General features: G+C 50.5%; 42 protein-coding genes (1 of these 42 only partly in view). 33 read left to right on the forward strand and 9 right to left on the reverse strand.

Features of this window, described 5'->3' with window-relative positions; all coding sequences use genetic code 11:
* On the forward strand, window positions 1–272 hold the 3' portion of the coding sequence (locus BBD38_RS09705) for an ANTAR domain-containing response regulator (RefSeq protein WP_066687501.1). The gene continues 298 nt to the left of window position 1, outside the view; only the last 272 of its 570 coding nucleotides appear in the window; its start codon lies beyond the left edge, outside the window; it ends in the stop codon at window positions 270–272.
* Window positions 273–282: 10 nt separating this feature from the next.
* Window positions 283–1881 carry a CTP synthase gene (locus BBD38_RS09710; RefSeq protein WP_066687504.1) on the forward strand — a complete coding sequence of 533 codons (1599 nt, stop codon included), beginning with the start codon at window positions 283–285 and terminating at the stop codon, window positions 1879–1881.
* A 105-nt stretch (window positions 1882–1986) separates the two neighbouring features.
* Here the strand turns inward: BBD38_RS09710 and BBD38_RS09715 are convergent, their stop codons facing one another.
* Together BBD38_RS09715 and BBD38_RS09725 are read right to left on the reverse strand one after the other, a co-directional pair.
* Window positions 1987–3426 carry a 4Fe-4S dicluster domain-containing protein gene (locus tag BBD38_RS09715; protein WP_066687507.1) on the reverse strand — a complete coding sequence of 480 codons (1440 nt, stop codon included), beginning with the start codon at window positions 3424–3426 and terminating at the stop codon, window positions 1987–1989.
* A 279-nt stretch (window positions 3427–3705) separates the two neighbouring features.
* Window positions 3706–4185, reverse strand: coding sequence for a DUF6530 family protein (locus tag BBD38_RS09725; RefSeq protein WP_066687525.1), 480 nt, complete (start codon window positions 4183–4185; stop codon window positions 3706–3708).
* Window positions 4186–4381: 196 nt separating this feature from the next.
* Here BBD38_RS09725 and BBD38_RS14695 point away from each other — a divergent pair, with 196 nt between their 5' ends.
* The 11 genes from BBD38_RS14695 (at window position 4382) to BBD38_RS09780 (ending at window position 12480) form a co-directional block, all read left to right on the forward strand.
* On the forward strand, window positions 4382–5035 hold the full coding sequence (locus tag BBD38_RS14695) for an ABC transporter permease (RefSeq protein WP_066687527.1): 654 nt from the start codon (window positions 4382–4384) through the stop codon (window positions 5033–5035).
* Window positions 5032–5931, forward strand: coding sequence for a glycine betaine ABC transporter substrate-binding protein (locus BBD38_RS14700; protein ID WP_066687529.1), 900 nt, complete (start codon window positions 5032–5034; stop codon window positions 5929–5931). Before BBD38_RS14695 ends, BBD38_RS14700 begins: the two co-directional genes overlap by 4 nt.
* On the forward strand, window positions 5928–6662 hold the full coding sequence (locus BBD38_RS09740) for an ATP-binding cassette domain-containing protein (protein ID WP_066687532.1): 735 nt from the start codon (window positions 5928–5930) through the stop codon (window positions 6660–6662). The genes BBD38_RS14700 and BBD38_RS09740 overlap by 4 nt, the downstream gene beginning before the upstream one ends.
* Window positions 6663–6737: 75 nt before the next feature.
* A complete protein-coding gene (locus tag BBD38_RS09745; protein WP_066687535.1) occupies window positions 6738–7145 on the forward strand; it encodes a VOC family protein in 408 nt (135 codons plus the stop codon).
* 269 nt (window positions 7146–7414) lie between these two features.
* A complete protein-coding gene (locus tag BBD38_RS09750; protein ID WP_066687537.1) occupies window positions 7415–7711 on the forward strand; it encodes a winged helix-turn-helix domain-containing protein in 297 nt (98 codons plus the stop codon).
* A gap of 282 nt (window positions 7712–7993) precedes the next feature.
* Window positions 7994–8455 (forward strand): rhodanese-like domain-containing protein, encoded by a 462-nt coding sequence (locus BBD38_RS09755; protein WP_066687542.1) that lies wholly within the window; start codon window positions 7994–7996, stop codon window positions 8453–8455.
* Window positions 8452–9588 carry a TlpA family protein disulfide reductase gene (locus BBD38_RS09760; protein WP_066687544.1) on the forward strand — a complete coding sequence of 379 codons (1137 nt, stop codon included), beginning with the start codon at window positions 8452–8454 and terminating at the stop codon, window positions 9586–9588. The genes BBD38_RS09755 and BBD38_RS09760 overlap by 4 nt, the downstream gene beginning before the upstream one ends.
* Entirely contained in the window at window positions 9585–9731 is a 147-nt protein-coding gene (locus BBD38_RS09765) for a CD1871A family CXXC motif-containing protein (RefSeq protein ID WP_066687545.1), read from the forward strand. The genes BBD38_RS09760 and BBD38_RS09765 overlap by 4 nt, the downstream gene beginning before the upstream one ends.
* Window positions 9724–10617 carry a 4Fe-4S binding protein gene (locus BBD38_RS09770; protein ID WP_235829123.1) on the forward strand — a complete coding sequence of 298 codons (894 nt, stop codon included), beginning with the start codon at window positions 9724–9726 and terminating at the stop codon, window positions 10615–10617. Before BBD38_RS09765 ends, BBD38_RS09770 begins: the two co-directional genes overlap by 8 nt.
* Window positions 10604–11977: an FAD-dependent oxidoreductase gene (locus BBD38_RS09775; protein ID WP_066687548.1), complete on the forward strand. Its 1374-nt coding sequence runs from the start codon at window positions 10604–10606 to the stop codon at window positions 11975–11977. Before BBD38_RS09770 ends, BBD38_RS09775 begins: the two co-directional genes overlap by 14 nt.
* A 71-nt stretch (window positions 11978–12048) precedes the next feature.
* Entirely contained in the window at window positions 12049–12480 is a 432-nt protein-coding gene (locus BBD38_RS09780) for an RrF2 family transcriptional regulator (RefSeq protein WP_066687551.1), read from the forward strand.
* 47 nt (window positions 12481–12527) lie between these two features.
* Here BBD38_RS09780 and BBD38_RS09785 read toward each other — a convergent pair whose 3' ends face one another.
* Entirely contained in the window at window positions 12528–13610 is a 1083-nt protein-coding gene (locus BBD38_RS09785) for a DUF4349 domain-containing protein (protein ID WP_066687552.1), read from the reverse strand.
* A gap of 316 nt (window positions 13611–13926) precedes the next feature.
* Between BBD38_RS09785 and BBD38_RS09790 the strand changes: the two genes are divergently transcribed.
* The 9 genes from BBD38_RS09790 to BBD38_RS09830 all read left to right on the forward strand — a co-directional run bounded on the left by BBD38_RS09790 (window position 13927) and on the right by BBD38_RS09830 (window position 26308).
* Window positions 13927–14619, forward strand: a complete 693-nt coding sequence (locus BBD38_RS09790) for a response regulator transcription factor (protein ID WP_066687553.1) — start codon at window positions 13927–13929, stop codon at window positions 14617–14619.
* Window positions 14588–16948, forward strand: coding sequence for a sensor histidine kinase (locus BBD38_RS09795; protein ID WP_066687556.1), 2361 nt, complete (start codon window positions 14588–14590; stop codon window positions 16946–16948). Before BBD38_RS09790 ends, BBD38_RS09795 begins: the two co-directional genes overlap by 32 nt.
* 738 nt (window positions 16949–17686) lie before the next feature.
* The gene (locus tag BBD38_RS09800; protein ID WP_066687559.1) at window positions 17687–19180 is read left to right on the forward strand and encodes a sugar ABC transporter ATP-binding protein; all 1494 of its coding nucleotides are present in this window, start codon (window positions 17687–17689) and stop codon (window positions 19178–19180) included.
* 20 nt (window positions 19181–19200) lie between these two features.
* Window positions 19201–20205: an ABC transporter permease gene (locus BBD38_RS09805; RefSeq protein WP_066687562.1), complete on the forward strand. Its 1005-nt coding sequence runs from the start codon at window positions 19201–19203 to the stop codon at window positions 20203–20205.
* A complete protein-coding gene (locus BBD38_RS09810) occupies window positions 20202–21227 on the forward strand; it encodes an ABC transporter permease (protein ID WP_235829124.1) in 1026 nt (341 codons plus the stop codon). The genes BBD38_RS09805 and BBD38_RS09810 overlap by 4 nt, the downstream gene beginning before the upstream one ends.
* A 58-nt stretch (window positions 21228–21285) precedes the next feature.
* Window positions 21286–22392: a rhamnose ABC transporter substrate-binding protein gene (gene rhaS, locus BBD38_RS09815; protein ID WP_066687637.1), complete on the forward strand. Its 1107-nt coding sequence runs from the start codon at window positions 21286–21288 to the stop codon at window positions 22390–22392.
* Between the two features lie 107 nt (window positions 22393–22499).
* On the forward strand, window positions 22500–23762 hold the full coding sequence (locus BBD38_RS09820; protein ID WP_066687564.1) for an L-rhamnose isomerase: 1263 nt from the start codon (window positions 22500–22502) through the stop codon (window positions 23760–23762).
* A 98-nt stretch (window positions 23763–23860) separates the two neighbouring features.
* Window positions 23861–25354 (forward strand): rhamnulokinase, encoded by a 1494-nt coding sequence (locus tag BBD38_RS09825; protein WP_066687569.1) that lies wholly within the window; start codon window positions 23861–23863, stop codon window positions 25352–25354.
* A gap of 21 nt (window positions 25355–25375) precedes the next feature.
* The gene (locus BBD38_RS09830; protein ID WP_066687572.1) at window positions 25376–26308 is read left to right on the forward strand and encodes a hypothetical protein; all 933 of its coding nucleotides are present in this window, start codon (window positions 25376–25378) and stop codon (window positions 26306–26308) included.
* A gap of 112 nt (window positions 26309–26420) precedes the next feature.
* Here BBD38_RS09830 and BBD38_RS09835 read toward each other — a convergent pair whose 3' ends face one another.
* A complete protein-coding gene (locus BBD38_RS09835; protein WP_066687641.1) occupies window positions 26421–26738 on the reverse strand; it encodes an L-rhamnose mutarotase in 318 nt (105 codons plus the stop codon).
* Window positions 26739–26846: 108 nt separating this feature from the next.
* The gene (locus BBD38_RS09840) at window positions 26847–27716 is read right to left on the reverse strand and encodes an AraC family transcriptional regulator (RefSeq protein WP_066687646.1); all 870 of its coding nucleotides are present in this window, start codon (window positions 27714–27716) and stop codon (window positions 26847–26849) included.
* Between the two features lie 211 nt (window positions 27717–27927).
* On the opposite strand from BBD38_RS09840, the gene BBD38_RS09845 reads away from it, so the two are divergent.
* Window positions 27928–29394: an L-fucose/L-arabinose isomerase family protein gene (locus BBD38_RS09845; RefSeq protein WP_066687575.1), complete on the forward strand. Its 1467-nt coding sequence runs from the start codon at window positions 27928–27930 to the stop codon at window positions 29392–29394.
* Window positions 29395–29499: 105 nt separating this feature from the next.
* On the opposite strand, the gene BBD38_RS09850 is transcribed toward BBD38_RS09845, so the two are convergent.
* On the reverse strand, window positions 29500–30879 hold the full coding sequence (locus tag BBD38_RS09850) for an aldehyde dehydrogenase (protein ID WP_066687648.1): 1380 nt from the start codon (window positions 30877–30879) through the stop codon (window positions 29500–29502).
* A gap of 183 nt (window positions 30880–31062) precedes the next feature.
* On the opposite strand from BBD38_RS09850, the gene BBD38_RS09855 reads away from it, so the two are divergent.
* The gene (locus tag BBD38_RS09855; RefSeq protein WP_066687578.1) at window positions 31063–31602 is read left to right on the forward strand and encodes a ferritin family protein; all 540 of its coding nucleotides are present in this window, start codon (window positions 31063–31065) and stop codon (window positions 31600–31602) included.
* A 54-nt stretch (window positions 31603–31656) separates the two neighbouring features.
* Here the strand turns inward: BBD38_RS09855 and BBD38_RS09860 are convergent, their stop codons facing one another.
* Complete coding sequence (locus BBD38_RS09860; protein ID WP_066687581.1) at window positions 31657–33084, reverse strand: MATE family efflux transporter; 1428 nt, start codon at window positions 33082–33084, stop codon at window positions 31657–31659.
* The gene (locus BBD38_RS09865) at window positions 33081–33557 is read right to left on the reverse strand and encodes a MarR family winged helix-turn-helix transcriptional regulator (protein WP_066687584.1); all 477 of its coding nucleotides are present in this window, start codon (window positions 33555–33557) and stop codon (window positions 33081–33083) included. Before BBD38_RS09865 ends, BBD38_RS09860 begins: the two co-directional genes overlap by 4 nt.
* 187 nt (window positions 33558–33744) lie before the next feature.
* On the opposite strand from BBD38_RS09865, the gene BBD38_RS09870 reads away from it, so the two are divergent.
* The 3 genes from BBD38_RS09870 (at window position 33745) to BBD38_RS09880 (ending at window position 36450) form a co-directional block, all read left to right on the forward strand.
* A complete protein-coding gene (locus tag BBD38_RS09870) occupies window positions 33745–34524 on the forward strand; it encodes a cell envelope integrity protein TolA (RefSeq protein WP_066687586.1) in 780 nt (259 codons plus the stop codon).
* A gap of 73 nt (window positions 34525–34597) precedes the next feature.
* Window positions 34598–35353 (forward strand): exodeoxyribonuclease III, encoded by a 756-nt coding sequence (locus tag BBD38_RS09875; protein ID WP_066687588.1) that lies wholly within the window; start codon window positions 34598–34600, stop codon window positions 35351–35353.
* A 152-nt stretch (window positions 35354–35505) separates the two neighbouring features.
* A complete protein-coding gene (locus BBD38_RS09880; RefSeq protein ID WP_066687591.1) occupies window positions 35506–36450 on the forward strand; it encodes a hypothetical protein in 945 nt (314 codons plus the stop codon).
* Between the two features lie 43 nt (window positions 36451–36493).
* Here BBD38_RS09880 and BBD38_RS09885 read toward each other — a convergent pair whose 3' ends face one another.
* Window positions 36494–37456: a ComEC/Rec2 family competence protein gene (locus BBD38_RS09885; RefSeq protein ID WP_066687596.1), complete on the reverse strand. Its 963-nt coding sequence runs from the start codon at window positions 37454–37456 to the stop codon at window positions 36494–36496.
* 81 nt (window positions 37457–37537) lie between these two features.
* Here BBD38_RS09885 and mnmA point away from each other — a divergent pair, with 81 nt between their 5' ends.
* The 6 genes from mnmA to BBD38_RS09915 all read left to right on the forward strand — a co-directional run bounded on the left by mnmA (window position 37538) and on the right by BBD38_RS09915 (window position 42629).
* Entirely contained in the window at window positions 37538–38632 is a 1095-nt protein-coding gene (mnmA, locus tag BBD38_RS09890) for a tRNA 2-thiouridine(34) synthase MnmA (RefSeq protein ID WP_066687600.1), read from the forward strand.
* 112 nt (window positions 38633–38744) lie between these two features.
* Complete coding sequence (locus BBD38_RS09895; protein WP_328585611.1) at window positions 38745–39464, forward strand: DNA-formamidopyrimidine glycosylase family protein; 720 nt, start codon at window positions 38745–38747, stop codon at window positions 39462–39464.
* A 108-nt stretch (window positions 39465–39572) separates the two neighbouring features.
* Window positions 39573–40466 (forward strand): helix-turn-helix transcriptional regulator, encoded by an 894-nt coding sequence (locus BBD38_RS09900; protein ID WP_066687602.1) that lies wholly within the window; start codon window positions 39573–39575, stop codon window positions 40464–40466.
* A gap of 71 nt (window positions 40467–40537) precedes the next feature.
* Window positions 40538–40990 carry a GyrI-like domain-containing protein gene (locus BBD38_RS09905; RefSeq protein ID WP_066687603.1) on the forward strand — a complete coding sequence of 151 codons (453 nt, stop codon included), beginning with the start codon at window positions 40538–40540 and terminating at the stop codon, window positions 40988–40990.
* Window positions 40991–41743 (forward strand): N-acetyltransferase, encoded by a 753-nt coding sequence (locus BBD38_RS09910; protein ID WP_066687604.1) that lies wholly within the window; start codon window positions 40991–40993, stop codon window positions 41741–41743.
* 1 nt (window position 41744) lies between these two features.
* A complete protein-coding gene (locus tag BBD38_RS09915) occupies window positions 41745–42629 on the forward strand; it encodes an SPL family radical SAM protein (protein WP_066687605.1) in 885 nt (294 codons plus the stop codon).
* The last annotated feature ends 169 nt before the right edge of the window (window positions 42630–42798 follow it).

The raw sequence follows: 42798 nt of genomic DNA on the forward strand, positions 1-42798 counted from the left end.
TGCTGACGCCGCTGTCCAAATCGTTTTTCCGGCAGACCTTCCATCTTGCCTGCGCGACGCGGAACCGGATGCTTGGCGTCCGGAACGAAAATAGAAAACTGTCGCGCAAGCTGGAAGATATGGGGCTTGTCGACCGGGCAAAATGCGTATTAATACAGGTGCTCGGAATGACGGAGCCGCAGGCGCACCGTTATATTGAAAAGCAGGCGATGGACATGCGCGTTTCCAAACGGCTGATCGCCGAAGAACTGCTCAAGACATATGAGGTATAGGGAGGATAAGATGACAAAGTACATTTTTGTAACAGGCGGCGTGGTTTCGGGACTCGGCAAGGGAATTACGGCTGCATCCCTGGGACGGCTTTTGAAGGCGCGCGGACTTAAAATTGCGGCCCAAAAGCTCGATCCGTATATTAATGTGGACCCGGGCACCATGAGTCCCTTCCAACACGGGGAAGTTTTTGTGACGAACGACGGCGCGGAGACGGACCTTGACCTCGGGCATTATGAACGTTTCATCGACGAGGACCTCAACAAATTTTCCAACCTGACGACGGGAAAGGTTTATTGGAACGTGCTTACCAAGGAACGGAAAGGGGAGTACCTTGGGGAAACGGTGCAGGTGATTCCGCACGTGACGAACGAAATCAAGAATTTCATTTATACCGTGGGGAAAAAGACGAGCGCGGATGTTGTGATTACGGAAATCGGGGGAACGACGGGCGATATTGAAAGCCAGCCGTTTTTGGAGGCGATCCGCCAGGTATCGCATGAGGTTGGCAGGGACAACTGCCTGTTTCTTCATGTGACGCTTGTGCCCTATATCAAAAGCTCGGGCGAGCACAAATCGAAGCCCACGCAGCATTCGGTCAAGGAGCTGCAATCCTTTGGAATCATGCCCGATATTATCGTAATGCGCAGCGACGAAGCCGTGGGCGAAAGCATTAAGCAAAAAATTGCACTTTTCTGCAATGTCAAGCCGGACTGCGTCATTGAAAACAGGACCCTTCCGATTCTTTACCAGGCGCCTATCATGCTGGAGCAAAACGGGCTCGCGGATATCGTGTGCCGGGAACTGCATATCGATTGCGGGGAACCGGACCTTGCGGAATGGAAGCAGATGATTGCCCGCATCAAAAAAGCGAAAAAGCCGGTCAGGATCGCACTGGTGGGAAAATATGTGCAATTGCATGACGCATATCTTTCCGTGGCGGAAGCGCTTGCGCACGCCGGATATGAAAACGAAGCCCATGTGGAAATCGAATGGGTGGATTCCGAGGAAATCACCGAATCGACGGTCGCGGAAAAACTCGGCGGCTGCGATGGAATACTGATTCCCGGCGGGTTTGGAAACCGGGGAATCGAGGGGAAAATTGCGGCGGTGAAGTATGCGCGGGAACAAAACGTGCCGTTCCTCGGCATTTGTCTCGGCATGCAGGTTGCGGTCATTGAATATGCGCGCAGCGCGCTTGGATACAAGACGGCGAATTCACGCGAATTTGACGAGAACAACATTTATTCGGTGATCGACCTGATGCCCGACCAGGTGGATGTGGAGAAAAAAGGGGGCACGATGCGCCTTGGCGCTTATCCGTGCCGCATTGTTCCGGATTCCATTATGCAACGGGCCTATGGCGAGGAAGAGATTGCCGAACGGCACAGGCACAGGTATGAATTCAACAATGATTTCCGGCAGCAAATGCAGGAAGCAGGGCTGAAGCTGACGGGTTTATCGCCGGATGGACGGCTTGTGGAAGCGGTGGAAATACCGGAGAACGACTTTTTTATCGGCGTTCAGTTCCATCCGGAATTTAAGAGCCGGCCCAATAAAGCCCACCCGCTGTTCCGCGAATTTGTGGCGGCGGCGCTTGCGCGCCAATAAAAAGCAATTGATTGTTTCAATATAAAAAGACCGGCCGCAGCCGGTCTTTTTTATGATCGGGAAATTGGCGCGGCACAGCCGCGTGCCGTTCAGCGATTGGCAAAGCTATTCCTTTATCATTCCCAAAATGCCGATGGATTCTTTGATTGTGGTTTCTTTGGCCTCGTTCCCGTAGGCGTCTACCTGTTTTTTATCCTTCGGACCGTGCGTGATGCAGGCCGCGCCGCCGATACAGCCGTCCTGGCAGGCCATGCCTTCGATGAAGTTTTCTTTCAGGATGCCGCGGGAGGCCTTCAAAAGGGCAACCTTGCATTCCTCGATGCCGTTGCAAACGGCGGGATTGCAGGTGAAATCATCGTATCCATGCTCTTTCAATGCCTGTGCAACCGCGGCGGAAACACCGCCGCTGCGCGCAAAAATGCGGCCATAGTAGGACGCGTTATCCAATGGCTCCTCCGGCATTTCGTTGAGGTCGATCCCGCGGCTGTCAAGCAGCGCAAGCAGCTCTTCAAAGGTGATGACGCAATCAATGATGCCCTCCACCTCGGGAAGCTTATATTCCATCTTCTTTGCGATACAGGGTCCGATAAAAATAATTTTCGCGTGGGGGTCCATCTTTTTTAAATAAGTGGAAATTTCCTCCATAGGCGAAACGTTATGCGAAATATGCTGCGCAAGGTCGGGATACGCGGTTTTGATGTAGCGTACAAAAGCAGGGCAGCAGGAACTGGTAAGGAACTTCTTTTCGTATAACTCCCGGGCCTCCTTATATGCGGTCATATCCGCGCCGAGCGCCGCCTCTACCACGTTAAAAAAGCCGAGACGCTTAATGCCGGCGACCGTTTGTTCCACCTTGATTCCGCTGAACTGGCTGGAAATGGCGGGAGCAACCACCGCATATACCTTATATTTCGTATTGTTTTCCGATTCCTTGAGGATATTAATCGCTTCCAGGATAAAAGACCGGTCGGAAATTGCACCAAACGGACACTGGTAGACACAAGCGCCGCAGGAAATGCATTTTTCATCATGGATATCCGCTTTTTTGTCCTCCGTCATAGTGATGGCGCCGACTTTGCAGGCATTTTCACAGGGACGGACCATCTTGGTAATGGCGCTGTAAGGACATGCGGAGACGCAACGGCCGCATTCAATGCATTTATCGGGATTGATATGCGCCTTGAGGTCAATAATTTCGATGGCATCCTTGGGGCACACGTTTTTGCAGCGGTGCGCGATACAGCCACGGCAGGCCTCTGAAACGCGGATACCGTCGACGGGGCATTCGTCGCATGCGATATTCAGCACTTCGACAACGCCGGGACTATCCGGATCGCCGCCCAGGGCAAGCTTGACGCGCTCGTTGATAATGGCGCGCTCTTTGTAAATACAGCACCGCATCGTAGGCTTCGGGCCGGGCATGATTTTTTCGGCAACCTGGAGAAGCCCGCCGTCGAGATTTCCCTCCCATGCGAGTGTCGCCACTTCCTTTAAAACCTTGTATTTAATTTCCTGTACGCTTGTATCGAAAGCTCTGTAATCCAAGTGATTTTCTCCTTATTACTCATTGTTTCCCTTCTTACTATAAAGGTTTCAAAATCTGCTGTCAATGCGTGCGGGGACAAGTTAATCCGGGATTTTTGCAGACGCGGGAAAAAACGGTTTTCGCGACAAAAGTAATACGGTCGGCTATCGGAAATTCACAGCTCTTTTCCTTATATGGAATCCTAATGAGACATCGCATTTCCATATCCGGCGGGAGAAAATTTTTAAAAATAAAAACCGCATGATTCATGCGGTTTTGGCGGTTCATCATACCCGCGGTCAGTAGCCCATATCCTTCAGAAGGCGGGACAACACGGAAAGGCGTTCGCCGAGAAGCTCGCTGTCGTCGGAAAGCGCCTGTGAAAAAAGCTGGATATCTTGGTCGATTTTTTCGTTGTCGGTGCAAACCTCCATGGTCATCGCGTCGCCCTGGATTCCCACACGGTCGAACTGCGGTTTTTCCGGGTCGTAAAGCTTGGGATAGCGGTAAGCGTCGCGGAAGTACTTCAGGGTATCGCATACGAATATCGCAAGGTCGAGCACGCGGTGGAGGGGAAGCTCTTCCGACTGGCGGGACCATTTTTGCCCGGTGTACCGCCAGATTTTTGCGGAAATATCGACCTTGCCGCGGTCATTCCACTGGGCAAGCCCGGCGGAGAGGCCCTGTACATCCGTTTCATAGGCGTATTTTCCGTCAATTTTAGAATAATCCTTTGCCACAACGACAGGCTTGTGTTTCAGGTTCGTTGGTATTTTCATAATAAGTCTCCTTTAGAAATTTTCCAGTAAATTAATAATTTAGTAAATTACTAGAATAAGTATACCTAAATATCACTTTCCTGTCAATAATGGTATATATAATTTTAATCTTTTGGCCACTTTACCAAAATAAAATGGTACAATAAGATAAGTTTGGTTTATTAAAAAACTATATTTTGCTTAGGGAGAAGAATGAATGATCGCAGAGGTCTTTAACTTATACGTAACGCGATGGGATTTTTTTGCCCAGCTTATCCTCCAGCATCTCCAGCTTTCTTTTATTGCGATTGGCCTTGCGGCACTGATCGGAATTTTTTTTGGAATCGTAATCTCGCAGCATGCGAAGCTTGCGTTTCCGGTTCTTGGCGTGACCAATTTTATCTATACGATTCCATCGATCGCAATGCTGGGCTTCCTTGTCCCGGCGACGGGAATTGGAGATATGACGGCAGTGATCGCCCTTACGGTGTATGGCCTTCTGCCAATGGTACGCAATACGCATACCGGCATCAAGGGGATATCCCCGGCCATTATCGAGGCCGGGAAGGGAATGGGTTCCACGAAATCCCAGCTGCTGTATAAGATCAAGCTGCCGCTGGCAATGCCTGTCATCCTTGCCGGTGCGCGCAACATGATCGTTATGACGATTGCCCTGTGCGGTATTGCGTCCTTTGTCGGCGCGGGAGGGCTTGGCGTGGCAATTTACCGTGGAATTACGACGAACAATATGGCGATGACGGTTGCGGGCAGCCTGCTGATTGCGGCGCTCGCACTGATTGCGGATTTGGTTGCCGGAATTTTTGAGAAAAAGCTTTATCGGAAAATCAATGGGAAAGGAACGGCAAAATGAAGAGAAGAAAATTAACGGCGCTGCTTCTGGCGGTGCTCCTGTGCGGCGTTTTTTTAATCGGAGGCTGCGCGGGAAAGGGCAGCGATACCATACGGATCGCGACCAAGCCGATGACGGAGCAGTTTATTTTAAGCGAGATGCTTGCGGCCCTGATTGAGCAGGATACGGACCTTAATGTGGAAATCACCAAGGGAATTGCGGGCGGCACGGGAAATATCCATCCGGCGATGGTAAAAGGCGATTTTGACCTATACCCGGAATATACGGGGACGGCGTGGACGGACGTGCTGAAAAACACGACGGAGGAAACGCCCGACGAAATGTACAAGAAATTGCAGGAGCAGTATAAGGACCAGTTCAATATGGAATGGGTGGGGCTTTACGGATTCAATAACACCTATACGCTGGCTGTAAAAAAAGAGTTCGCGGAAGAGAACAATGTTGAAACCTTTTCCGACCTCGCGCCCTATACCCCCGACCTTAAATTTGGGGCGGAATACGATTTCTATGAACGCGAGGATGGGTATGATCCGCTCTGTGAAGCATACGGATATCATTTCGGCGATACGTCCGACCTTGATATCGGCCTGAAATACCAGGCGATCAGCGCGGACGAGGTGAATGTAATCAATGCCTTTACGACCGATGGGATGCTTGGCGCGTACGGGCTGAAAACACTTAAGGATGACAAAAATTTCTTTACCTCTTATTACTGCGGGACGATTGTACGGGAAGAGGTTCTTGAAGCGCATCCGGAGCTGCGGGACGTGCTGATGAAGATGGAAGGCATCCTGACTGACGAGGAAATGGCGGAGCTCAATTACCGTGTGGAAAACGACAAGGAAGATGAAAAGACGGTTGCCGTTGATTTCCTGACGCAAAAGGGACTGTTATGAACCAGGATACGGTAATTGCCTTTGACAAGGTGCAAAAGATTTATGAAGGAAAATATGCCTTGAAGGATTTCAGCTTCGAGATCAGGAAAGGCGCCTTCCTGACGGTGGTCGGCGGATCGGGCGGCGGCAAGACGACGATGCTCAAAATGATTAACGGCCTGCTGATGCCGGACAGCGGAAGGGTGACGGTGAACGGTATGGATACCGCGCACACCGACCTGATAGCGCTTCGGCGGGGAATCGGTTATGTGATCCAGGGAGGGGCGCTGTTTCCCCACCTTAATGTGCGGGAAAACATCGAATATGTGCCGCGTTTGGAAAAGAACAGGCTGTCGGAGGAGCGGATACGCGAACTGATGGGCATGGTAGCGCTTCCGATGGATATGCTTGCGCGAAACGTCAGCGAGCTTTCGGGAGGCCAGCAGCAGCGCGTCGGAATTGCGCGCGCGCTTGCCGCGCAGCCGGAGATTATCCTGATGGACGAGCCGTTCGGCGCGCTCGACGGCATCACAAGGAAGCAGCTCCAGGACGAAATCCTTGAAATTCACAGGCAAACAGGGGTGACCATCGTGTTTGTGACGCACGACCTGCGCGAAGCGGTGCGCCTTGGAACGTGGATTTTAATCATGAATGAAGGGGAAATTGTGCAGCAGGGAACCCCGCAGGACGTACGGGACAACCCGAACGGGGATTATGCGGAGCGCCTGCTGGAGCAGCTTGACTGCAACTGATTTTTTGCTTGCATACCGGCTGTAAAAGGACTATCCTAAAGATAGGAATTTTTTATTGAAGGGGAGGAGTTTAATATGGCAAAAATGGAAGGTCTCGCGCACATCGGTGTTTTTATCTCCGACATGGAACGCAGCAAAAAATTCTATGAGGACGTTCTTGATTTTGAGACGATCTGGGAATGCGGCGTTGAGGAAAAAGACGGCACGACTACGGATGTTGCGTTTGTGAAAAACGGAAACCTGGTGCTGGAGCTTGTGCGTACGGCGAACCCGCAGAAGCGGCAGGACGGCTGGGTAGACCATATCGCGCTTGCGGTAGAGGATATTGAAGGCATCCAGAAAATGCTGGAAGACCGCGGGATTGAGTTTGAGATGGACGCCCCGGTGTTGGGAGCGAATGTGTTCCCGAATGGCGCCAAATGGCTGACGTTCCGCGGCCCGGACGGGGAGCACCTTGAAGTAAATGAAGTATTTCCGTACTAAATAGTTGGTAACAAGGGAACCGCCGTTCACGCTGTGAGCCGCGGTTTCTTTATTTGGACGCCAATTTGCTGCCGACAGAAAGCCACCGCCTATCTGTTAATTAAATGTTTACAAATAAACTTCATGAAAGGTGATTAAGCCAGGGGGAATAGGATTATTAATAAGATATAACATGGGTGGTATGGTATGCGTAAACAGCCGCCCATGCACGTTATGCGTGCATGGGCGGCTGGGTGCCAGCAATTAAGATAAGAAAGGATGGAACATTTATGCGTATCATGGTTGACAACCTGGCGGTGGATATCGAGAATCGGACGGTTCGGCGTGGAGATGAAGATATCAGGCTCACCGCAAAAGAGTACGAGGTGCTGAAATACCTCGCGCTGCATAAAGACAAAATTGTATCCCGTGCGGAGCTTTTGGAACATGTCTGGGATTGCGATTACGATTGCTTTTCCAACGTAGTGGATGTATATATCAGATTTTTAAGGGCAAAGAGCGACGACGGGCACCAGAAAAAACTGATTAAGACATTCCGCAAGCAGGGATACTCGCTCACCGCCTAGTACGGCCCGCCTGTTTAAATGAATGGGCAGTGTGGCGCTAAGGCGCCACTGCCGCTATGCGGTATGTCTCATACAATCTCATACGCACATTGTGCCATAAAATGGTTTGACCTTTTGGAGTGGGATTTGTATAAAAAATAGGAAACGGCACACCTGAACGGTATGCCGTTTTTTGTTGTCCGGAGATCGCGTATTAAAATAAATCCTTGACATGCCTAACTGTTGGTTATATAATTACAGAAAACTGATATAAAATAAATTACAGATTAGGGAGACGCAGGAATGAAACATAGATGGATTGCAATCACAGCAGGGGCCATTGCGGCAATTGCGTTTCTTGCGGGCTGCGCACCGGCGGGAGGCCCGGCCGGGCAGGGCGCCGGGGAAAGCGTGCAGGCAACGGGAGATACTTATCATAAAATTAACGCAGAGGAAGCAAAGGAAATGATGGATGTGGAAAGCGGCGTTGTGGTTGTGGATGTGCGCACTCCCGAGGAGTATGCGGAAAAGCATATCGAAGGGGCGGTCAATATTCCCAACGAGGCCATTTCCGATACCCCGCCCGAAGCGCTTGCGGATAAGGATGCCAAGCTCATTGTTTATTGCCGCACGGGCGTACGGAGCAAGCAGGCTTCGGATAAGCTGGTAAACCTGGGTTATACGAATGTTTATGATATGGGCGGAATCAACGACTGGCCGTATGAAACGGTAAGCGGCAAACAGGCCGAAGGAGGAAATGAATGAAGAAACGGAAAGGAATGATCTTTTTTGCATTGCTGATGGCAGGCCTTTTGCTTTTGGCTGCCTGTGCGCAGACTGCGGCAGTGCAAACGGAAACGGATGGAAAGCAGCCGGAAAAACAACTGTCGGAAAAGGAAACGGAGCCCCCTGAAACCACACCGTTGTTTGGAGAATTCACGACAAAGGATTCCAACGGCGACGAAGTGACGCAGGCGATTTTTTCCGGATATAAACTTACGATGGTAAATATTTGGGCGACATTCTGCGGGCCCTGCCTGCGCGAAATGCCGGAGCTCGGGGAACTGGATCGGGAATACCGGGACAAGGGCTTTCAGGTCGTGGGAATGCCAACCGATGTGATGGACCGGGATGGAACGATTTATCAGGAGCAGGTTGATCTTGTGAATGAAATTGCGGAAAAGACGGGCGCGGAATATCCGCACCTACTGCCCTCGCGGGAATTGATCGACGCGAAGCTTGGGAGTGTGACGGCGGTTCCGGAGACTGTATTTGTGGATGAAAACGGCAACCAGGTTGGCGAATCCTACCGCGGAGCGCGCAGCAAAGACGCCTGGGCGGAAATTATAGACGGGCTGCTCGCCTCTATGCCGGATACAGCGGCGCAGGTGCAGACCCAAGGTGCGGTTGCGGCGGAACCGGCGGCAGCGGAGGCTTCCGCGGATGTGCTTGACGCCCCGTTGTTTTACCAGTTTGAGACACAAGGACTGGATGGGAAAACCTATACGGACGAGGTGCTGAACCAAAACGCGAACCAGCAGCTTACGCTCGCGCTTGTCTGGAACCCCGATTGGGAAGGCAGCGGCGAAGCGCTGCGAAAGCTGCAGGCGTACCTTGAAACCGACGCGACCATCGAGGGAATCGGGTTTGTTTTGGGAGCAGGAGGAAAGGAACAGGAGGCTCTTGAAATCGCGGGACAGGCGGGGGCGGAATTTCCGCAGCTGCTGCCCGCGCAGGGAATCGAGGATTATATCCTGAAGGAAGAACCGCAGCTCATTGCGATCGCTCCGTGGGGAACGATTGTCGATAAGCCTTTCGACGCCTCCGGCGATATGGAAGCGTGGAACAAGTATATCGATAACGCGGTGATAGATGTAAACAGCGGGTGCTGCGGATGACGGCCCGGCTGAAAAACCGGCTGTGGCTTATCCTTGCGGCTGCCGGGATTGTGTTTATTATTGTCGGCGTGATGCGGGGAGAGGCGCAAATCGTTTTTACGAAGGCAGTCAATATTTGTCTGGAGTGTATTGGAATTGGTTAACGTATTTACATGGCTGGGAAGGCATATCAGGCTGGCCGTGCAGTTTGCATTCACCTTGCTGACCAACGGTTATATGGCGGGTTTCACCAAAGGGACAATTTATACGGGGGCGACAAAATTTGCGTGCGTCCCCGGGCTGAACTGTTATTCCTGCCCGGGCGCGCTCGCTTCCTGCCCGATCGGCGCGCTCCAGGCTGTGCTTGGGAACCGGGACTATAAGTTTACGTTTTATATTTCCGGGTTCCTGCTGCTTGTCGGGGCCCTGCTGGGGAAGCTTGTCTGCGGCTGGCTCTGCCCGTTTGGGCTGGTACAGGACCTGATCCACAAAATACCGTTTGTGAAAAAAATAAGGAGGCTTCCCGGGGACCGGTGGCTCAGGTGGCTGAAATATGGAATACTCGTTGGTTTCGTGATTTTGCTGCCGTTGTTTGCGGTGGATGTGATAGGGCAGGGGCAGCCGTGGTTCTGTGAATTCATTTGCCCCTCGGGCACGTTGTTTGCGGGGCTGCCGCTCGTAGGTGCAAATGCGGATTTGCAGCAGACGGCGGGAGGCTTGTTTGCATGGAAGGTCGGCCTGCTTATTGGTCTCGTTTTTTTATCAATTGCGGTGTACCGGCCGTTTTGCCGGTATGTGTGCCCGCTTGGCGCCGTTTACGGGCTGTTCAACAAGGTGTCGCTTTACCGGCTGGAAATAGATCATGATAAGTGTACACGCTGCGGCGCATGCCGGAAGGCATGCAAGCTCGATATTTCCGTATTTGAACAGCCGAACAGCGCGGAATGTATCCGCTGCGGCGCGTGTAAAAAAGCCTGCCCGAACGGTGCGATCCGGTCGACCTTCGAGCGTTGGACAAAAGAAAGGAAAAGACAGGATGGAAGAGTATGATGCGGTCATAATTGGTTTTGGAAAAGGCGGGAAAACGCTCGCGGCACATTTGGCCTCCAAAAGAAAAAAAAGGGTCGCGCTCATCGAACAGTCGGACCGGATGTATGGGGGAACATGCATCAACGTGGGATGCATTCCTTCCAAATCTCTGGTTCTGGCCGCACAGCGTTCGGAGGCGCTTGGCGGCACCTTTGAGGAGAAAGCGCGGAGGTATGCGGAGGCAATCGAAAAAAAACGCGCGCTTGTCTCTATGCTGCGCAAAAAAAATTTTGATAAGCTTGACAAGGCGGAAGGCGTAACCGTACTGAATGGCCGGGCCGCCTTTATTTCCCCCTCGCAGGTGAAGGTGGAGACGGAAAAAGGCGGACAGGTCGTTTCCGGTAAAAATTTTTTTATCAATACAGGCTCGGTTCCTTTTATCCCGCCGGTTGAGGGACTTGAGGGAAGTCCTTATGCCTATACGAGCGAGGGCATGATGGAACTGGAGGCATTGCCGCGCAGGCTGGCCATTATTGGCGGAGGATATATTGGAACGGAGTTTGCTTCCATGTATGCGGCCTTTGGCTCCGAGGTAACGGTGATTCAGGATGGGGAAACGTTCCTTGCGCGCGAGGACGAGGATATTTCCCGGGAGGTAAAGGGGATACTGGAAGAAAAAGGCGTAGCATTCCGTTTGGGAGCGCAGCTTCATTCGGTTGCGGACGGGAACGGACACGTGCGGCTGCGCATGGCATGGCAGGGCGGGGAGAAGGAGCTTGAAGCCGATGCAGTCCTTGTGGCAACGGGCAGAATCCCCAATACGGAAGGCCTTAACCTTGCGGCGGCCGGAATCGAAACGACTCCGCGCGGCGGAGTAAAAACGGACGCGCTCTTGCGTACGTCCGCCCCAAACATCTGGGCGATGGGAGATGTGCGTGGGGGACTCCAGTTTACGTATATATCCCTTGACGATTTTCGCGTCGTGTGGTCGCAGATCGGGGGCGGCATACCCTATACGGAAAAAGAGCGGAAGAATATCCCCAACAGTGTTTTTACCGACCCGCCGCTTTCTACGGTGGGCATGAAGGAGAAAGAAGCACGGGAAGCAGGATACCGTGTACGTATCGCAAGGCTTCCTGCGGCGGCTGTGCCTAAGGCGCAGGTTCTGGGACAAACGAGGGGGCTCCTCAAGGCGGTGATTGACGCGGATACCAACCGGATTCTCGGGGCGTCGTTTCTTTGCGCCGAATCGCATGAAATTATCAATACCGTTAAGCTGGCAATGGACCTTAAGGCAGGCGCCGACGTGCTGGGGCGGCAGGTTTTTACCCACCCGACGATGGGCGAAGCGCTGAACGATTTGTTTGCGTCCGGGAAGTAAGAAAAACTTGCATTTTTATTTCTCATCATTTATGATGGCAATATTGGAAACATTATGGAGGAAAAGCGGCCATGACGGGTGAATTCACCATAGCGGTTCACGCTTTGGTCTATCTCAATCATAAGAAAAAAATGATCAGCAGCGACGAGCTTGCCAAGAATGTATGCACGCATCCGGCACGCATCCGCAAGGTGATGTCGAAGCTCAAAAAGGCGGGCCTGCTCACAACCAAGGAAGGCGCCGAGGGAGGATATTCCTTTTCCCTCGATGCGGAGAAGGTTAATTTGCGCATGATAGACGAGGCGCTTGGGGAGCCGATGATTGCCGCGTCCTGGCATTCGGGGAATTCCGATATGGAATGCCTGATTGCCTCCGGTATGGCTTCCGTAATGGATGGGATATATGCGGAGCTTGACAGCGTTTGCAGGCGGCAGCTTGAGAAAACCACCATCGCCGATATTGACCGCGTGATTTTTAAAGACAGGGAAAAAGCCGGGGCATAGAAAAGATGAAAAAGCCCTTCCGTTTTGGAAGGGCTTTTTTGGTGCCGTTATTTCTTGGGTTCGTCCGTGTTCCGGGGCGGCGCCTGCTGCTGCATCGGCGGGACCGGAGGCGCCTGCGGGGGATATGGGGGATACATGGGCTGCTGCATCGTGGATTGCTGCATTGGACGCGGCGGGCGAACCTTTTCCGGGTGCTTTGCATAATGCTTTTTGCGCAGCCAGAGAATCAGCCGGATTACCGCGTAAATAACCGCGGCCAGGATCGCCAGCAGGATAAGCACGGGCAGCGCCGCCATGAACCCAACGGCGAAGTTTTCCAGGAATTCACCCACGCCCGTCATGGACATGGAGAACGCGTCAGACGCGCGGTCGCCGAGGGGCTGGCCGTCCGCGCCGATGGTTTCGGGCGTGATAAGCTCCGTCAGGGTAACATCCACCGTTGCATAATCGACGAGCTGATCCATCTGCCTTTTGCTGCCCTGGAGCTGGTCAAGCTCATACAGTACGTCGGAAAGCTCCTGTTCAAACGCGACGATATCCTCTGCCTTGGTTGCGTTTTCAAGATAACCCAGCAGGCGGTCTTTGCGTATGGTGAGCATCTCAATCCGGGCATCCGTATCGTAATACTGCGAGGTGAGGTCGTCCGTGGATTTATGCTTGCCGACCACCTCGCCAATTCCCGAAAGCCTGTCCATAAAGGCAGTCAGGCTGGAGGTAGGGACGCGCAGGGAAAGATAGGAATTACGGCCGTAATTTTTTCCGGTTTCCGAGGAATAAGAGGAACTTTCCTCGTTTGCGACATACCCGCCGACCGCTGAAAGCTCTTCATTGATCTTTGCGTAGTCCGCATCATATTGCTTGGTGTTGATGTCAAACGATGCGCTGTAGGTGAGCTTGCGGTCCGTATCGGGCAGGTCCGGATTGGAAAGGCCGCCAAGGCCGCCGGCCTCTTCATAAGCTTCCGTTTCTGCCTCCGCACCTTCGTTTTTGGATGAATCCGCCGCTGCGGCAGGCCCATAGCTGGCCTCGGGAGCAGCCGCCGAATCCATAGCGCCCGTTTCGGATGGGGCCGCAGAACAGGCTGTCAGGAACAAGACAGCGCATATCATAACGACGATTATTTTCTTCATGTCATTTTACCTCCGGTTATTTTATTCGTTTGTTATTGTGGTCCTGATATCAATGGAAAAAGCTTCTTTGAATTGTTTTCATTATACAGGAAAAAGAGACGCTGCGCCTATAAGTTCATACAGTGTTCACAAAGAAATATTGCTGTTATACGAACTTAACGGGAAGGTAATAAAACCGGTGAAATTGTCATAAAGTCTTAAGAAAATTTAAGGTTTGTTCTTAATATTTCTAACTTATCCTAGGATTAGGGAAAAAAGAGAAGGCGTGTTATAATGGTATGGATCAAGATACCATTATAACGGAGGTAAGGAACACATGAGGATACTGGTGTGTGACGACGATAAGGAAATCGTCGACGCGATCGAAATCTATCTGGTGAATGAAGGCTACGAGGTTCTGAAAGCATATGACGGGGCGCAGGCTGTAAAGTATGCGGAGGAGCAGGAAATCCACCTGATCGTCATGGACATCATGATGCCCGGGATGGACGGTATCCGCGCAACGATGAAGCTGAGGGAAAGCGCAAATATTCCCGTCATCATGCTGAGCGCGAAGTCGGAGGACAATGACAAAATCCTGGGGCTTAACTCCGGCGCGGACGATTACCTGACGAAGCCGTTTAATCCACTGGAGCTGGTCGCGCGGGTGAAATCCCAGCTGCGGCGTTACACATCGCTTGGAAGCATGACCCAGGAGAAGGGAGTGCTCCAAACGGGCGGGCTTGTGCTTGACGATATGAAAAAGACCGTTACGGTAGACGGCGAGCCTGTAAAGCTTACCCCCATGGAATACAAAATATTGCGCTACCTGATGCAGAATATGGAACGGGTTCTTTCCACCACGCAGATATATGAAAGCGTATGGGACGAAAAAGCGGTCGGCGCGGAAAACACTATTGCGGTGCACATTCGCCGGATTCGCGAGAAGATTGAGATTAACCCGAAAGAACCAAAATATTTGAAGGTGGTGTGGGGGATTGGATACAAAATTGATAAGATCAAAGTATGATTTTAAATTTAAAATCATTGCCTGGATTATCTGTATTGCGACCGGATGCCTGATCTCTTTTTCCGTAGTACGCCTTGAGAAGTATGATCCCGCAAATACGATGACGAGCGACAAGTATGTTGAAAGCGCGGAATACCTTTCCACAATGCAGGACTATACAAATTCCGTGGAATACGCGTTTTATGGCTATGACGACTCGGCAAAACAACATGAGGTGCGGAATTACATCTCGGGACTGAAGAATTCTTATTCCGAAGAAATCAGTGAAGTGCTTGGAAGCACAGACCTTGGGGAGGGCAATTATTATGATGAGTATCTTGAGAAATTTCAGGAAGAATTTGCAGCTCAGGTTGCAGGAAACGAAGCAGCGTCGGGCAAAACGGCGGGAACAGCGGTGGCAGGCGAGGATCAGGGCCAGTCTGATTCTTTAAGCACCGAAGTTGCGTCTTCCGCCGCGGAAGACAGCGGCCTTCCTGCGCTTGACGAATATACCCAAAAGCAAATCGACTCCATCAACAAGAAGTATGCGGAGCTTTTGGTGAATGCGGAAAGCTACGTGGATGGAAAGTATGCCTCCATGGAAAAGCAGGCGCGGGAAAACCTTGCGAATAATGAGAATTATTACTATGCGATTGCCGCCGACGGGCAGGTAATCCATACGAATGTCCCGAAGGGCGAAGCCGATCCCATAGGGTGGATCGGGCGGCTTGAGGGAAATGAGGCTTATTCGTGGGACGGTGTTGAAACAGGGCTCTATAATAATGTCTCGACAGGTATGACGGCGTCTCGTTCTTCTTCGGTGGAAACCGGAACGCAGATGGCGCAGGGGGCCTTTATTTTTACGGGAATGTCCGATTCCTTTTATGAACACAGCAAGCAGGACTACGAAATCGCTTACCGGGGTTACCTCACCACGATTGTATTGATGATCGTTTGGATTGTCCTTTTTGCAGGCGCTTTTATCTGGCTGATGTACACGGCGGGACGTTCCCCGAAAACCGACGAGGTAAAGGTTACATTCATGGATTCCGTATGGCTCGATATTGGCGGGATCGCGCTTATTTTGATCGAGCTTGCGATGCTGGCGCTCTTTTTCAGCGAACGGATCGATTTGCCGGGCGCTGCGGGGGCGGTGCAGGTTATCCGTATTTCTGTATATACGGCGGTGGGGATAGCATTCCTGCTGATGTGGAGCATGAGCGTTTCACGCCGGGTAAAACGAAAAGAAAACTACACGCTGGCCGGGCGGGTATTTTCCGGTTTCAATAAAACATGGCGCGAGAGCAGCGTTAAGGCTAAGGGCGTCGGGATCGTGGTATGGTACCTGATTGTTGGGATGCTCCTTTGCCTGGTTACCGTGCTTTTTGGTTTGCTGATGGGCGGCACGGGCGTATTTATCGGGCTTGTGTTTATTGCAATTTACCTTGCGGCCGCGTTGAAATTTGTTATGGAAAAAGCCGCGGCCGTGGGACATATCAAGGAAGGGGTGCGCCACATCAAGGACGGCGACCTCGAATACCGGATTACGAAAGGCGGCGGCCAGGATTTTGAAGAAATTGCGACAGGCATCGAGCATATCGCGGAAGGCCTTGACGCGGCGGTGACGCAGGAAGTGAAGTCTGAGCGAATGAAGACGGAGCTGATTACCAATGTGTCGCACGATATAAAAACGCCGCTCACCTCGATTCTCACCTATGTGGATTTGCTGAAGAAGGAGGGACTTACAAGTGAAAACGCGCCGCGTTATCTGGAAGTGCTGGACATGAAATCGCGGCGGCTGAAATATTTGACGGACGACCTGTTTGAGGCGGCCAAGGCAAGCAGCGGCGATATGACGGTCTCGGTTTCCAGGATTGAGCTGGTTCAGTTTATGGAGCAGGCGCTCGGGGAAATGTCGGATAAAATCGAGGCGTCAGGGCTCTCCTTTGTGACGGCGGAGCAAAAGGACAATATGTACGTATATGCCGACGGGAAGCTTTTGTTCCGGGTAATTGGAAACGTGATCGACAACGCCATTAAATATGCGGCGGACGGCTCGCGGGTATATATCGACTTTTTCCGCGGTGAAGACCAGGCATGCATTGTCGTGAAAAACGTATCGCGCGACCCGCTGAATATGACGGAAGAGGAATTGATGGAACGCTTTAAGCGCGGCGATGAATCCCGCCATACGGAAGGGTCGGGCCTCGGGCTTTCAATCGCGCGCAACTTCATGGAACTCATGAAGGGGGAATTTAAGATCGAGATTGACGGCGACCTTTTCAAGGTAATGATTTGCTTCCCGGCGGAGCAGGAAGAACGGCCAGGGCAGGAGCAAATTGGGGAATAGAAAATGAAAATAAGCGGCTGTCCCAGGATGAAAAATCCGGGGCAGCCCTTTTTTATAACCAAATAGAAAATAACAGGAAATTTATGCAAAAATTAAGGACTTAATTTTCAGGGGACATTTCTTTATATACTATGGAAAGATCACTTTTTCGTACATTTTGATTTTCCGGACTGTTTTTCAGTCCGGAATCAAAAATTTGTGGGCAGGATTACTTCTTCACCTTGGGATCAGGGGACATTTCACATTCAGGAACAGTCCGTTCATAAAGCCGTTCCCTCAATTTTTAATGTAAATATTAAAAATTTGCGGAAAAAAAAGATTTATACTGTTATTAATATATTGTGATTCCGAGGCGCCGATTTTTTTTGCACTACCTCTAATATCGGATAAAAAGAAGCGTTATATTACGGATTAAGAACATATGTTCTAATCCTTGACAATAAAGGGGCGCATTTTTGCAGGAAGAGCAATATAATGTAATTTTTGGTTAAGATTATTTATTGATTTGACACTCCCTTACGTGTAAGATTTTTTATAGAAAGACAACATTCACGGTTTAGATTAATTAGTTATAACAAGCTTTCTCTAAGAAAACACAATTAAAATGATTATACAGGAAAATTGCAGCCAAAGTTCGTGTGTTTTTTTAGTACATTCAAATATATTACAGGGATAGGAAGAAATATATTGCGACCGTGGCTTGGAATTGGATCAAATCCAGTCAGAGGAGGGGATAAAATGGATGAATATATCTTGGAATTGGATCATATCACAAAGATATTTCCCGGGGTGAAAGCGCTGCAAAATGTGAATTTTCAACTAAAACGCGGGGAAATACATGCCCTTATGGGGGAGAACGGTGCCGGAAAGTCGACGTTTATCAAAGTGATTACCGGGGTGCATCAGCCTGAAGAAGGCACTATGAAGCTGGATGGGAAGCCGGTGCAATTTAAGTCTACGCGCGATTCGCAGGAGGCGGGAATTGTTTGTATCTATCAGCACTCCACAGCCTACCCGGACCTGAGCGTAACAGAAAATATTTTTCTGGGGCATGAAATCACCAAGGGGAAAATGAGGACATTGCAATGGAAGGATATGCATGCAAAGGCCCAGGAGCTTCTGGAAAGGCTTGGAGCCAATATTGATCCGAAGGCCAGCATGGGGACCCTTTCGGTTGCGCAGCAGCAGCTTGTGGAGATTGCAAAAGCCCTTTCAAGTCAGGCACGGATCATTATTATGGATGAGCCTACCGCGGCGCTGACAAAACGGGAAAGCGAAGAATTATATGAATATACGGAAAAATTGCGCGAGGGCGGTGCGTCGATTATTTTCATTTCGCATCGGTTCGAGGATATGTATCGGTTGGCGGACCGTGTAACGGTGTTGCGCGACGCGCAGTATATCGGTACATGGGATGTGAATGCGATATCGAATGAAGATATGATTATTGCAATGGTAGGACGGGAGATCAAACAGCTGTTTCCTAAACGTAAAATCGAAATCGGCGGTGAAATTTTAAAAGTTGAAAAGCTTGGCAGGACCGGATATTTCAAAGATATCTCCTTTCATGTAAAAAAGGGAGAAATTGTCGCGCTGACCGGACTTGTCGGCGCCGGGCGGAGCGAGGTTGCCGAAACGATTTTTGGTATAGCCCAGCCGAGCGAGGGGAAGATTTATGTAGACGGAAAGGAAGTAAAAATAAAAAATCCGACCGATGCGACACACGCGGGACTGGGGTTATTGCCGGAGGACCGGCAGAAACAGGCGCTGATCCTCGATTGGGAAATATCTAAAAATATCGGCCTTGGGAATATGGACAGGTTCCGGGACGGCCCGTGGTATAACAAGGCGAAGGAGAGCGGGACGGCGCAGGAACTTGCCGAGAAAATGGCGGTAAAAGCGTCCTCCATTTATGATAAAGCGTCTTCACTGTCGGGCGGAAACCAACAAAAGGTCGTAGTGGCAAAAGCGCTGACCTCGGACTTGAAGCTGATTATTATGGACGAGCCGACAAAGGGCGTTGATGTCGGAGCCAAGGCGGCTATTTACGAAATCATGGGCGAGCTGGCCCAGCAGGGATATGGAATTCTCCTGATCTCTTCGGAGATGCCGGAAGTCCTAGGAATGGCTGACCGTATTATTGTTATGAAATCAGGAAGGATCACGGCCGAATTCAAGAGCGAAGAAGCGAATCAGGAAAAAATACTGGAAGCGGCCATGCTGGGCGAATAAAAAGCAAGGGGAATGGAAAAGTGAAAGCATCTGCAAATACCTTGGAGAAAAATAAAACAAAAAAGACATTCCGCGAACTGGGACTGTTGGTTTTCCTGATCGTGCTATGCGTGATTTTCCAGGCGATTAATCCAACGTTTTTTACTTGGGAAAACCTGGCGGATATGCTCAGGAACACATCAATCCTGGCAATTCTTGCCGTCGGGATGATGATGGTGATGGTCACAGGCGGAATTGATTTGTCGGTGGGCGCGATTGTGGCTCTGGCGGGCATGGTATCTGCGCTGACGGTGCAATATGTTCCGCAATTACCGGCATTTATTGCAATACTGATCGGTATGGGGGTCGGGCTTGGCTGCGGTGCGGTGAACGGCGTATTGGTAGCGAAGGGGAGGATCATACCGATTATCGCTACGCTGGGCATGATGAACGTGTTTCGTGGGCTGACCTATTTGATTAGCGGAAGCAAATGGGTTTCGGCGCACCAGATGTCGGACGGGTTCAAGTCTATCGCGACAGGCGGCATTGGGCCGATCAATACGCTTATCATTATTGCCGTTATCGTCGTATTGATCTTCTACTACTTCCTGAATTATAACCGGACCGGCCGGTATATCTATGCGGTTGGCTCCAACCCGGAAAGCGCGGTCATCACGGGAATCAAAAAAGACCGGATATTGATTATGTCTTATACCTTGCTGGGCCTGCTTGCCGGGCTGGCAGGAGTCCTATGGGTAAGCAAATTTGCTTCCGCACAGGGCGACACGGCGACCGGCTATGAAATGAATGTAATTGCCGCCTGTGTGCTTGGGGGCGTCAGCGTATCCGGCGGAACCGGAAAGGTGGGAGGCCTGCTGCTCGGGGTGCTGTTGCTCGGGGTGCTGCAAAATGCATTGCCATTAATCAATGTATCTACCTTCTGGGAAGATTTTATACAGGGAATTATCATATTGGTTGCAATCCTGCTGAATATCTCGGTGAAACGCAGGGCGGATAAGAATGCTTTAAAGAGAAGGGAGATATGAGCAAGATGGCTTCGTTAAATAAACGTACGAATGTAGAATTGGATCGCTCAGTCCTGGAACGCAGGCTGGAACCGAAAAAATTCTTCTTGCAGTGGGAATGGCTGCTTGTCGCCATACTGGTTGTCATATTGATCGTTAACGGCTCGGTATCGGATTATTTCCGCGGGACGCAAATACTGGACGCCACGATGAATTTTATGGATAAAGGTTTCATGGTACTGGCGATGGTTTTTGTCATCCTTCTGGGGGAAATAGATATTTCGATCGGATCAACCGCAGCGCTGTGCTCTGTTATAATGGCGGTGGCCTATAACGCGGGGATGCCGATGGAGCTTTCCCTAGTGCTTTGCCTTGCGGTGGGACTTGGGTGTGGTTATGTGAACGGAATACTGGTTGCAAAATATAAAGAGGTGCCGTCCATGATTATTACCCTCGCAACCATGACCATTTACCGCGGTATCGCATATATCATACTGGAGGACCAGGCTTCCGGGGGATTTCCGGATTGGTTCCAGTACCTGAGCTGGGGGTATGTGGGCCCGATTCCGTTTTCGTTGCTGATGTTCATTGTCCTTGCCGTAATTTTTGGTTTGTTACTGCATAAAAGTGCATTTGGGCGCCAGATTTATGCGATGGGAAACAATGAGACGACGAGCAGGTATTCCGGCATTAAAGTGGACCGCAATAAAATTATTGTTTTTACACTCATGGGACTCATGGCAGGTGTATGCGCGCTGTTCCTTACATCGCGCATGGCGTCCACCCGCCCGAACGTAGCACAGGGATATGAACTGGATGTAATCGCAATGGTTGTACTGGGCGGGGTATCGACGGCCGGTGGGAAGGGAAATATGCCGGGGGCGATCCTTGCAGTGTTTATCGTAGGCTATTTGAGATATGGCTTGGGCCTTATCAATATTTCCGCACAGGTTATGATGATTATTATCGGCCTGCTGCTGATCGGCTCGGTTCTGGCATCCAACTTTTTGCTTAATAGGCCGAAGGCCCTGCCAAAGAAATAAAAAAATGTTTCCATACCAATGGAAAAATGAGAAAATACAGATTCATGAGGAGGAAAAAATGAAAAAATGGATGACGGTAGTATGCTTGCTGGTCGTCGCGGCGTTTGTCTTTGCGGCATGCGCTCCGGCGGCGGAAACAACCTCACAGGCGCCGGAGAGCAGCGCGCCTGCAGAGGATGGGACGGAGGCCGGCGCAGAAGCTTCCACGGGAACGGAAGCCGCGGCAGGCAGCGGGAAACATGCAATTGTGTTCAAAAATACGGGAAACCCGTATGGTGAGAAGGAAATGGAAGGCTTTGAAAATGCCATCAAGGAAGCCGGGCAGGAAGCAATTTTAAGGGCGCCCGACCAACCGACGGCGGAAGGCCAGATACAAATCATTGAAGAACTGATTGCACAGGGGGTTGATTCCATTACCGTAGTTGCGAACGACCCGGACGCCCTCCAGCCGGCTTTGACAAAAGCTATGCAGGCAGGGATCAAGGTAAGCGCGGTTGATTCCGGCGTAAATGCGCAGTCGAGGGAATTGTTTGTAAACCAGGCCGGTTCCGAGCTTATCGGACAGGCGCTGATGGATGCGGCATATGATATGTGCGGCGGTTCCGGCGAATTTGCAATCCTGTCGGCAACCAGCCAGGCGACAAACCAGAATGCATGGATCGAAGCTCTCCAGAAAATCATGGAAGGCGACGAGAAATATAAGGATATGGAGCTTGTAAAGGTTGCCTACGGCGACGACCTGCGCGACAAATCCGTATCTGAAACGGAAGCGCTCCTTCAATCCTATCCGGACCTGAAATGCATTGTAGCGCCTACAACGGTGGGTATCGCCGCGGCGGGCAAGGTTTTGACGGACAAGGGACTGGCGGGCAAAGTTGCGCTGACCGGCCTCGGGCTTCCATCCGAAATGGCCGAATATATTGATAACGGCGTTTGTGAATATATGTTCCTGTGGAATCCGCTGGACCTCGGTTACCTGGCAGGTTATACGGCAATGGCGCTGACCGACGGCACAATCACGGGGGCTGCCGGCGATAAATTCGAGGCGGGAACTCTCGGTGAATATACGGTTGTGGATGCAAGCGACGGAGGCACGGAAATTATCCTGGGGCCGCCCTTCCGCTTCGATTCGGCGAACATTGCGGAATGGAAAGACGTCTATTGATTGAACAAATTCATCAAAATGCTGCAAGCAAAGCAGGGTAAGTAACAGGGCAGCTTGCGGGAGCGTATCCTGCAAGCTGCTTTTTATACACAGAAAAGAGGGAAAGTATGAATAATAAAAATATATCGGCACAATATGAACTGGCTAAGGAACAATTTGCCGCAACGGGCGTTGATACGGATAAGGCTCTCAATACGCTGCAGAATGTCGAAATATCGATGCATTGCTGGCAGGGAGACGACGTAATCGGTTTTGAGGAAAGCGACCAGGGCTTGTCCGGGGGAATTATGGCAACCGGAAACTATATGGGCCGTGCGCGTACCGCAGACGAGCTTCGGGCAGACTATGAAAAGGCGTTTTCCCTGATCCCGGGGAAACAACGGGCAAACCTGCACGCCTTCTATCTGGAAACAAATGGCAAACGTGTCGAACGGGATGAAATAGAAGCAAAATATTTTGAAAATTGGATGCAATGGGCACAGGAACAGGGAATATCGCTCGATTTTAACCCGTCCATGTTCTCGCACCCGAAGGCGGAAGGATATACGCTGGCAAGCTACGATAAAGGCATACGCGACTTCTGGATTGAGCACGGGAAGCGGTCACGCGAGATTGGAGCTGAAATGGGCAAACGCCAGGGAAATCCATGCGTAATCAATCATTGGATGATCGATGGGAGTAAGGACGCGCCTGTTGACAGGTTCGCCCGCCGCCAGTTGTTTGCAAAAAGCATGGATGAAGTCCTTTCCAAAAAAATTTCCAAGGACTACCTGCTGGACAGCATTGAAAGCAAATTATTTGGCATCGGGCTGGAAAGCTTTACGGCAGGATCGAATGAAATGTGTCTTGGTTATGCATTGACCCGCGATATTATGGTCACCTTCGACCTCGGGCATTTCCATCCGACTGAAAGCGTAGCGGACAAAATTTCTTCAACGCTTGTATATATGGATAAAATCCTGCTGCACACAAGCCGCGGGGTTCGTTGGGACAGCGATCACGTTGTCCTCCAGAACGACGACCTTGCGTTGCTAATGGAAGAAGTGGTACGCGCAGATGCGCTTTCCCGCGTTTGTATCGCGCTGGATTTCTTTGACGCCAGCATCAACCGTATCGCTGCATGGGTTATCGGCACACGAGCAACACAGAGGGCACTGCTGTCGGCCTTGCTTGAACCGACGGAAAAATTAAAGGAACTGGAAAGAAGCGGGGATACAACGTCGCGGCTTGCGCTTCTTGAAGAACATAAAAATATGCCGGTCAATGCGGTCTGGAACTATTTCTGCGAAAAGGACGGCGTTCCGGTCGGAAGCGCATGGCTTAATGAAGTAAAACAGTACGAAAAAAATGTACTGGACGGCAGAATCTAATCAATAAAGGGTGGCGCGGCCTGCCCGCCTTATGGCCGCGCTACTCTGATATGCAATATAGCGAAAATATAACGAAACAGGAACAAGGGGTAGAAGCTATGGAAACGAAAAGGCACCTGGCGTTCGATTTTGGCGCGGAAAGCGGCCGTGCTGTCGTCGGGACGCTCAAAGACGGAAAATTGACAATGGAAGAGCTTCACCGCTTCCCGACCCAAAGCATGTTCATATATGGGTCGCTGCGGTGGAATATATATAGGTTCTATGAAGAAATCGTTACAGGACTGCGAAAATATACGGCAAAATACGGCAGTGCGCTTGAGAGCATTGGCGTGGATACTTGGGGTGTGGATTACGGCTTCCTGAAGGGAGACGGGACCCTTTTGGAAATTCCCTACCAATACCGGGACGACCGTACAAACGGCACGGCGGAAATTATAGATAAGGCGATGGGAAATCGTGCCGTATACGATATTACGGGTATCCAATTTATGACAATCAACACCCTGAACCAAATGGTTGCGGTAAAACGGGATACGCCGGAGCGGTTTGATGAAGCGCACGATATGCTGTTTATTGGCGATATCCTGCACTATTTGCTGGGCGGAAAGAAAACGGCGGAATTTACAGTAGCGTCTACGTCGCAGATGCTCGACGCCTTTCAAAAGGACTGGTCGCCCGGACTTCTTCGGAAATTTGGATTTCCGGATAAGCTGAAAAGCAGGATCGTTTTTGCCGGGGACGTACTTGGCACGATCAATACGGAGCTGGCGAAAGAGGTTGGGCTGAGCGAAACGGTGAAAATCGTTACCCCGGCGGTACACGATACGGCCAGCGCGGCGGCTGCGATTCCTGCCGAAGGGGAAAAGTGGGCCTATATCAGCTCGGGAACATGGTGCATGGTCGGCGTTGAGACCGGAGAACCGGTAATCAACGATGCGAGCTATGAAATGAATATCTCCAATTCCGGCGGAGCGCTGGGAAAGAATTTATTCCTGAAAAATGTTATGGGGCTTTGGATCATCCAGCAGTGTAAAAAAGCATGGAACAAAAAATATCCGGAACTTGGATATCCCGGGATCGTAGAAAAAGCGGTTAATGCCAAGCCGTTTGCGGGCTTTATTGATCCGGATGACGCTTTGTTTTTCGCACCCCAGGATAATATTGCGGCAATCCGGGAATATCTGGACAAAACCGGGCAAACCGGCGTGGACACCGGGGATATCGGGACCGTAGCACGTATTGTATATGAAAGCCTTGCGTTTAAATACCGCTATGTAGTAGACAGACTAAAAGCCGCAACCGGACAGGAAGTGGAGGTGCTGCATATTATCGGCGGCGGCACTAAGAACGCCCTGCTGAACCAGTTTTCTGCAAATGCGCTGGGCTTCCGGGTGAAGGCGGGCCCGGCCGAGGCGACTGCGACCGGGAATCTGCTGCTGCAGGCATATGGATGCGGGGAAGTGGGTTCCTTGCAGGAAATCCGGGAGATTGTCAGGGCTTCCAATGAAATGGAAGTATTTGAACCGGAACGAGAAACGGCCGGGGAATGGACGCGCGCCTATGAACAGTTCAAAACGGTGTGCGGTTTGTAATGGAGAAAGGTTTGCCGGGCTATGGAAAATAAAGAGAACAGGATCATATTTTATAATACGGGATACGACGAAACAAGGAGCGGGGCCGAATTTGGATGCGCGACACTTGGTTTCACCAGTGAACGGGGATGGGTAGAGCCGCAGGAAGGCGCGGCGCTGGAATTGCCCTATCGGGTAAAAGGAGCTGTTTTCCACGGGAATATGGAGCCGACAATTCAAAACATCAAGGCGTATGCACGCGGAGGGAAAGCGGTAAAAGGCGGCATCCTGTTTTTGGGAAACTGCGGCGGGGAAGAAGCGTTTATCGAACAATTGGGTAGCATTTATCCGGGAATTCCATTTGTCGGCGGAAGCCCCGCGATTGGGGAAGATAGCCGTGTGGGACGTATGCTGCCTGAAAACGGCGAGGTCTCAATCTTACTGATTACGGATGAGCGATACGACCTTGAAGTGGAGTATTGTAATGTGCACCGGGAGACAGTTGGCTTTGTAAAAGTCTGCGGCACCGATTCGCGCTATATTGAGACGGTTGAAGTGGATGGAGCCAAAATCCGGTTTTACGACTATATCCATACCGAGGCGAAAAAGCGTGGCGTTAAAGAAGGGATACACGAGCGCATTGCCATCAGCGATCACCTGGACAGGAATATTCACCTGATACCGGATGGCGGGAATTTCATATGCGGCGCGAACCTGCCGGAGGAGCGCGGGATTCTTGTGCGCTACACGGACAAACAAAATGTTTTTAAGGCAATGGAGGCTTTCTATGCGTCGGAAGATTCCGTTATATTCGGCTGTGCGGGCATAAAATCTATGCTGGACGGCCAAACGTTTATAACCGGGAAAAATTCAGCCGGCCTGTTTATGTTCGGAGAGGTCGCATTCCTTAACGGAAGTTCACAGTTTGCCAATCTGATGCTGGCGAAGATGAAATTCCTGAGAAAGGGGAACTGAATATCAAAAGGACGGATTTACTGCAGTATAATTGAAGGCAATAAAAACCAGGTCCCAATGGACCTGGTTTTTATTGTAGCTTCGCTTGATGCGAGGGAGAAACGTATCGGAACTATTCCAGGTAGAAGATTTCATCTAAATATTCGATAGGCTCTTCGGAACCAAGATCGAAACTCCCTTCCACCATTTTGGATGTAATTGCGTTCCAACGTCTGCAGTCCTCGTCATTATCCATATATTGCATCGCTTTCTGTACGTCGTCACATTCAAATACATAGAAAAACTGTAGCCCATTCCTGAAAATAGAATAGTTTTTGATACCCGCTTTGCGGTGTGCTTCCATGATTTCAGGCCAGGGTTCGCGGTGCATGCGTACATATTCGTCAATGCAATCTTCCTTTATATACCAAATCCAAGCGTATTTTTTCATGCCGTTCCTCCGTTTTTTCTCCATTATAAAACAAGTCGGGGAGAATCTCCACATTGGCACAAACAATTCGCAATTTTTTTGCATTTTATACCAATTTTAGTGACTGGATTAAAAGGAGCCCTGCCGCCTGAACTGGAGAGGCGTCATCCCGACGACCTTTTTGAACGTATTAATGAAATAGCCGGTGTTCTGGAAGCCCGTATTTTCCGCGACCTCATAGATGTTCATGTCGGTAAACTTGAGGAGTTGTTTTGCGTGGTTAATCCGCGTCATACGAAGATAGTCGTTGGGCGTAAACCCAGTATATTTTTTAAATTCTTTCAGCAGGTGATATTTGCTGACCATTAAGGTTTTGGCAAAATAATCAAGGCTCAGGTTGTCTTTGAAGTGCGTGTCAATATCTTTAATCGCCTCCTGGATATATTCGGGAATATTGGTCTTTGTGGAATAAGCCGCCCCGGACAGGATCAATATCTCGGTCAGGAGTCCCGTGATGAGCTTGGAACTGACTAGCTCCGAATACATGCTCTTTTTCTGGTTTACCTCAATCAGCTCGGTCAGATAATTGTAGACCGGTCCCACCGTACCGACGCGGATCACAGGCGTTTTTTGCCTCAAAAACTGCTGGTAATAGCTTTGCGCGGCACCACCGTTGAACTGGACCCACATCATATCCCAGCGTGCCGGGCCATGGGGCTTCAAAGAATGATACTCCATACAGTCGACAAAAAACAAATCCCCAGGCCTCAAACGATAGGTTTTGTTCTGATACTGGTAATTACTTTCCCCTGCCAATGTAAGCATTACGAGGAAAGATGCGATATCCTCGTGTTCCGTGTAATAATTGGAGAAGCATTGGAACATTCCAATCTCCTGCACATAGAAAAAAGCCTCCCTTGCCAGCTCGCTGGGCGTATTGATGATCCAGATGGAATCTTCGGACCAATCCTTTGTGTAGTTCTTTGTTAATGTAGGCATTTTATCACCGCAAGATATTATAATAAGTACACAACTTAAATAATTGATAAGAAATTTATACTTGATATAATTATAGTATAAAACAAAATAGTGCTTCATTCAATATATTTCTCACAATAAACCAGTATATTCAATCAAAAAAGTAACACTTTAAGAAATAGCAATAAAGTGTAATATTTCTGATACCCTAAAAAATGAAGGAGGAGAAAAAATGGATATCAAAGAAGTAAAGAAAAAAGGCAAAGTCGGGCTTATGGTATGCGGACACAAAGAATACTGGCCGCAGTTTCCGGGTATGAAAGAACAGTTCATAAAAAACGCCACGGATTTTAAGAAACTGCTTGAATCCCAGGGCGTAGAAGTTATTACCTATACAAATGCAGCAGGGGATTTTATTGTAGATACAACGGAGGACGGCTATAAAGCGGGCCTTATGTTTAAGGCGGAAGATATAGACCTTCTCTTCCAGTTCAACTGCGCATATGTGGCTTCCGGCAAATACGTGCAGGGCATAAAGGCGGCGGGATGTCCGGTTGTTATTGTCGGTTATCAAATGTCACTTGACGTTTCCAAGGCAACTACATACTGGACGCATGCAGGCGGCGGCGCATGTCCGCTCCCGGAAGCTTACAACGCCCTGACACGTAGCGGAATCGAGCCGGCCGGACTTGAATACGGACATTATCTTATTCCCGGTTTTGACGCGCGTTTCACAAAAAATATTTCTGAATGGTGCCGCGTTGCAACGGCTCTCAGGTGTATGAAAGGTTCAATTTTCGGGCATCTTGGCCATACGTATGAAGGAATGCTCGATATGAACTTTGATCCCACCACAATAGAGCGTACCTTCGGGATTCATGTAAAAATGGTAGAAATGTGCGAGTTTGTAGATTATGTACATTCGGCAACGGATAATGAAGTAAAAAATAAGATCAAGGTGATAAGGGATACGTTTGAATTTTTGGACCCGAGCTATGATCCCACAACAAGAAAGATTACGGACGAGGACCTTGACTGGACGGCGCGTGTTTCTGTCGGTATGGATAAACTGGTATCCAACAACCGCCTTTCCGGCGTTGCTTACTATTACGAAGGCCTTAACAATGAATACGAAAAAGTCGCATGCAGCATGATTATTGGCAATTCGCTCCTTGTTTCAGCAGGAGTTCCCTTTGCAGGGGAATCTGATATGAAGACATGCGTTGCTATGTATATTACAAGCTGTCTGGGATGCGGCGGTTCGTTTGCGGAATTCTGCCCCACTATATTTGAAGAAAAAATACAGATGGTCGGGCACGATGGGCCGCATGATATCCGTATCAGCAGCGGGAAACCGCAAATGCGTGCGCTTACCACCTTTCACGGCAAAAAAGGAGAAGGCCTTTCGGTTGATTTCAGCCTGAAGGAAGGCCCTATAACAATGCTTGGCCTTTCAAGTGATATTGACGGGAATTACTCTTTCTCCGTTGCGGAAGGCGAAAGTCAGAAAGGGCCGAAACCGGCAAACGGCAACACGATGACGCGCGGATACTTCGGCGAAGGAGACATTGGCGCATTCGTAGAGGATTGGTCTTGCTCGGGGATCAATCATCACTTCTCACTGAGCCTTGGGCACAATGCTTCCGTATTGAAGAAACTCGCAAAGACCTTGAATATTCCATTTAAACAGGTTCGCTGAACAACAGTCCAAAAATCCCGGCCTTCCAACGAAGACCGGGATTTTTGTGCTACTGTTGTTCGCAGGGCATCCGGCGGTAACCGGGGCACCCTGTCTTTATTGCTTCTATTTTTTGCCGATGAATTTACGCAAACCCTTCATTTTTTTCCCGGTTGGCGGGAGGTAGCGGATGGGGAGGTCGATACGGTTTGACTTATGCACAATGCTCTTATAATGCGAGAACGTATCGAAGCTTGCTTTTCCATGATAGCCGCCCATGCCGGAGTTTCCCACCCCGCCGAAGGGCATGCGCGAGGTCGCGAGCTGGATGATTGTATCGTTTACGCATCCGCCGCCAAAGGATACCGTACCGAGGACGCTTTTCACCGTCTTTTGGTTGCTTGTGAACAGATAGAGCGCAAGCGGTTTCGGATGCTTGCGGATTTCCGTGATTGCATCGTAAAGGTTGCGGAATTCGAGGACAGGGAGCAAAGGCCCGAAAATTTCCTCTTGCATGACGGGATGGTTATACGCGGCATTGTCAATAATCGTAGGTTCGATGAGCAGGGAATTCGGGTCGCTTCTGCCGCCGAAAATGATTTCCTCATTCGACATAAGGCCGTGAAGGCGGTCATAATGTTTTTGATTGATGATTTTGGGGAGCCAGCCACAGGAAAGGGGATTCTCCGTATAAAATTCAGTAATTGCCTGCTCCAGTTTGGGAAGGAACCTGCTTTTTACGGATTCCTGGACATACAGGTGGTCGGGGGCCACGCAGGTTTGCCCGGCGTTCAGGAATTTCCCCCATGCAATCCGTTTTGCCGCTACATCGAGATCGGCCGTTTCATCCACGATGCACGGACTTTTTCCCCCGAGCTCAAGCGTTATGGGGGTAACGAACCGGGAGGCGGATTCCATCACTAATTTGCCGACCGTCACGCCGCCTGTAAAGAAAATGTAGTCGAACTGCTGCTGCAGGAGGTCCTGATTGGATTCGCGCCCGCCGAGGACGACCTCTACATAATCCTGCGGGAAAATAGAATGTATGATCCCCGCGATGACCTTCGATGTGGCGCGCGAATAGTCCGAGGGCTTTACGATGGCGGTGTTGCCCGCCGCAAGCGCCCCGGCAAGCGGCTCAATTGTCAGCTGGAACGGGTAATTCCAGGGCGACATGATAAGCGTTACCCCGTATGGCTCCGGCATCACGAAGCTTTTTGAAGGGAACTGCGCAAGGGGAGTGCGCGCACGGCCGGGCTTCATCCAGTGGCGCAGGTGCTTCATCAGAAAAGTGATTTCGTCGATTGTAATGCCGACTTCCGTTTCAAACGCCTCAAACGGGCTTTTCATAAGGTCTTCGTGAAGCGCGTCGAAAATGGCCGATTCGTTCTCGATAATTGCCCGCTTAAGGCTGGAAAGGGCGTCCATGCGAAATTCATATGGCTTGGTGCGCCCGGTATAAAAATATTCGTTTTGCATCATCACGGTCTCTGCCGCATGACTCATGATTGTCACCCCGATCATTTGTATTTACAGCAATATATATTATATTAATACCACCAAAAGGGCCTTCTCAATCAGTAGGATAAAAAAGTTAAAAAATTTTGTTTAGATATATTCGAGACCGTGTATAATAAAAAAGATAAACGCAAAAGCGTTTAATCGCAAAAGATTGGGAGGTATTAAGAAATGGCTAAGTATGTATGTCAGGTATGTGGTTACACGGTAGAGGGCGAGCGCCCGGCAAAATGCCCGCAGTGCGGAGCGGACGGCTCCAAGTTTGACGAATTCGCGGGCGAGCGCGTATGGGCGGACGAGCACAAAATCGGTATCGCACAGGGACTTGACGAGGAAGTAGTAAACGGCCTGAGGGAAAACTTCATGGGCGAGTGCACCGAGGTTGGCATGTATCTTGCAATGGCAAGGCAGGCTGACAGGGAAGGGTATCCGGAGGTTGCGGAAACCTATAAGCGTGCTGCATTTGAAGAAGCGGAGCATGCTTCCAAGTTTGCGGAGCTTCTCGGCGAGGTTGTTTACGCGGATACGAAGAAAAACCTGCAGCTTCGCGCGGATGCGGAGTGCGGCGCGACAGCGGGCAAGCTGGCGCTTGCAAAGAGAGCGAAAGAGCTTGGCTACGATGCGATCCACGACACAGTCCACGAAATGGCAAAGGACGAAGCGCGCCACGGCTGCGCATTCCAGGGCCTGCTTGAACGGGTTGTGAAATAAGAAGGCAAACAAAAAGCACGAAACGAAAGTTTCGTGCTTTTTTTGTACGCCGGTTTATTGTGTGGCGGCAAGGCCTTCCGTTTTGCCGTGGAGGTCTTCCTCGCGAATCCACGCGTTCAGTTTCTTCATTTCGCGTGCGACAAAAATTGCAACGATCACGGCGGAGCCAATATCGGCAACCGGACCCGCGTAAAGGATGCCGTCCAGCCCGAAATATAACGGCAAAATAAGGACGAGCGGAATCAGCAGCAGGAGCTGCCGCAGCATTGAAAGGATCGTCGCCTTGAACGGCTGCCCCGTCGCCTGGAAATAGCTCGTGGAGACAATCTGGAAGCCCGCGCAGAAAATGCCGCCCAGGAAGAGGCGCATGCATTTCACGGCAAACATGGTAAAGTTTGGCTCGGCGTCGCCAAACAGGCTGAGAATTGCCTCCGGGAACAATTGGCAAATTAGCCATGCAATGATAACAACTACGGTGGAAATCCACGCCGCCATCACAAAGGTCTTTTTGATGCGCTTTGGCTGCCCGGCGCCGCGGTTAAAGCCGAGGATCGGCTGTGCGCCGATGCCGATCCCAATGCACGCCGCCGCGAGGATCATGGCAATTTTCATGACAATACCCATCGCGGAAAGCGCGATATCGCCGCCCACACCCGCCTGGTTGCCGTAGAACACAAGGGAATTGTTCATGACGATCTGGGTAATGCATGCAACGATCTGGGTGATGAAGGATGAAATCCCAAGCGTTAAAATCATTTTGCAGGTGCGCCCGTGCAGCTTCATGTATTTTTTCTCAAAGCGCATGCTCTTTCCGTTTTTTGCGAAATAGATGGAAAGGATCACCGTGGAAATCGCCTGCGAGGTGATGGTGGCGATCGCCGCGCCGGTTACCCCCCAGTGGAACACAAAGATATAAAGGGGGTCAAGTATTGTATTGAGGATAGCGCCGATCAAAATACTGTACATCGAAAGCTTGGGACTGCCGTCCGTACGCGCCATATTGGAAAGCACGATGCTTACGACGTTGAACGGTGTGCCGAGCAGGATGATCGTCGAATATTCCTTGGCGTAAGACATGCTGTCCGACGTCGCGCCGAATGCTTTCAGCATTGGATCAAGGAACAGGAAGCATGCCACCATCATGGCCGCGCTGATAATGAGGGAGAGCGTGAGCCCGTTGTTCAACGCGCGCTGCGCCTCCTGCTCTTTTTTCTCGCCAAGCTTCAGGGCAGCGTAGGCACTGCCGCCTGTCCCCACAAGGGCGGCAAAGGAAATCAGGATCGTCATGATCGGAAATGAAATCGTTGTTGCCGCATTACCGAGGTAGCCGACGCCCTGGCCGATGAAAATCTGGTCTACAATATTGTAAACCGAATTAATCAGAAAAGAAATAATTGCCGGCCAGGCAAAGGTTTTGAGCAGCTTGCCGACAGGCTCGTAGCCCAAAGGGTTTCTTTTTTCAGTGAGTACCGTTTCACTCATACAGTCTTTCCTCCTTGGTTGTCTTTTGTAAATTCATAAGCGTTTTTTGCCATCAATTCCATCAGGCGTTCCGCAAGGACAACTTCCTCCTCCGACATACCCTGGGTGAGGATATCGTTCCACTTCCGGACTGCCGCATAAATGGAATTGACGATCGGCCGCGCTTTTTCAGTGGTGTACAGGCGGCATACCCGCCCGTCTGCCGGATCGGCTTCGCGGCGTATCAGCCCGAATTCCTCCAGCTTATGGATTGCACGGGTTGCGGTCGCCTTATCGTAATGCCCGCATTTTGCCAGGTCGTATACATTGATTCCCTGGTTTTCAAAAATGCGGACAAGGAAAAACTGCTGTCCCGCGCCGACCCCGAGGGAATTCAATTCCTGGTCGTAGTAGCGCATACCGTGCCTGTTGATGATAGAAGCATACTTATTTAAAGTAAAGTGCCGTTCCTGCAAACGGATCACCCCAATCATAAAAAATAGTTGCGTCTGCAACTTAAAATACTATATCACACAGTAGTTGCGAATGCAACCATTTTTGGGGCCGAAGCTGCGGATTTTCATCCGGCATGAAAAGATATAATGTAAAGAGCTCTTTTGATTGCCAGCTGCCATATTCGTATGGTATCGTAAAGATATCAACGGCAGGGGGGATCGTTTTATGAAAGATGAAATGTCAAAATACAGGAGGCGGCTTTTCGGAGGGCTGGTCTTTTACGGAATTTTTTCGCTTGGAATCATTCCTGTCTTTACGCTCATCATGGGCACAAAGGACAATATCCTCACAACATCCATGTCGGCGATGGGAAACGCAAGCAGAAGCATGCATTTCTGGTTTATTATCTGGACCATCGTATTTTGCGCATATTTTGCGAGCTTTATGGGCTATTTGCTGATGCTTACGAAAAATACGCATTCAAAAATACGCGGATTTGTATATTTTGCGATTGCGGTACTGATCGTAGGGAATTTTTTCCCGTTCCTGCCTGAAACGTTTCCCGGATTTTCCACCCTGCACAACTTTTGCGCGCAGATTTCCTCTATATCGCTCGCGGTGAGCCTGATGCTGTTCGCGCTGACACTGCGCAATTCCTATTCGCTGATGTTTAAGAAAGCGCTGGTATTTGTTCTGGTCATCTGGATTACCCTGATTGCGTTAATGGGGATACTGGGGACCACCAGCCTGACGGAAATGACGGGGATCATCCTTGCCGGGATATTTCTATTTACGGTGCTCGTATGGCTGTACCGGGAGGATACGTTCGACCCGGTGCAATCCTTAAAGGACAGCGATGCGGAGGAAGCGGCGGAAACGGCCCGTAAGCTCTCAAGGAAAGCGGAAGCCGCAAAAAAAGAATATTTGAAGCTGGAAGCTGCGGCCCGGCGTGCAAAAATCGAGGCGGAGGAAGCGGGCCGGATTGCAAGGCGCAAAAAGGAATGAATAACGGGCAGGGGAAGGGTTTATTTATAAACGAACGGATTAAAAGGTGCAATATCTGCATAAAGGTGGCAAAATGAAATTAATTTCATGGAATGTAAACGGTCTTCGGGCCGCGGCAGGAAAGGGATTCCTCGAATATCTGCACGAAAGCGGCGCGGACGTTTTCTGTGTCCAGGAGACGAAGATGCAGCGCGGGCAGGCGGAGTTTGATTTCAAGGAATATGAAGAATACTGGAACAGTGCTGAGAAAAAGGGCTATTCGGGGACGGCGGTATTTTCAAAGAAGGAGCCGCTTAGCGTATCTTATGATTTTGACGTGGAGGAGCACAGCCACGAGGGCCGGGTCATTATACTCGAATTTGAGGATTTTTATCTGGTAAACGTTTATACGCCCAATTCCGGCGAGGGATTGAAACGCCTCGATTACCGCCTGAAATGGGAGGACGACTTTCGCGCCTACCTGCACCGGCTGAATGAGCAGAAGGGTGTGGTGGTATGCGGAGACCTCAATGTGGCGCATACGGAAATCGACCTTAAGAATCCGAAAACGAATGTAAAGAATGCCGGTTTCACGCCGCAGGAACGGGAAAAAATGACGGAGCTTTTAAACTCGGGTTTTATTGATTCCTTCCGTTATCTGCATCCGGATGAAACGGGACGGTATTCGTGGTGGTCTTACCGGTTCAACGCGCGCGCGAACAACGCGGGATGGCGGATCGACTATTTCCTCGTGTCGGAGGATATGAAGGACCGGATCGAGGAAGCGGACATCTGCCAGGAGGTTATGGGCAGCGACCATTGCCCGGTGGTTTTGGTTTTAAAAGACTGAGCGCATGAAAGAAATTCAATATATTTGCCCAATGGCGGCCCGGCAGCCGCCTTTTTCATACAATCTTAAGAAAGTGTTCAGCGGGCTGTAAAACACTTTTTGCCGCTTCCGTCTATAATGAAAACAGAGTAAGAAAAATGGAGGCAGGAAGAATGGACAGCAAAAAAAGAAGGGTTCTGAAAACGGTGGCCGCAGCCGCGGCAGCGGTTATCGTGGTGGGCGTTTTATGCAGTTGTTCGCCATTTTACGGAAAAGTAGGGGAAATGATGGAATCGGTCGCCAGCGTGGGCCGGGAAAAAGCAGAGGAAATCCGCGCGGGCCGCGATGCGGAGTATGAGGGCGTTACTGAGATTGCAGAAGCGGCAGCCGACAGCGGAGAATATGATGAACAGTGGGAACGGGAACTGATGAAGTCCTATGAGCCGTTTGGCGTTACCTATCACGAGGCAAGCGGTGATTACTGGTTCAACGGAAAACCCCTTGCGGGAATCCGCGACGCCGGATATAATACGATGACGAACGGAATTTTCATCGGAATCGGCGCTTATGTGATCGTGGAGCGCGACGAAAATGAAGGGATCACGCGTATCTACGAAACGGACGCTAATGGATTTGCGGATGCGAGCGGCATGACGGTCGGCACGGCAGATGATTTGGGCACCTCGATGGAACAGCGCGCGGAAGAATGGGGATATGCGTTCCACAAGGAGCGCGGCAGCGTCAAGGATATGAGCCGCGAGGAGTTTGCCGCGTTTGAGGCAAAGCTGCACGCCAAATACAGGAATGAGGACGCGATCGTTGAGGTGGACGATTACGCATTCTGGTTTGAAAAGGACGAGCTGATGAACCTGAGCTCCTTCTGCGGAAGCAGCGCAAACCGTTATGGTGCAAAGGTATACGCGGATTATGCGGCGGCGGACGAAATGGACATTTCAACGCTCGACGATGAAAAGACGGACGGAATCATTTTCGATGTTTTGAAGTCGAACCAGGGGGCGACCGCCAAAGAAATCGAGGATAAAGTGAAAAAAGCCATCGCGGACGAATATGGGATCAGTGAAGCATATTTGATCGTGAAAGTGGAAGAAATCGACTGAGGATGAAAACACCGGACAGTATCCGCTGTCCGGTGTTTTTTGTTTATGCTGCCGTTTCATAGCGTACGGCGGTGCCGTCCGAAAAAACGGCGATGTCGCTGTTTTGGTCGGTGCGCAGGATGGCGGCGTCCGTTGCGCCAAGCATATCGATGGTTTCCTTATGCGGATGGCCGTAATCGTTGCCCTTGCCGCAATTGATGATGGCGACGGAGGGCGTCACGACATCGAGGAATTCCTGCGTGGTTCCGTTGTGCGAGCCGTGGTGGCCCACCTTGAGCACATCCGCATCCATGATGCCGGAATACCCGGCCAGCATGTCCGCGATCGCTTCTTCCTCCGCATCGCCTTCAAACAGGAATTTCGTACCGCCGTATTCCGCAAGCAACACAATGCTTGAATTATTTGCGTCGTCGTATTCGCGATCCTGCGGATTCAGCGCCGTGAGGCGGACGCTTCCGAGGTCAAACGTATATCCCGCCGTCACATGAACGGCAGGAATGTTGTTTTCCTCAATTGCATCGAGCATTTTTTCATAGGTTTTGGTGGTTGCGGCAAAATCGGTCATATAAATCGTGCCCACCGGGATATTGTCCAGCACCGCCGCCATGGAACCAATATGATCGGCATGCGGATGCGTGGCGACAACGCCGTCGAGGGCCTTGATGCCGAGCGCGGAGAGCGTACTGAGGATACGGTCTGCGTCGTCGCTTTCCCCCGCGTCGATCAGCAGGGAATGCCCATCCGGCGTCAAAAGCACCATACTGTCGGAGTTGCCGGTATCGATCACATAAAGCAGCAGGTCGCTGCTTTCGGCCGGGACAAGCTTTGCGACATTATCTGCCGCAGCGGCATTCGATGCAGCGGAACCGGCGCCGTCCCCGGGCTGCATAAATAAATCCAGGAAAGCGCCGTTTGTTCCAAATGCAAGCACAAGCAATAAGCCTGTAATGCATAAAATGGTGATAAGCGCGCTTGCGGCAGTTTTTTTCTTCCTTTTTGCGGCCATTTGTGCCTCCTTGCATAATTCCTATGAACGATTATACTATAAGTGGGCGATATATTATAGAAGACCGGAGAGAAAAATTTTATGGGAGACCAGAAAAAACGCGTCATTGTCGGGATGTCCGGCGGAGTGGATTCGGCGGTATCGGCGCTGCTTTTGAAGGAGCAGGGTTATGACGTGGTGGGCGTTTTTATGAAAAATTGGGACGACAGCGCGGAGGAGTCCGAATGCCCGGCGGCGGCCGATTACGACGACGTGCGCTCGGTTTGCGCGAAAATCGACATTCCCTATTATACCGTTAATTTTGAAAATGAATATTGGGAGCGGGTATTTGAATATTTCCTCGCGGAATACAAACGAGGGCGCACGCCGAACCCGGATGTGCTGTGCAACAAGGAGATCAAGTTTGCGGCGTTTTTGGATTTTGCCAGGAAGGCGGGGGCGGATTTCATTGCGACCGGGCATTATGCGCGGCTCGAACGCCGGGATGGGGTGACGTATTTAAAAAAGGGCCTCGACGAAGGCAAGGACCAGAGCTATTTCCTGTGTATGCTGTCCCAAAGCCAGATTGAACGGGCGATGTTCCCGGTCGGGGAATTGCAGAAAGCAGACGTCCGGCGGATCGCCGATGAAGCCGGGCTTTCGGTGGCAGGGAAAAAGGACTCTACGGGAATCTGCTTTATCGGGGAGCGGAAATTCAAGCAGTTTTTGCAGACCTATCTTCCCGCAAACCCGGGCGACATGAAAACGCTGGACGGAAAAGTGGTCGGCAGGCATGACGGGCTGATGTATTATACGCTCGGGCAGCGGCGCGGGCTTGATATCGGCGGGAGCAAGGATGGCACGGGTGAACGGTGGTTCGTGGTCAGGAAGGATATGGAGCACAATGTTTTATATGTTTCGCAGGGAGCGGAGTCGGAACTGCTCTTTTCCCGTGCGCTTGTCATGAGCGGTATGAATTTTATTTCAGGCGGGGAGGAACGGGACGGATTTGACTGCATGGCCAAGGTGCGTTACCGCCAGCCGGACCAGAAGGCGCATGCGGAGAAGCTTGGCGACGGAATATATCGTGTGGAATTCGCGGAAAAGCAACGGGCGGTTACCCCGGGGCAGTATTGTGTCCTGTATGACGGGGATATCTGCCTTGGCGGCGGTGTGGCCGACGAGGTGGTTTTCTAAGAGGGGCACCCACCTGCCGCAAATTATTTGGAACTTTGCGCGCTTTAATATGACATAAGATGTCTGCTTTTGTGTGATACACTGAACCATCAAACATTACGGAGGAAACGCAATGATCGAATTACCGGAAAGCGTTACGCTGGCAAGGCAGCTCACAGAAGCAATCGAGGGAAAACGGATCGAGCACGTTATTGCGGGGAAAAGCCCGCACCGTTTTGCGTTCTTTGTCGGGGAGCCGGAGCATTACGATGCGCTCCTGCAAGGGAAAACAGTAGGAGAAACACATTCCTATGGCGGACATGTTGAAATTGAGATGGAAGATATGCGGCTCGATTTTAATGACGGGGTAAACCTTCGCTTTCTCGCGCCGGGGCAGCCTGAACCGAAAAAGCACCAGCTTTATGTGCTGTTTGACGACGGCAGCGCGCTCGCCGGGAGCGTCCAGATGTATGGGGCTTTATCCGCGTTCCGCGCGGGAGAAAACGACAATCCGTATTATCTGGTGGCACGGGAAAAGGTTTCGCCCTTGGAAGACGGATTCGATGCGGAGTATTTCCAGTCGCTTCTTGACGGCGTGGACCGGAAACGGACCTCGGCAAAGGCGTTCCTTGCGACGGAGCAGCGGATACCGGGTCTTGGGAACGGGGTACTGCAGGATATCCTGTGGACGGCGCGGATACATCCCAAAAAGAAGGTGGGGGATTTTTCCGGCAGGGAAATTGCGGGGCTTTATATGGCGGTCAGGGATGTGCTGGGAGATATGGCGGAAAAAGGCGGGCGCGATACGGAAAAGGACTGTACGGCAATCCGGGAGGCTACCGGACGCTCCTGAGCAAAAATAACACCGCGATGGTTTGCCCGGAGTGCGGCGGCGGGATCATAAAGGAAGCCTATCTCGGGGGAAGCGTTTACTATTGCCCGGCTTGCCAGAAAATGTAAAATGCAAAATAATCGTTTGTTTGAAATCATTTATATTCTTTTGGATAAACGCAAGGTGACGGCGAAGGAGCTTGCGGAGCGGTTCGAGGTTTCCGTCCGCACGATTTACCGCGATATTGACGCACTGAGCCTTGCGGGGATTCCCGTCTATACGGAAAAGGGAAAGGGCGGGGGTATTTCCCTGATGGAGGGGTTTGTCCTGCAAAATTCCCTGCTCTCGGAAGAAGAGCGGGACAGGATATTGATGGGGCTGCAAAGCCTGCGTGCGGTGCAGTATCCGGAGACGGAGGAAGTGCTTTCAAAATTAAGCGCGGTTTTCCAACAGGAAGACCGTGGGTGGATTGAAGTGGACTTCTCCGCGTGGGGGACGGCTGAAAAGGAAAAGTTTGCCCTTTTGAAGGAAGCGGTGCTCAAAAAAGAGGTAATCACCTTTACTTATTTTGGGGCGAATGGAAAAAAGGAACAGCGGACGGTGGAACCGCTCCGTTTACTTTATAAAAGCAAGGCGTGGTATTTGCAAGGCTTCTGCCGGGATCGCAGGGATTACCGGACCTTCCGCATATCGCGTATCAAAAATCCTGAAATGACGGGAGAACTTTTTAAACGCAGTGCCGGGATGCTGCCGCAGGAAGCAAAGAAAGGCGGCGCACAGGAATACGTCAGATTCGTGCTGCATATCGACCCGCAAATGACTTACCGCGTATATGATGAATTTGAAGAAGGCGCCATCCAAAAATTGGACGACGGCTTCCTTGTGGAAATGAACGTGCCGGAGGACGAGTGGGTTTACGGGTATATCCTTTCCTTTGGCCCTTTTGCCTATGTGGTAAAGCCGGAGCGTGTACGCAGGGTGATCGGGAACCGGCTTAAAAAGATGCTGGAAAATTATGTTTAGCTGACATATGGTGTCATATTATGCCTGCTATGATGAATTCATAAAAGCTTAAGAAGGGAAACAAAACAGGCATGGATTATGAATTGGTTAGAATTGAAGAAAAAACCGTCGAGGGAATTGAAATCCGGACGGAAAACAAGGACGGGAAAGCAATGCGCGATATTTTTCCGCTGTGGAAGGATTTTCTTGGCAACGGAAAAGGGGAAATGATTCACGGGCGGGTAAACACAAATTATATTGGCCTTTACACCGATTACGAGGGCGATTTTACAAAGCCTTATTCCTATATAGCCGGATGCGAAACGGATGGCAGTACAGCCCCCGTATTCACGGCGAAAAAGATTCGCGCCGGGAACTATGCGAAGTTTGTGACCAAGAACCCGGAAAAAGGACTTGGTGAAATCTGGAATGCGGTGTGGGCCCTGCCGCTCAAAAGGGCATACGCCAGTGATTTTGAAGAATATTTCCCGGGACAGGACGGACAGCCGGAAGAAATCCATGTATATATTGGAGTGGAGGAATAAGTGGGGAATATCATAGAAGTAAACGGAAATAATATTGAGCGGGAGCACGTGTGCTGCGCAATTTCGGATAAAAAAAGTACGCAGGTTAAAAAGGAATGGATGAAGGAGCGCTTTTTGGAGGGGTATCAATTCTGGAAAGCGGATGCGCAGGGAAAAGCCTTTATTGAATTTGTCCCAGCGGAAAACGCATGGACGCCGATTGTCGCCGATGGGTACCTGTTTATTGACTGCTTTTGGGTTGCCGGTTCGCTGGCCAAAAAAGGATATGGTACCGCATTGCTTGAACGTTGCGCCGGGGAAGCCGAAAGACTTGGGAAAAAGGGACTGGTGGCAATTTCCTCCGACAAAAAGCGCCCGTTCCTTTCCGATCCCGTTTTTTATAAGAAGCGCGGCTTTCGGACGGCGGATACCGCACAGCCCTATTTTGAATTATTGTATCTTCCGTTTGATGAAGCTACGGATGTCCCCAGGTTCCGGGAAAACGCGAAAAAAGGAACCATTACACAGCAGGGCGTTGTGATCTGCTATTCAGACCACTGCCCGTGGAACGCCAAATATATCCCATTACTGGAAAAGGCCGCGCAGGAGCGAAACGCGCCTGTTGCCTTCCAAAAGATCGCCGATAGGGAAGCGGCGCAAAACGCCGCCTCTCCGTTTACGACCTTTTCCGTCTATTATAATGGTATGTTTGTGACCAATGAAATGATGAGCGATAAGAAATTCGGAAAATTTTTGAACGAAAAGGGTTTCTGATATGGAACTTGTGCCCGCAAAAGCAATCCTTGCCCGGCCAAAAGACGATTCATGGTTTGGCAACGACTATAATATGAACCTGTACCGGGGTTGCTGCCACGGGTGCATTTATTGCGACAGCAGGAGCGAATGCTATGGCGTGGAGGATTTTGACAGGGTGCGGCTGAAAAAGAATGCCCTTGGAATTCTGGAAAGCGAACTTGGGAAGAAACGGAAAAAGGGCGTTGTAGGCGTGGGGGCCATGTCAGACACCTACAATCCGTTTGAAAAGGAAGCGGAAGCGACGCGCGGCGCATTGGAGCTGTTGGAGCGCTATGGTTTCGGTGTGGCGCTGGACACCAAAAGCAGCCTCGTACTCCGGGATATCGACTTGATCCAAAAAATTTCCCGGAAGAGCTGCGCCAATATAAAGGTAACGATCACGACGGCGGACGATTCCCTTGCGAAGGTTATAGAGCCGTATGCGCCGGTTTCGTCAGAGCGGTTCCGGACGGTGCGGGAGCTTGGCAGGGCGGGGATATTTACGGGCGTCCTGTTTACGCCGATGCTTCCTTATATTACGGATACGGAAGAAAATGTGAAGGAAATGGTCCGGCTCGCGCATGAAAATGGTGCGCGCTTCATCTTCCCGATGTTTGGCGTAACGCTCCGCCAGAACCAGAGGGATTATTATTATGAAAAGCTGGACGAATACTTTCCGGGACTCAGCCGGAAATATGGGAACGTATTCCGGGGTAATTATTTCTGCGGTTCCCCGCAGGCGAAGAAGCTCCGCAGCCTGTTCCAGTCCGAGTGCCGGAAGTACGGCCTCATCTTTCGGATGCAGGATATCATCGCGGCTTATAAAAAATTACCGCCTGAGCCGCGGCAGCTTTCTTTATTTTAAATGGAGAAAAGACAAAATGTAGTGGCGGATTTTGCCGCCCATAGCTATATGAAGTGCGCATGGAATGCGCATTTTTTATGTGTCCGCAAACACGTCAAAAATGCATTAAAAAAATAGAAAAAAGATGTTGACAGGAGGAGGGGAGTTTGGTATTATAAATAAGCCGCAA

The sequence above is a fragment of the Christensenella intestinihominis genome, from assembly GCF_001678845.1.
Lineage (GTDB): Bacteria > Bacillota > Clostridia > Christensenellales > Christensenellaceae > Christensenella > Christensenella intestinihominis.

What these genes read in the sequence shown, in the direction of transcription:
- BBD38_RS09780 (WP_066687551.1), top strand. Translation starts at nt 12,049, where the DNA reads ATGACGGGTGAATTCACCATAGCGGTTCACGCTTTGGTCTATCTCAAT.
- BBD38_RS14695 (WP_066687527.1), top strand. Translation starts at nt 4,382, where the DNA reads ATGATCGCAGAGGTCTTTAACTTATACGTAACGCGATGGGATTTTTTT.
- BBD38_RS09835 (WP_066687641.1), bottom strand. Translation starts at nt 26,738, where the DNA reads ATGAAAAAATACGCTTGGATTTGGTATATAAAGGAAGATTGCATTGAC.
- BBD38_RS09710 (WP_066687504.1), top strand. Translation starts at nt 283, where the DNA reads ATGACAAAGTACATTTTTGTAACAGGCGGCGTGGTTTCGGGACTCGGC.
- rhaS (WP_066687637.1), top strand. Translation starts at nt 21,286, where the DNA reads ATGAAAAAATGGATGACGGTAGTATGCTTGCTGGTCGTCGCGGCGTTT.
- BBD38_RS09725 (WP_066687525.1), bottom strand. Translation starts at nt 4,185, where the DNA reads ATGAAAATACCAACGAACCTGAAACACAAGCCTGTCGTTGTGGCAAAG.
- BBD38_RS09775 (WP_066687548.1), top strand. Translation starts at nt 10,604, where the DNA reads ATGGAAGAGTATGATGCGGTCATAATTGGTTTTGGAAAAGGCGGGAAA.
- BBD38_RS09840 (WP_066687646.1), bottom strand. Translation starts at nt 27,716, where the DNA reads ATGCCTACATTAACAAAGAACTACACAAAGGATTGGTCCGAAGATTCC.
- BBD38_RS09830 (WP_066687572.1), top strand. Translation starts at nt 25,376, where the DNA reads ATGGAAAATAAAGAGAACAGGATCATATTTTATAATACGGGATACGAC.
- BBD38_RS09865 (WP_066687584.1), bottom strand. Translation starts at nt 33,557, where the DNA reads ATGATTGGGGTGATCCGTTTGCAGGAACGGCACTTTACTTTAAATAAG.
- BBD38_RS09895 (WP_328585611.1), top strand. Translation starts at nt 38,745, where the DNA reads ATGATCGAATTACCGGAAAGCGTTACGCTGGCAAGGCAGCTCACAGAA.
- BBD38_RS09855 (WP_066687578.1), top strand. Translation starts at nt 31,063, where the DNA reads ATGGCTAAGTATGTATGTCAGGTATGTGGTTACACGGTAGAGGGCGAG.
- BBD38_RS09760 (WP_066687544.1), top strand. Translation starts at nt 8,452, where the DNA reads ATGAAGAAACGGAAAGGAATGATCTTTTTTGCATTGCTGATGGCAGGC.
- BBD38_RS09870 (WP_066687586.1), top strand. Translation starts at nt 33,745, where the DNA reads ATGAAAGATGAAATGTCAAAATACAGGAGGCGGCTTTTCGGAGGGCTG.
- BBD38_RS09915 (WP_066687605.1), top strand. Translation starts at nt 41,745, where the DNA reads ATGGAACTTGTGCCCGCAAAAGCAATCCTTGCCCGGCCAAAAGACGAT.
- BBD38_RS09750 (WP_066687537.1), top strand. Translation starts at nt 7,415, where the DNA reads ATGCGTATCATGGTTGACAACCTGGCGGTGGATATCGAGAATCGGACG.
- BBD38_RS09845 (WP_066687575.1), top strand. Translation starts at nt 27,928, where the DNA reads ATGGATATCAAAGAAGTAAAGAAAAAAGGCAAAGTCGGGCTTATGGTA.
- BBD38_RS09755 (WP_066687542.1), top strand. Translation starts at nt 7,994, where the DNA reads ATGAAACATAGATGGATTGCAATCACAGCAGGGGCCATTGCGGCAATT.
- BBD38_RS09785 (WP_066687552.1), bottom strand. Translation starts at nt 13,610, where the DNA reads ATGAAGAAAATAATCGTCGTTATGATATGCGCTGTCTTGTTCCTGACA.
- BBD38_RS09885 (WP_066687596.1), bottom strand. Translation starts at nt 37,456, where the DNA reads ATGGCCGCAAAAAGGAAGAAAAAAACTGCCGCAAGCGCGCTTATCACC.
- BBD38_RS09875 (WP_066687588.1), top strand. Translation starts at nt 34,598, where the DNA reads ATGAAATTAATTTCATGGAATGTAAACGGTCTTCGGGCCGCGGCAGGA.
- BBD38_RS09825 (WP_066687569.1), top strand. Translation starts at nt 23,861, where the DNA reads ATGGAAACGAAAAGGCACCTGGCGTTCGATTTTGGCGCGGAAAGCGGC.
- BBD38_RS09820 (WP_066687564.1), top strand. Translation starts at nt 22,500, where the DNA reads ATGAATAATAAAAATATATCGGCACAATATGAACTGGCTAAGGAACAA.
- BBD38_RS09790 (WP_066687553.1), top strand. Translation starts at nt 13,927, where the DNA reads ATGAGGATACTGGTGTGTGACGACGATAAGGAAATCGTCGACGCGATC.
- BBD38_RS09765 (WP_066687545.1), top strand. Translation starts at nt 9,585, where the DNA reads ATGACGGCCCGGCTGAAAAACCGGCTGTGGCTTATCCTTGCGGCTGCC.
- BBD38_RS09850 (WP_066687648.1), bottom strand. Translation starts at nt 30,879, where the DNA reads ATGAGTCATGCGGCAGAGACCGTGATGATGCAAAACGAATATTTTTAT.
- BBD38_RS09745 (WP_066687535.1), top strand. Translation starts at nt 6,738, where the DNA reads ATGGCAAAAATGGAAGGTCTCGCGCACATCGGTGTTTTTATCTCCGAC.
- BBD38_RS09860 (WP_066687581.1), bottom strand. Translation starts at nt 33,084, where the DNA reads ATGAGTGAAACGGTACTCACTGAAAAAAGAAACCCTTTGGGCTACGAG.
- BBD38_RS09905 (WP_066687603.1), top strand. Translation starts at nt 40,538, where the DNA reads ATGGATTATGAATTGGTTAGAATTGAAGAAAAAACCGTCGAGGGAATT.
- BBD38_RS09900 (WP_066687602.1), top strand. Translation starts at nt 39,573, where the DNA reads ATGCAAAATAATCGTTTGTTTGAAATCATTTATATTCTTTTGGATAAA.
- BBD38_RS09800 (WP_066687559.1), top strand. Translation starts at nt 17,687, where the DNA reads ATGGATGAATATATCTTGGAATTGGATCATATCACAAAGATATTTCCC.
- BBD38_RS09880 (WP_066687591.1), top strand. Translation starts at nt 35,506, where the DNA reads ATGGACAGCAAAAAAAGAAGGGTTCTGAAAACGGTGGCCGCAGCCGCG.
- BBD38_RS09810 (WP_235829124.1), top strand. Translation starts at nt 20,202, where the DNA reads ATGAGCAAGATGGCTTCGTTAAATAAACGTACGAATGTAGAATTGGAT.
- BBD38_RS14700 (WP_066687529.1), top strand. Translation starts at nt 5,032, where the DNA reads ATGAAGAGAAGAAAATTAACGGCGCTGCTTCTGGCGGTGCTCCTGTGC.
- BBD38_RS09740 (WP_066687532.1), top strand. Translation starts at nt 5,928, where the DNA reads ATGAACCAGGATACGGTAATTGCCTTTGACAAGGTGCAAAAGATTTAT.
- mnmA (WP_066687600.1), top strand. Translation starts at nt 37,538, where the DNA reads ATGGGAGACCAGAAAAAACGCGTCATTGTCGGGATGTCCGGCGGAGTG.